The sequence below is a fragment of the Burkholderia sp. Bp9016 genome (assembly GCF_003857765.1).
In the GTDB taxonomy this organism is placed as follows: Bacteria; Pseudomonadota; Gammaproteobacteria; order Burkholderiales; family Burkholderiaceae; genus Burkholderia.
On sequence record NZ_QTPY01000020.1, the window covers coordinates 57,672 to 115,342 of the forward strand.

The 57,671-nt window shown below is 66.9% G+C and carries 43 protein-coding genes and 7 pseudogenes (1 of these 50 only partly in view); 21 read left to right on the forward strand and 29 right to left on the reverse strand.

Annotated features, from left to right (window positions below):
• Positions 1-174: the 3' end of a porin gene (locus tag DIE13_RS23410; protein WP_124829497.1), read on the forward strand. 924 nt of this gene lie to the left of the window's left edge; 174 of the gene's 1,098 nt are visible here — the last part of the coding sequence; the start codon falls outside the window, past its left edge; its stop codon occupies positions 172-174.
• Between the two features lie 20 nt (positions 175-194).
• Here the strand turns inward: DIE13_RS23410 and DIE13_RS23415 are convergent, their stop codons facing one another.
• Entirely contained in the window at positions 195-641 is a 447-nt protein-coding gene (locus DIE13_RS23415) for a hypothetical protein (RefSeq protein ID WP_124829498.1), read from the reverse strand.
• A gap of 377 nt (positions 642-1,018) precedes the next feature.
• On the opposite strand from DIE13_RS23415, the gene DIE13_RS23420 reads away from it, so the two are divergent.
• Complete coding sequence (locus DIE13_RS23420) at positions 1,019-3,211, forward strand: TonB-dependent siderophore receptor (RefSeq protein ID WP_124829499.1); 2,193 nt, start codon at positions 1,019-1,021, stop codon at positions 3,209-3,211.
• An 82-nt stretch (positions 3,212-3,293) separates the two neighbouring features.
• On the opposite strand, the gene DIE13_RS23425 is transcribed toward DIE13_RS23420, so the two are convergent.
• The 5 genes from DIE13_RS23425 to DIE13_RS23445 all read right to left on the reverse strand — a co-directional run bounded on the left by DIE13_RS23425 (position 3,294) and on the right by DIE13_RS23445 (position 8,919).
• A complete protein-coding gene (locus DIE13_RS23425) occupies positions 3,294-4,583 on the reverse strand; it encodes an MFS transporter (protein ID WP_124829500.1) in 1,290 nt (429 codons plus the stop codon).
• 110 nt (positions 4,584-4,693) lie between these two features.
• On the reverse strand, positions 4,694-5,728 hold the full coding sequence (gene yiaK / locus DIE13_RS23430) for a 3-dehydro-L-gulonate 2-dehydrogenase (protein ID WP_124829501.1): 1,035 nt from the start codon (positions 5,726-5,728) through the stop codon (positions 4,694-4,696).
• 168 nt (positions 5,729-5,896) lie between these two features.
• A complete protein-coding gene (locus DIE13_RS23435) occupies positions 5,897-6,928 on the reverse strand; it encodes a Zn-dependent oxidoreductase (protein ID WP_124829502.1) in 1,032 nt (343 codons plus the stop codon).
• Positions 6,929-6,957: 29 nt separating this feature from the next.
• A complete protein-coding gene (gene manD, locus DIE13_RS23440; protein WP_124829503.1) occupies positions 6,958-8,166 on the reverse strand; it encodes a D-mannonate dehydratase ManD in 1,209 nt (402 codons plus the stop codon).
• 21 nt (positions 8,167-8,187) lie between these two features.
• Positions 8,188-8,919, reverse strand: a complete 732-nt coding sequence (locus DIE13_RS23445) for a GntR family transcriptional regulator (RefSeq protein WP_124829504.1) — start codon at positions 8,917-8,919, stop codon at positions 8,188-8,190.
• 158 nt (positions 8,920-9,077) lie between these two features.
• Between DIE13_RS23445 and DIE13_RS23450 the strand changes: the two genes are divergently transcribed.
• The 6 genes from DIE13_RS23450 (at position 9,078) to DIE13_RS23475 (ending at position 15,696) form a co-directional block, all read left to right on the forward strand.
• Entirely contained in the window at positions 9,078-10,541 is a 1,464-nt protein-coding gene (locus DIE13_RS23450) for a mannitol dehydrogenase family protein (protein ID WP_124829505.1), read from the forward strand.
• Positions 10,542-10,675: 134 nt separating this feature from the next.
• Complete coding sequence (locus DIE13_RS23455; protein ID WP_124829506.1) at positions 10,676-11,959, forward strand: MFS transporter; 1,284 nt, start codon at positions 10,676-10,678, stop codon at positions 11,957-11,959.
• A gap of 215 nt (positions 11,960-12,174) precedes the next feature.
• Entirely contained in the window at positions 12,175-12,966 is a 792-nt protein-coding gene (locus tag DIE13_RS23460; protein ID WP_124829507.1) for a transcriptional initiation protein Tat, read from the forward strand.
• Positions 12,967-12,974: 8 nt separating this feature from the next.
• Positions 12,975-14,027: a substrate-binding domain-containing protein gene (locus DIE13_RS23465; protein ID WP_124829508.1), complete on the forward strand. Its 1,053-nt coding sequence runs from the start codon at positions 12,975-12,977 to the stop codon at positions 14,025-14,027.
• A 53-nt stretch (positions 14,028-14,080) separates the two neighbouring features.
• Positions 14,081-14,764 carry a c-type cytochrome gene (locus tag DIE13_RS23470; protein ID WP_124829509.1) on the forward strand — a complete coding sequence of 228 codons (684 nt, stop codon included), beginning with the start codon at positions 14,081-14,083 and terminating at the stop codon, positions 14,762-14,764.
• Positions 14,761-15,696 carry a c-type cytochrome gene (locus DIE13_RS23475; protein WP_124829510.1) on the forward strand — a complete coding sequence of 312 codons (936 nt, stop codon included), beginning with the start codon at positions 14,761-14,763 and terminating at the stop codon, positions 15,694-15,696. Before DIE13_RS23470 ends, DIE13_RS23475 begins: the two co-directional genes overlap by 4 nt.
• 31 nt (positions 15,697-15,727) lie before the next feature.
• On the opposite strand, the gene DIE13_RS23480 is transcribed toward DIE13_RS23475, so the two are convergent.
• The 3 genes from DIE13_RS23480 to DIE13_RS23490 all read right to left on the reverse strand — a co-directional run bounded on the left by DIE13_RS23480 (position 15,728) and on the right by DIE13_RS23490 (position 19,900).
• Positions 15,728-17,650 (reverse strand): SMP-30/gluconolactonase/LRE family protein, encoded by a 1,923-nt coding sequence (locus DIE13_RS23480; protein WP_124829511.1) that lies wholly within the window; start codon positions 17,648-17,650, stop codon positions 15,728-15,730.
• A 535-nt stretch (positions 17,651-18,185) separates the two neighbouring features.
• Entirely contained in the window at positions 18,186-18,617 is a 432-nt protein-coding gene (locus tag DIE13_RS23485) for a GFA family protein (protein WP_124829512.1), read from the reverse strand.
• A gap of 89 nt (positions 18,618-18,706) precedes the next feature.
• Complete coding sequence (locus DIE13_RS23490) at positions 18,707-19,900, reverse strand: porin (RefSeq protein WP_124829513.1); 1,194 nt, start codon at positions 19,898-19,900, stop codon at positions 18,707-18,709.
• Between the two features lie 318 nt (positions 19,901-20,218).
• Here DIE13_RS23490 and DIE13_RS23495 point away from each other — a divergent pair, with 318 nt between their 5' ends.
• The 4 genes from DIE13_RS23495 (at position 20,219) to DIE13_RS23510 (ending at position 22,933) form a co-directional block, all read left to right on the forward strand.
• Positions 20,219-20,851, forward strand: coding sequence for a LysE family translocator (locus DIE13_RS23495; RefSeq protein WP_124829514.1), 633 nt, complete (start codon positions 20,219-20,221; stop codon positions 20,849-20,851).
• A 42-nt stretch (positions 20,852-20,893) separates the two neighbouring features.
• Positions 20,894-21,430 carry a GNAT family N-acetyltransferase gene (locus tag DIE13_RS23500; RefSeq protein WP_124829515.1) on the forward strand — a complete coding sequence of 179 codons (537 nt, stop codon included), beginning with the start codon at positions 20,894-20,896 and terminating at the stop codon, positions 21,428-21,430.
• A 106-nt stretch (positions 21,431-21,536) separates the two neighbouring features.
• Positions 21,537-22,271, forward strand: coding sequence for a metallophosphoesterase family protein (locus DIE13_RS23505; protein WP_124829516.1), 735 nt, complete (start codon positions 21,537-21,539; stop codon positions 22,269-22,271).
• A 53-nt stretch (positions 22,272-22,324) separates the two neighbouring features.
• Entirely contained in the window at positions 22,325-22,933 is a 609-nt protein-coding gene (locus DIE13_RS23510; protein WP_124829517.1) for an alpha/beta fold hydrolase, read from the forward strand.
• A gap of 48 nt (positions 22,934-22,981) precedes the next feature.
• On the opposite strand, the pseudogene DIE13_RS33490 reads toward DIE13_RS23510, so the two are convergent.
• Positions 22,982-23,276: pseudogene (locus tag DIE13_RS33490) on the reverse strand (two-component sensor histidine kinase); the annotation flags it as partial.
• An 8-nt stretch (positions 23,277-23,284) separates the two neighbouring features.
• Positions 23,285-23,500, reverse strand: a pseudogene (locus tag DIE13_RS23520) (response regulator); the annotation flags it as partial.
• A 104-nt stretch (positions 23,501-23,604) separates the two neighbouring features.
• On the opposite strand from DIE13_RS23520, the pseudogene DIE13_RS23525 reads away from it, so the two are divergent.
• Positions 23,605-23,913: pseudogene (locus DIE13_RS23525) on the forward strand (thioredoxin); the annotation flags it as partial.
• A 202-nt stretch (positions 23,914-24,115) separates the two neighbouring features.
• Here DIE13_RS23525 and DIE13_RS23530 read toward each other — a convergent pair.
• Entirely contained in the window at positions 24,116-24,754 is a 639-nt protein-coding gene (locus DIE13_RS23530) for an FMN-binding negative transcriptional regulator (protein WP_124829518.1), read from the reverse strand.
• A 127-nt stretch (positions 24,755-24,881) separates the two neighbouring features.
• Here DIE13_RS23530 and DIE13_RS23535 point away from each other — a divergent pair, with 127 nt between their 5' ends.
• Positions 24,882-26,393 carry a PLP-dependent aminotransferase family protein gene (locus DIE13_RS23535; protein WP_124829519.1) on the forward strand — a complete coding sequence of 504 codons (1,512 nt, stop codon included), beginning with the start codon at positions 24,882-24,884 and terminating at the stop codon, positions 26,391-26,393.
• A 150-nt stretch (positions 26,394-26,543) separates the two neighbouring features.
• Here DIE13_RS23535 and DIE13_RS23540 read toward each other — a convergent pair whose 3' ends face one another.
• The 5 genes from DIE13_RS23540 to DIE13_RS23560 form a co-directional block, all read right to left on the reverse strand.
• The gene (locus DIE13_RS23540) at positions 26,544-27,467 is read right to left on the reverse strand and encodes a LysR family transcriptional regulator (protein WP_124829557.1); all 924 of its coding nucleotides are present in this window, start codon (positions 27,465-27,467) and stop codon (positions 26,544-26,546) included.
• A gap of 851 nt (positions 27,468-28,318) precedes the next feature.
• Complete coding sequence (locus DIE13_RS23545; RefSeq protein WP_124829520.1) at positions 28,319-29,899, reverse strand: PQQ-binding-like beta-propeller repeat protein; 1,581 nt, start codon at positions 29,897-29,899, stop codon at positions 28,319-28,321.
• Between the two features lie 73 nt (positions 29,900-29,972).
• Entirely contained in the window at positions 29,973-31,064 is a 1,092-nt protein-coding gene (locus DIE13_RS23550; protein WP_233410040.1) for a porin, read from the reverse strand.
• Between the two features lie 8 nt (positions 31,065-31,072).
• Positions 31,073-32,179 carry a porin gene (locus DIE13_RS23555; protein ID WP_124829521.1) on the reverse strand — a complete coding sequence of 369 codons (1,107 nt, stop codon included), beginning with the start codon at positions 32,177-32,179 and terminating at the stop codon, positions 31,073-31,075.
• A 135-nt stretch (positions 32,180-32,314) separates the two neighbouring features.
• Positions 32,315-33,088, reverse strand: a complete 774-nt coding sequence (locus DIE13_RS23560) for a response regulator transcription factor (protein WP_261323541.1) — start codon at positions 33,086-33,088, stop codon at positions 32,315-32,317.
• A gap of 524 nt (positions 33,089-33,612) precedes the next feature.
• Between DIE13_RS23560 and DIE13_RS23565 the strand changes: the two are divergent.
• A pseudogene (locus tag DIE13_RS23565) lies at positions 33,613-34,039 on the forward strand (transglycosylase domain-containing protein); the annotation flags it as partial.
• A gap of 135 nt (positions 34,040-34,174) precedes the next feature.
• On the opposite strand, the gene DIE13_RS23570 reads toward DIE13_RS23565, so the two are convergent.
• The gene (locus tag DIE13_RS23570; protein ID WP_124829522.1) at positions 34,175-36,061 is read right to left on the reverse strand and encodes a WG repeat-containing protein; all 1,887 of its coding nucleotides are present in this window, start codon (positions 36,059-36,061) and stop codon (positions 34,175-34,177) included.
• Positions 36,062-36,106: 45 nt separating this feature from the next.
• Positions 36,107-37,369, reverse strand: a complete 1,263-nt coding sequence (locus tag DIE13_RS33500; RefSeq protein ID WP_233410041.1) for a hypothetical protein — start codon at positions 37,367-37,369, stop codon at positions 36,107-36,109.
• 271 nt (positions 37,370-37,640) lie between these two features.
• Here DIE13_RS33500 and DIE13_RS23580 point away from each other — a divergent pair, with 271 nt between their 5' ends.
• On the forward strand, positions 37,641-38,087 hold the full coding sequence (locus DIE13_RS23580) for a nuclear transport factor 2 family protein (protein WP_124829523.1): 447 nt from the start codon (positions 37,641-37,643) through the stop codon (positions 38,085-38,087).
• Positions 38,088-38,120: 33 nt separating this feature from the next.
• Here the strand turns inward: DIE13_RS23580 and add are convergent, their stop codons facing one another.
• Entirely contained in the window at positions 38,121-39,221 is a 1,101-nt protein-coding gene (gene add, locus DIE13_RS23585; protein ID WP_124829524.1) for an adenosine deaminase, read from the reverse strand.
• A gap of 46 nt (positions 39,222-39,267) precedes the next feature.
• Complete coding sequence (locus DIE13_RS23590; RefSeq protein ID WP_124829525.1) at positions 39,268-40,617, reverse strand: NCS2 family permease; 1,350 nt, start codon at positions 40,615-40,617, stop codon at positions 39,268-39,270.
• Between the two features lie 94 nt (positions 40,618-40,711).
• On the opposite strand from DIE13_RS23590, the gene DIE13_RS23595 reads away from it, so the two are divergent.
• On the forward strand, positions 40,712-41,623 hold the full coding sequence (locus tag DIE13_RS23595) for a LysR family transcriptional regulator (protein ID WP_124829526.1): 912 nt from the start codon (positions 40,712-40,714) through the stop codon (positions 41,621-41,623).
• A gap of 30 nt (positions 41,624-41,653) precedes the next feature.
• On the opposite strand, the gene DIE13_RS23600 is transcribed toward DIE13_RS23595, so the two are convergent.
• The 4 genes and pseudogenes from DIE13_RS23600 to DIE13_RS23615 all read right to left on the reverse strand — a co-directional run bounded on the left by DIE13_RS23600 (position 41,654) and on the right by DIE13_RS23615 (position 46,971).
• Entirely contained in the window at positions 41,654-42,706 is a 1,053-nt protein-coding gene (locus DIE13_RS23600) for a nucleoside hydrolase (RefSeq protein WP_124829527.1), read from the reverse strand.
• 10 nt (positions 42,707-42,716) lie between these two features.
• The gene (locus tag DIE13_RS23605) at positions 42,717-43,829 is read right to left on the reverse strand and encodes a porin (protein ID WP_124829528.1); all 1,113 of its coding nucleotides are present in this window, start codon (positions 43,827-43,829) and stop codon (positions 42,717-42,719) included.
• A gap of 163 nt (positions 43,830-43,992) precedes the next feature.
• Positions 43,993-45,224, reverse strand: a pseudogene (locus tag DIE13_RS23610) (hypothetical protein).
• Positions 45,225-45,552: 328 nt separating this feature from the next.
• Positions 45,553-46,971: an MFS transporter gene (locus DIE13_RS23615; RefSeq protein WP_124829530.1), complete on the reverse strand. Its 1,419-nt coding sequence runs from the start codon at positions 46,969-46,971 to the stop codon at positions 45,553-45,555.
• Positions 46,972-47,387: 416 nt separating this feature from the next.
• Here DIE13_RS23615 and DIE13_RS23620 point away from each other — a divergent pair, with 416 nt between their 5' ends.
• On the forward strand, positions 47,388-49,850 hold the full coding sequence (locus tag DIE13_RS23620; protein WP_124829531.1) for a DUF3772 domain-containing protein: 2,463 nt from the start codon (positions 47,388-47,390) through the stop codon (positions 49,848-49,850).
• Positions 49,851-49,960: 110 nt separating this feature from the next.
• On the opposite strand, the gene DIE13_RS23625 is transcribed toward DIE13_RS23620, so the two are convergent.
• A complete protein-coding gene (locus DIE13_RS23625) occupies positions 49,961-51,472 on the reverse strand; it encodes an aldehyde dehydrogenase family protein (RefSeq protein WP_124829532.1) in 1,512 nt (503 codons plus the stop codon).
• A gap of 632 nt (positions 51,473-52,104) precedes the next feature.
• Here DIE13_RS23625 and DIE13_RS23630 point away from each other — a divergent pair.
• The 3 genes from DIE13_RS23630 (at position 52,105) to DIE13_RS23640 (ending at position 55,871) form a co-directional block, all read left to right on the forward strand.
• The gene (locus DIE13_RS23630) at positions 52,105-53,685 is read left to right on the forward strand and encodes an amino acid permease (RefSeq protein WP_124829533.1); all 1,581 of its coding nucleotides are present in this window, start codon (positions 52,105-52,107) and stop codon (positions 53,683-53,685) included.
• 115 nt (positions 53,686-53,800) lie between these two features.
• On the forward strand, positions 53,801-55,069 hold the full coding sequence (locus DIE13_RS23635) for an FAD-binding oxidoreductase (RefSeq protein ID WP_124829534.1): 1,269 nt from the start codon (positions 53,801-53,803) through the stop codon (positions 55,067-55,069).
• A gap of 127 nt (positions 55,070-55,196) precedes the next feature.
• Positions 55,197-55,871: a TetR family transcriptional regulator gene (locus DIE13_RS23640; protein ID WP_124829535.1), complete on the forward strand. Its 675-nt coding sequence runs from the start codon at positions 55,197-55,199 to the stop codon at positions 55,869-55,871.
• Between the two features lie 166 nt (positions 55,872-56,037).
• Here DIE13_RS23640 and DIE13_RS23645 read toward each other — a convergent pair.
• The 3 genes and pseudogenes from DIE13_RS23645 to DIE13_RS23655 form a co-directional block, all read right to left on the reverse strand.
• Positions 56,038-56,394 (reverse strand): annotated as a pseudogene (locus tag DIE13_RS23645) (phospholipase); the annotation flags it as partial.
• 115 nt (positions 56,395-56,509) lie between these two features.
• A pseudogene (locus DIE13_RS23650) lies at positions 56,510-56,767 on the reverse strand (zinc ribbon domain-containing protein); the annotation flags it as partial.
• On the reverse strand, positions 56,768-57,526 hold the full coding sequence (locus DIE13_RS23655; RefSeq protein ID WP_124829536.1) for a DeoR/GlpR family DNA-binding transcription regulator: 759 nt from the start codon (positions 57,524-57,526) through the stop codon (positions 56,768-56,770).
• Between the last annotated feature and the right edge of the window lie 145 nt (positions 57,527-57,671).

Consider the following 57,671-nt stretch of genomic DNA (forward strand, 5'->3'; position numbering starts at 1 on the left):
ACGTTGCTCGTGGGCCGCGCGAACTACTTCCTGTCGAAGCGGACGACCGTCTATACGTCGGTGGGCTACATGTTCAACAGCGCACTGGCCGCGAACGCGGTCGCCGCGGGCGGGACGGTCGGCACCGGGATGAATCAGCTCGGCGTGATGGCAGGCATCCAGCAGAAATTCTGAGCGCCGGCCACGGCGCTACGTCAATCGGCGAGCCGGCAATGCACGAGCTTCAGCCCCGGCAGCACCGGCGCGTCGATATAGCCTTCGTTTACGCAACTGAAGCGGAAATTCGCGGATGCCGTAAACGGCTTGATCTCGCCGCCGGGGAATTTCGGCTTCAGCCCATCCTGGTCGGCCACGTCGAAGTGCGTATCGAACTGCTCGCCGTCGGTCGTCAACGCACCGAAGTACGTGCCGCCCGGGTCGCTGCCCATCCGGATCACCGCGCCGACGAATGCGAGGCGCTTACCGTCGTATTTCGCCTTCGCGGTGCTCATGTCCTGCGTGTAGGCCTCGATCACGGTGCCGTAGTGCGCATCGATCGCAGGCTCGGCAGCCGGCGCGGCATGAACGGCCTGCTGAACGCCGGTCAGCATCGCACATGCCGCGAGCGCGGCCGCCGCAAACGGCACGGAAATCCTTTTCATGGGGTGGTCTCCCGTCAAACGTGGTGGTTGAAGTGATTGAAGGCGGCGCTGCGCCGGCTGCCCGACGCAGTGCGAAATGAACGCGCCGGCGTTGCTTCACCACCCGCGTGGTCGGCTGCGGTGCGCGGCGTCGCGCTGCACGCGACGTGACAGGTAGATGACATGGTGCGGCCCCCGGCTCTCATTGAATTTCACTGCTTCTGATTTTGGGCGCTACGGTAGCAAATGCCCGCCGGCCCGGCAATCGCGGCGCACAGTCCGGATCAGCATTATTACAATTGCAAATGATTATCATTACATATATCATGCGCACCCTGCCGCGGCGAAGCCGCTGCGGTCCGCGACCCGATTCTTAGCACTCCGTCACTCACCGATTCATGCCATCCCGTCGACCGCCCCGCCGCGCCCGGACCTCGCGTCCGTGGCGCACGAGCCTGCCTGCCCTGATCACCCTTTGCGTCGCAAGCGGCGCGCATGCGGCCGCCGACGATCGCGCGCCCGCCGACCCTGCCGCGGCAGCAGCGTCGCCCACGCCCGCATCACCGCCCACCGGGCGCGAACTGCCGGCGATCAGCGTCAGCGCGTCGGCGGCCGCGGACCCGACCGTCGGCTATCAGCCGCGCACCAGCAGCGTCGCCGGCGGCGGCGACCGGGCGATCAAGGACATTCCGCAATCGATCGCGGTGGTCAGCAGCAGCGTGATTCAGGACCAGCAGGCGCGCTCGCTCGACGACGTGCTCGGCAACATCAGCGGCGTCACGCAGACCAACACGCTCGGCGGCACGCGCGACGCGTTCATCAAGCGCGGCTTCGGTTCGAACAATGACGGGTCAGTGCTCGTCGACGGCGTGCGCACGCCGGTGTTGCACAGCTATCTGGCGACGATCGACCGCGTCGAAGTGCTGAAGGGCCCGGCTTCGCTGCTGTACGGGATGCAGGATCCGGGCGGCGTGATCAATCTCGTCACGCGCAAGCCGGAAGACGCGTTCGGCGGCTCGATCTCGGCATCGCGCACGAGCCATGGCGGCAGCAGCGCGCAGTTCGACCTGACGGGCCCGCTCGGCAAGCCGGGCCAGGTCGCGGGCGGCACGCTCGCGTTCCGGCTCACCGGCGAATACGACACGAGCCGCTACTGGCGCAGCTTCGGCCGCGAACGCGACGCGCTGATCGCGCCCGCGCTGTCGTGGCACGACGCGAACACGTCGATCGACGTCAGCTACCAGTACGTCGACTACACGACGCCGTTCGATCGCGGCACCGTGCTCGTGAACGGCCGCCCCGACGACGCACTGCGTTATCGCCGCTACGAGGAAGCGTGGGCGCAAAGCAGCGGGATCCAGGAAACGCTGCGCGCGCGCATCGAGCACCGCTTCTCCGACGCATGGCGCGTGCGCGCGACCTACGGCTGGGGCCGCGACCGCTACGATCAGTACATCACCCGGGCGACCGCGTTCAACAGCGCGACCGGCATGCTGTCGCGCTCGTCCGATGCGAACCTCGGGCGCAACGACTCCGACCAGATCGCGACGCTCGGCCTGCTCGGCAACCTGACGCTCGCGGGGATGAATCACGCGCTGTATGTGGGCGGTGAATACGAACGGCAGCGCAGCTTCCGCGGCGACACGATCCGCGGCACCGCGACGAAGGGGTTCGATCTCTACGATCCCGTCTACGGCCTGCTCGCGCCGGGCGGCACGCCGAGCACGAAGCAGAGCGATTCGCTTTCGAAAGGCCACACGTACTCGATGATCGTGCAGGACTCGGTGAAGCTCACCGACCGGCTGACCGCGGTCGCAGGGCTGCGCTGGGAAGACTGGCAGCAGGAATCGGGGATGGGCCGGCCGTTCGTGTTCGCCGACCGCTCGCACGGCAATGTGTGGCTGCCGCAGTTCGGGCTCGCGTATGCGCTCACACCGTCGCTGACCGCGTATGCGAACGTGAGCCGCTCGTTCAAGCCGAACGTTGCATCGAATGTCGCGTCGCCGCTCGCGCCGGAATTCGGCCGCGTGCTGGAAGCCGGCCTGAAGTTCAGCCTGAAGCCCGGTATCACCGGCACGCTCGCGGCTTACCAGATCGACAAGCGCAACGTCGCGGTCACGGTGGGCGATCTCACGTCGACGATCGGCACCGCGCGCTCGCGCGGGATCGAGCTCGACGTCGCCGGGCAGATCACGCGCCACCTGAGCCTGATCGGCAGCTATGCCTACACGAACGCGAACGACCGCGACAGCAACACGCCGCTCGTCAACGTCGCGCGCCACACCGGCAGCCTGTTCGCGGTGTACGACACGGCCATTGCGAACCTGCCCGGACGCTGGCGCTTCGGCGGCGGTGCGCGGCTCGTCGGCGCGCGGCCCGGCGACACCGCGAACAGCTTCACGCTGCCCGGCTACGTGACCGTCGACGCGTTCGCGGCGTACGAAACGACGATCGGCAAGTTTCCGACGCGCATCCAGCTCAACGTGAAGAACCTGCTCGACAAGACCTACTATCCGTCGAGCAACAGCAACCTGATCGTCGCGGTCGGCGAGCCGCGCCTCGTCACGCTGACGACGACGGTGTCGTTCTGACCATCCGGCACGCGGTGAAACGGCGCGGCGGATATCACGGAACCGCCGCGCGCCGCAACGGGCCGTGCCGCCCCCCGCGATGCTATTCCGCCGTGGCGGGACAGACCCGGTAGAACACGACGCTGCACAGCAACAGCGCGCCCGCCAGGATGGTCATGCCGATCCGCAGGCCCGCGTAGCCGATGATCATCGCGCCCAGGATGCCGGACAGGCTTCCGCATGCATTGATCAGCGCGAAGCCGGCTGCCGCGGCCGGCCCGGACAGCACGCGTCCGGGCAGCGTCCAGTAGATCGGCATCAGCGACAGAATGCCTGACGTCGCGACGGTCAGCATCACCAGCGCAAGCCAGAAGTTGTCGTGCGCCACCGTCGCCACGAACAGGCCGATCGCGGCCAGCGCGACGGGCACCACGCCGTGCCGGCGCAGCCGCCCGGAGCGCTCGGCGCGCCGCGCGTTCACGTACATGCAAAGCGCGGCGACGCCGAACGGGATGGCCGTCAGCAGCCCGACGTCCAGGCTGTTCGCGACGCCGGCGTCGTGAAACAGCGTCGGCATCCAGAAAGTGAGACCGTAGAACCCGGTGTTGAACAGGATCATCACGACGATCAGCGCATAGATCTTCGGCGAGCGGAACGCATCGGCCACGCGATGCGACTTGAAGGCCGCCTCCTTCGCGACGTTCGCCTCGATGATCTGCTTCTCGCGCGGGCTCAGCCAGTCCACGTCGGCCGGCTTGTTCCGCAGCAGCATCAGGATCACGACGCCCAGCACCACCGACGGCAGCCCTTCGAGCAGGAACAGCCACTGCCAGCCGTGGATGCCGGCCACGCCGTTCATCGTCTCCATGATCGCGCCGGAGAGCGGCGCCCCGAACACGACGGCGATCGGCAACGCCATCAGGAACAGCGAGTACATGCCGCTTTGACGCCGGGCCGGCAGCCACGTGTTCGTGTAGTACATCACGCCCGGGACGAAGCCGGCCTCGCACACGCCGAGCAGGAACCGCAGCGAGTAGAACGCCGCAGCGTTCCGCGAGAAGACCATCAGGATCGACACGATGCCCCAGGTGACCATGATCCGGGCGATCCATGCCCGCGCGCCGACCCGCCCCAGGATCAGGTTGCTCGGAATTTCGAACAGCATGTAGCCCCAGAAGAACACGCTCGCGCCGAGTGCGAACGACGCATTCGTCAGGCCGAAATCGGCCGCCATCTGCAACTTCGCGAAACCGATGTTGACGCGGTCCAGATAGGACATGATGAAACCGAGGAAGAACAGCGGGACGATCCTCAGTATCACCTTCCGGTACAACGCGTCTTCGTTCCGTGCCTCGATGCCTGCATCGGGCGCAAGCGCGACATCCGCCGTCATGATCAGTTCTCCAGATTAAAACATGCGTCTACGCAGCAATGGATCCGGTCGGCACGTTCGTTCCGGCAACGGCCGGCACGCGCCGATCCGGCGTGCCGGCCGCCTTCCCGTCAGGCATGCGGCGTCGCCCGCCGCTCCGCGAGCGCGAGCACGTCGGCCCAGATGCCGTCGTCGACGACGATGCCGTCGCGCCGCTGCTCGATCCGCGTGCGCAGCGCGCTCTGCCCCGGATAGAGCACCTCCCTGCTGTCTTCCGCGAGCTCGGACGTATTCACGTAGTCCGCCACGCCGTCGGCCACGTGGTTCGTGAATGCTTCGCCGCCGAGCTTGCGCGGGTCGATCACGATGAAGACCTGCGAGCAGCCCGTACAGCTTCCCTGCTGAATCGCATCGATCCCGTTCGTCGCGAGCCCTTCGGACAGCACCGCCGCGAGCACGTCGAGCATGATCGCGAAGCCCGAGCCCTTCCAGTAGCCCATCGGCAAGATGCGCATCGACGCTTCGATCGGGCCTGGCTCGGCGGTCAGCTTCCCGTCGCTGTCGAAGCCGGCGGGAAACGGCATGTTCTTGCCCTTGAGTCGGGTGGCCTGCAGCTTTCCGTACGAGTATTGCGACATCGCCATGTCGAGCACGATATGGCCCTGCGCGCGCGGCACCGCCATCACGAACGGGTTGTTGCCGACGCGCGTGTTCTTGCCGCCCCAGCCGGGCATGCACGCTTCGGTGTTGGTCCAGCAGATCGCGATGTAGCCGCGCTCGGCCGCGTACCAGCCATAGGTGCCGCCCCGCATCCAGTGGGTCGCGTTGCGCATCGCGACGATGCCGACGCCTTGCGCGTCGGCGATCTCGATCGCGCGGTCGGTCGCGGACAGCGCGTTGAGAATGCCGGGGCCGCGATGGCCGTCGCACACCTCGATCGCACCGAATTGCTTGACCCGCTCACGCGCGCCGTCGACGTTCACCCACCCCTTGTCGAGATAGTCGACGAAGCGCGCCACGCGATTGATGCCGTGCGAATTGACGCCGTCGCAGGTCGATTCGGTATGCACCCGCGCACAGATTTCGGCGTCGCGTTCGCGCATCCCCGCGTTCACGAGCGCCGCATGGATCGCGCGCTGCATTTCCTCGAAGGCAATCCGGGTCACGATGCATGTCTCCTGATGTTGGATATCGTTGTGTCCGATCCCGCTGCTGCTCTCGAATCGGCGCGCGGGATTCGCGCCGCTCCGGCTCGCCGGCGACGAGCGATCGCATCGTTCGGCCGACGCGGCGCGACACGCGCGACACGCCCCGGCCGTCGACACGAACCGGTATCAGCCGCCCGCGAAATCGAGCAGGATCTTGCAGCTTTCCGCGGGATTGCGCTCGGCCATCTCGAACGCGCGCGCGACGTCGCGAAAGCCCACCTTGTGCGTGACGATGTGCTCGGGTTCGATCAGCCCGCTACCGATCCAGTCGATCACCTGCGGGAACATCGCGCAATTGAGCCGCGATGCGGCCAGCGTCAGTTCCTTCTTCGTCAGCTCCGCCTGCACGATCGCCGACGGCTCCGACGAAAACCCGAGCACGCCGATCCGCCCTGCCGGCGCGGCGAGCCTCACGGCTTCCTCGAGAATCGACGGATGGCAGACCGCATCGAAGATCAGCGTCGGGCCGCCGTCGACGCCACGCCGTTCCAGCGCCTCCGGCAGCGACTCGACGCTGGTGTTGATGACCTCGTCCTGCGCCGCGCCGCACTTGCGCGCGAGCTGCAGCCGCGCATCGAGCCGGTCGGTGATGAACGCGCGAATGCCGTACACGCGCTTGAGCACCTGCAGGATCGTCAGCCCGACGGTGCCGGCGCCGTAGATCAGCGCGACGTCGCCCGGCAGCACGCCGGTGCGCGATGTCGCGTTCGCGGCCACCGCGAACGGCTCGACGATCGCCGCGCAGGTATCGGCGATCGCTTCCGGAATCCGGTGCGCATTGCCGGCCGGCACGCAGGTGTACTGGCTGAAGCCGCCGTCGCGATGCACGCCGAGCACGCTCAGGTGCCGGCACACGTTGCGCCGGCCGATCGTGCACGCGTGACAATGCCCGCAACTGATCACCGGATCGACCGCGACGGTTTCGCCAAGCCGCGCGGCGTCGACACCCGCGCCGACCGACTCGATCGTGCCGACGAATTCGTGGCCGATGATGCGCGGGTACGACACGAACGGATTCTTGCCGTGAAAGATATGCAGGTCCGACCCGCAGATGCCCGCGTAGCGCACCTTCACGCGCACTTCGCCGGCGGCGGGCGCGGGCAGCGGCACCTCGCGCACACTCATGCTGTTCGGACGATCGACAACGACGCTCAACATTTCGGTTCTCTCCTTCGGATCTTCGCCGCTCACCAGTTCCACATCGAACCGTCGCGCAACCGGGCGACCGGCAGGTACGCGCGCTCGTACGGATATTTCGCGGCCAGCGTCTCGTCGATGTCGACGCCGAGGCCCGGCACGTCGTCCATCACCAGATAGCCGTCCTCGAAGCGGTAGCTGTGCGGAAACACTTCATCGGTCAGCGGGCTGTGCGGCATCAGTTCCTGGATGCCGAAGTTCGGCGCCCACAGCCCGAAGTTCACGGCCGCGGCCATGCAGACGGGCGACAGGTCGGTCGCGCCGTGGAAACCCGTGCGCACCTGGTACATCGCCGCGTAGTCGGCAATCCGGCGCACGTGCGTGATGCCGCCCGCGTGCACGATGGTCGAGCGGATGTAGTCGATCAGCTGGTCGCGGATCAGGTCCTTGCAATCCCAGATCGAGTTGAACACCTCGCCGACCGCGAGCGGCGTCGTCGTGTGCTGGCGGATCAGCCGGAACGCGTCCTGGTTCTCCGCGGGCGTCGCATCCTCGAGCCAGAACAGCCGGTGCGGCTCGAGATCGCGGCCGAGGCGCGCGGCCTCGATCGGCGTGAGCCGGTGATGCGCGTCGTGCAGCAGGTGCGGCACATCGCCGACGGCGTCGCGCACCTTGCGGAACAGCTCCGGCGTGTGGCGCAGGTAGAGCGCGGTGTCCCACGGCTCCTCGGGCGGCAGCCCCTTCTCGGCCGGCTCGTACGCGCCGGCCGTCTTGCCGACGCCGTACACCTTGTCGAGCCCCGGCACGCCGGACTGCACGCGAATCGCGCGGTAGCCGGCCTCGATGTGCTCGCGCACCGCGTCGACCGCTTCTTCATGATCGCGCCCGTTCGCATGGCCGTAGACCATCAGGCCGTCGCGGCTCTTGCCGCCGAGCAACTGATGGACGGGCATGCCCGCCAGCTTGCCCTTGATGTCCCACAGCGCCATGTCGATCGCGGCGATCGCCGTCATCGTAACGGGTCCGCGCCGCCAGTACGCGCCGCGATACAGGTATTGCCAGATGTCTTCGATGTTGCGCGGGTCGCGGCCGACGAGGCACGGAAACACGTGGTCTTCCAGATAGGCACGCACCGCGAGCTCGCGCCCGTTGAGCGTCGCGTCGCCGAGGCCGTACACCCCTTCGTCGGTCACGATCTTCACCGTCACGAAGTTCCGGCCCGGACACGTGACGATGGTCTGCAAACGTTCGATTTTCACTGCGCTCCTCCAGCGGGCGTTTCAGTCGACAAAGTAATGCGGCGCGCGGCTTCGCACTTCCGGCAGATGCGAGCCGATCCGGTCGACGTGCATCGCGACCGACGCGCCGAGCAGCGCCATGTTGCGCGACGCGATGTGCGCAAGAATCTGCTCGTGCTCCTGCAGCGCGCGGCGCGCGTGATCCTCGACGCGATCGAGCAGCAGCCAGCGCACGCGGTCGAACTGGCGCTTCATCGGCTGCAGCATTTCCCACACGTGCGGCCGGCCCGCGAACGCGAACATTCGGCCGTGCATCGCTTCGTCGAGATCGAAGAACGCCTCGACGTCGCCGGCGGCCACGGCATCGCGTTGCGCATCGATGATCCGCGACAGCTCCGCGAGCTGCGCCGGCGTGATCTTCTGCGCGAGCTCGACGTGGTTCGCGCACTCGAGCGTGCTGCGCGCGAACCGCCCTTCCTCGAGGATCGACACAGGAATCGGCGCGACCAGCGTGCCGACCTTCCGGATGATCTGCACGAGCCGCTCGTCGGCGAGCTGCGCGAACGCCTCGCGCACCGGCGTGCGGCTGACCTTGATCGTCGTGGAGATCACCGCCTCCGACAGCGCGGTGCGCGGCGGCAGCGCGCCGCGCACGATCGCGTGGCGCAGCAGCGCATGCACCTGCTCCGTATACGACCGGCTCTCGTCCAGCGAGAACCCCTGCAACGCCGTGACGACGACGTCCTCTTCTTCCAGTGCTGCCGCTTCGCTCATGGTGGTGGCTTGATCCGACTCGATATCGATAACTACCATGGTACATAAGCAATCAGATTCGGGCGATTTAGCGTTTACACCGATAACTTCGCGGATTAACTCGAAATAACCTGCACGGACTTCACAATCTACCATGGTACAAACCCGTTCAGACCGTCATGCCATCCGCCCCCGATTTCCTGCGCACCGCGCCGCCCGGCACGCGCCGCCCCCGTTATGACCGGCACGCGGTCCGCACGGGCATCGTCCATATCGGCCTCGGCGCGTTTCATCGCGCGCACCAGGCACTCCATACGGAGACGGTGCTCGAACAGGGCGACCTGCGCTGGGGGATCGTGGGCGTCGAGCTGCGGCGGCGCCATACCGTCGACCTGCTCGCCGCGCAGGATCATCTGTACACGGTGACCGAGCGCGACGGCGACGGCGCGCGCACGCGCATCGTCGGTGCGGTGCACGGTGCGCTGTTCGCACCCGAATCGCTGCCCGCGCTGCTGGCGCTGATCGCCGATCCGGCCGTGTCGATCGTCAGCCTGACCGTGACGGAGAAGGGCTATTGCCGCCGTCCCGGCGGCGGTCTCGATCTCGACGACCCCGCGCTCAAGCAGGATCTCGCGGCGCACGACACGCCGCGCACCGCGCTCGGCGTGATCGCCGCCGGCCTGCGGCTGCGACCCGCGCATGCACCGCTGAGCATCGTCTGCTGCGACAACATGACGTCGAACGGCGACACGCTGCGCGCGCTGCTGATCGACTACGCGGAACACGTTGACGGCGCGCTCGCACGGCGCATCCGCGACGACGTCGCATTCCCGAACAGCATGGTCGACCGGATCGTGCCGGCCGCCACGCCCGATTCGCTCGACTGGGCGGAAACGCATCTCGGTGCGCGCGACGCGGCCGCGATCGTCTGCGAGCCGTTCTCGCAATGGGTAATCGAGGATCGCTTCGCCGGGCCGCGCCCGCGCTGGGAAGACGCCGGCGCGCACCTCGTCGCCGACGTGCGGCCGTACGAAACGATGAAGCTGCGGCTGCTGAACGGCTCGCATTCGGCGATCGCGTATGCCGGGCAGTTGCGCGGACGCGCGACCGTGTCCGATGCGATGGCCGATCCGGGCATCGCGGCGCTCGTCGACGGCGTGATGACGCGCGACCTGCTGGCGACCGTCGACGTGCCGCCGGGTTACGACGCGCGCGGCTATTGCGCGACGCTCGTGCAGCGCTTTCGCAATCCGATGCTCGCGCATCGCACCGAACAGATCGCGATGGACGGCACGCAGAAGGTGCCGCTGCGCTGGCTGCCCGCACTCGGCGAAAGCGTCGCGGCCGGCATCGAGCGGCCGTATCTGGAGCGCGCGCTGGCGCTCTGGCTGCACTACGTCGCCACCGCGCGCGACGAAGCGGGCCGCGCGCTCACGATCAGCGATCCGGGCGCGGGCGCGCTCGGCGCGACGCTGTCGGCGGCCGGCGATGCCGGCGGCGCGGTCCGGGCCGCGCTCGGCAGCGCCGCGCTCGCCGGTGACGTCGCGTGGCCCGACGCGCTGATCGCCCGCGTCGGTACGCATCTGGCGACGCTGCGCACGCACGGCACCGACGCGCTGCTCGCGCCGCTGTACGCGCGCTGAACGACCGCCCGCCCGGTTCGCCGCCGCCGCGCGAACCGCGCAATGCCCTTGCCCGCCGACGTCGTTGCCGACGCGGCGGACGATCGACGAGACACGAACATGATGGCCGGCCCACCGGCACGAAGGAGACGGAGATGAAGCAGAAGTCGCAGGCGTGGTTCACGGTGTTCCTGCTGTTCATGGTGTACGGCATCAACTATCTCGACCGGGTGGCGCTGTCGATCGTCGCGCCGATCGTGCAGACCGATCTCGGCATCAATGCCGTGCAGATGGGCCTCGTGTTCAGCACGTTCTTCATCGGCTATGCGCTGTTCAACTTCATCGGCGGGCTCGCGTCCGACCGGCTCGGGCCAAAGCTCGTGTACGTGCTGTCGGTCGGGCTGTGGTCGGTGTTCTGCGGAATGACCGCGCTGACCGTCGGCTTCGTGAGCCTGCTGATCGTGCGGCTGCTGTTCGGGATGGCCGAAGGGCCGCTGTGCTCGGCCGCGAACAAGATGGTCAACAACTGGCTGCCGCGCGACGCCGCCGCAACCGCGATGGGGCTGCTCAGCGCCGGCTCGCCGCTCGGCGGCGCGATCGCCGGCCCGATCGTCGGTCTGCTGGCGGCACAGTTCGGCTGGCGGCCCGCGTTCTGGATCGTCTGCGCCATCGGGCTCGCGTGGGTCGTCGTGTGGATGATGTCGACGTCGGACCGTCCGGCCACGCCGGTCAACACGGCACCGGGCGCGCCCGCCGTGGCGTCCGCCCACGCGTCGTCGGCGTCCGGCGCGGCGACCCCGGCACACACGCTGTCGCACTACGTGCGCCAGCCGCGCATCCTCGCGACGGCCGCCGCGTTCTTCAGCTACAACTATGTGCTGTTCTTCTTCCTGAGCTGGTTCCCGAGCTACCTCGTGCGCGCCCACCACCTGAACATCAAGGAGATGAGCGTGGCCACCGTCGTGCCCTGGCTCGTCGGCACGGTCGGCCTCGCATGCGGCGGCGCAATCTCGGATGCGCTCTACCGGCTCACCGGCAACCTGCTGCTGTCGCGCCGGATCGTGCTCGTCACCTGCCTGCTCGGCGCGGGGGCGTGCGTGGCCGTCGCGGGCGCCGTGCAGTCGACGCAGGGCGCGGTCGCGCTGATGTCCGTGTCGCTGTTCTTCCTGTACGTGACCGGCGCGATCTACTGGGCGATCGTGCAGGACGTCGTGCATCCGGCCCGCGTCGGCGGCGTGAGCGGTTTCCTGCATTGCATGGGCAGCCTGTCGGGCGTGATCGGGCCGGCCGTGACGGGCTTCATCGTCGATCGCAGCGGCTCGTTCGCGTCCGCGTTCGTGCTGGCCGGCGCGATCGCACTCGCGGGCGCGGTGCTGGCCGGTGTGTTCGTGCGCAACACGCGGCCGTCGGAAGTGCTGCGCGAGCACACCGCACACTGACGCCGTGCCGTTGTCCCGCTCAGCGCGAAGCCGCATTTGCCGGCGTCGCGCCGCGCGGTCGTTTCAGCCAATCATCGGACCCTCGAATAGCTCCCATCCGATATCGCGATTTCCGTTATCGGTCGCGCGCCTCTAGACTGGCAACGCAATGGCACGCTCCGCCTCGGCACGGCGAAGCGGCACGCCCCCAACAAAAACGATATCGGGAGAGCTCCATGTCCGACCGGCATGCGCGCCGCGACGCGCTCAAGACCCTCGGCCTCGCGGCCGGCTCCGCGCTGCTCGGCGCATCGCGCGTCGCGCAGGCGGCGACGCCCGAACCCGGCGCGCTGCTGCCCGGCGGGGCGACGCACCTCGCCGACCTCACGCGCCGCCTTGCGGCCGCGCCGCGACGGCGCGACTTCAAGACGGTGCCGATGATTCTCGAACGGCCCGATCAGTGGGATCACGCCGCGCTCACCGAGGTGATCGGCTATCGCGGCGGCCCGAAGCAGGTATGGGACAACACCGAGCTCGGCGGCCCGTGGCTGAACCTGATGCGCAACGCGCTGAATGCGCAGATCTGGTCGTTCCGCCACCCGGACTTCCTTGTCGTGTCGGCCACGCACGGCACCGCGCATCTCGCGCTGTTCGACCAGACGGCGTGGGACAAATACGGTCTCGCGAAATTCGCCGGCGCCGCATTCGCGACCAACACGCTGCTCGCCGCGAAGCCCGCGCAAGCCAGGGACGCCGACGATCACGAGCTGGCCGACGGCGCGTTCTCGTCGCACGACAACAGCATCGCGGCGCTGCTGCAGCGCGGCGTCGTGTTCCTGTCGTGCCACAACGCCATCTGGGAACTCGCGGAACGGCTCGACGGCGCGAACGCGAATCCGGACAAGCTGCCGCTCGACGCCCTCGCGGCCGACCTGACCAATCACGTGATTCCGTCCGCCATCGTCACGCCGGGCGCGGTCGGCACGCTGCCCGAGCTGCAGCAGGCCGGTTTCACCTACGCGAAGTGAGGTGCGCGATGGCATCGATCCCCATGCATTCCCCGTCGCGACGCCGCTGGCGCGCCGCGCTGCATGTCGCGCTCGCCACGCTCTGCGGCACGTCGGCGGTATCGCTCGCCGCACCGGCCGCCACGACCGCCAGCGTCTTTCCGCCGTGGCAGGACGGTCGCAACAACGACGCGACGCAACGCGGCCTCGAATTCACCGTGCCGCAAGTCGACGTGCTCGCCGACTTCCACGGCGACCTCACCGCGCCGAAGCTCGTGCTGTACGTCGGCGGCAACTATTTCTTCGCGATGGCGCCGCTCGTCGCGAAGTTCGAGGCGGATCATCCCGAATACCGAGGCCGCATCTACTGGGAAACGATCCCGCCGGGCCTGCTCGCGAAGCAGATGCAGGCCGGCGGTACGATCACCGTCGGCAACATGACATGGACGGTGAAGCCCGACGCGTATTTCGCGGGGCTCGGCAAGGTCGACGCGCTGATCGCGAACGGCACGCTCGAAGGCCCGGCCGTGCCGTACGTGACGAACCGGCTGACGATCATGGTGCGCGCCGGCAATCCGAAGCACATCGCGTCGCTGAACGATCTCGCGCGGCCCGACGTGAAGCTCGCGATGCCGAACCCGGAATTCGAAGGCGTCGCGCGGCAGATTCGCGCGTCGCTCGTGAAGGCCGGCGGCGATGCGCTCGCGCGCACCGTCTACGACGACAAGGTGCGCGACGGCACGACCGAACTCACGCACATCCATCATCGCGAAACCGCGCTGTTCCTGATGCAGGGCCGTGCGGACGCCGGCGTGCTGTGGCAGTCGGAAGCCGCGTTCCAGGAACAGGTCGGGCATCCGCTGATGCACATCGACATTCCATCCGCGCACAATACGACGGCGATCTACGCGGGGGCGATGGTCAGGAACGCGCCGCACCGGGAAGCCGCGCGTGCGTGGCTCGCGTTCATCCGGTCGCCGGACGCGTTCCGGATCTTCGAGCGCTACGGCTTCGGCCGCTACGACGCGAGCGCGCCGACGCCGCATCCCGCACCGCAGCAGGTCCGGCCCGGCGCGGGCTGACGCACCGCGGCACGACTGCGTGCACAACAAGACAGACAACAAGGAGGGGACACGTGAACGATTCGCTCGACACACCGCGACGCCGGTTCGCGCCGCTGCTGCTCGCCACCGCGGCGCTGCTGGCCGGCCGCGCCTACGCGGACGACGCGACGCTCGGCAAGACGCTCGCGACCCAGGGCACGGCCACGGGCGTGGCCGCATGCATCGGTTGCCACGGCGCGCAGGGCGAAGGCAATGCGGCCGCAGGCTTTCCTCGGCTCGCCGGCACGAATGCCGCGTACCTGTCCGCGCAACTGGCCGCGTTCGCTGACGGCAGCCGCCAGAATCCCGTGATGCAGCCGCTCGCGAAACTGCTGTCGGCGCACGAGCGCGAGGCGGTCTCCGCGTATTTCGCGAGCCTGCCCGCGCCGGCCGCGATCGCAGCCGGCACCGCATCGATCGATCCGGCGAACGCCGGCGCATGGCTCGCGACGCGCGGACGCTGGTCGGACGGCCTGCCCGCGTGCGCGCAATGCCACGGCGCGGGCGGCCTCGGCGTGGGCACCGCGTTTCCGCCGCTCGTCGGCCAGCCGGCTGCCTACATCGCCGGCCAGTTGAATGCGTGGAAGCACGGCACGCGCGCCCCCGGGCCGATGGCGCTGATGCCGATGATCGCCGGCAAGCTGTCCGATGCCGATATCGACGCGGTGGCCGCCTACTATGCGCGCGGCGGCGCCACGAACGGAGACAAGCAATGATCGACCGCACGAAGCTGATCCGCCGCGCCCGCGCCGCGCTGCTCGGCGCGGCCTGGATGCCCGCGCTCGCATGCGCGGCCGCACCGCAGGACACGCCGGCCGCGGCATCCGCACCGGCGGCCGCCCTGCCCGCTGCCACGGCGAAGCCGTTCACGCCGCCCGCCGAATCCGCGCTTCCCGCCGACGACTTCGGCAAGACCGTGAAGCTCGGCGAACAGATCTTCCTCCACACGCCCGAATACGCGGGCAAGTACGTCGGCAACAAGCTGACCTGCGCGAGCTGCCACCTCGACGCGGGCCGCCGTCCCGATTCGAGCCCGATGTGGGCCGCGTACCTGCTGTATCCGGCCTACCGCAGCAAGAACGGGCACGTGAACACGTTCGCCGAACGCCTGCAGGGGTGCTTTCGCTACAGCATGAACGGCAAGGCGCCGCCGGCCGGCGATCCGGTCCTCGTCGCGCTCGAAACCTATTCGTACTGGCTCGCGAAAGGCGCGCCGGTCGGCACGAAACTGCCGGGACAGGGCTTCCCGAAACTGCCGCCGCCCGCGCAGAAGGCCGATTACGCGCGCGGCGCCGCCGTCTACTCGCAGCACTGCGCGCTGTGTCACGGCGCGGACGGCCAGGGGCAATCGAGCGGCGGCCAGCCGGCGTTCCCGCCGCTGTGGGGCGCGCGCTCGTTCAACTGGGGAGCGGGGATGGGCGACATCCGCAACGCCGCCGGCTTCATCAAGGCCAACATGCCGCTCGGGCTCGGCGGCACGCTGACCGATCAGCAGGCGTGGGACGTCGCGACCTTCATGGACAGCCACGAGCGCCCGCAGGACCCGCGCTTCACCGGCTCGGTGCAGGACACCCGCGCGAAGTTCCACGACACACCCGACTCGATGTACGGACGCGAGGTGAACGGCCGCGTGCTCGGCGCGCCGTGACGTGCGCGGCGCGGCGCGCGTGGTCGCGGGTTCACGGATGCCAGCGATACACGACGATGCTCGACCCGTTGTAGTTGTCCTTCGTGATCACGTACTCGCCGGTCGAGCGCAGGTACGCACGGACGCCGTACATCGAGTCGACGTCGTTGCCGACGTCCATCGCCGACGTGTTCGAGTTCGTCAGCGTCGTGACGAGGTTGCCGGTGTTCAGGTCGTAGACGTCGATGTTCGGCACCGTGTGCACGTAGCCGACGAACAGGTAGTGGCCGGCTGCCGCGATCGACTTCGGGTTCGCGCTCGTCAGGTTGATCACCGGGTTCGGCGCGCTCATGTTGCCGCCCTTCCAGCCGTGATAGACCTCGATGTGCCCGTCCATCGCGGTCCAGTCCCAGCTGCCCGAGATGCCCTGCGCGAGAATCATCGTGTCGCTGTCGACCTGGTAGATGATCCGCGTGAGCGGCAGCACGGTGCGCGGAATCTGGATCTGCGTCGGCTTGCCCCATGACGGCTTGCCGGTGGCATCGAAGCCGGTCATCGGATAGTGCGAGATGTTGTTGGTGCGGTCGAGCCCGGCCCACACGTCGCCGTTGTCGTCGATCGAGAAACCGGCCGTCACCTGCAGATTCGTGTTGAACGGCTTGCCCGGGATCGAGCCGTCCGGAATCGCGATGTAGCCGCTCGCGCTGTTGAAGTGATAGAAGTTGAAGTTGCCCGGATTCTGGCCCGACGCGACGAGGATCCGGTTGCCGCCCACCATCGCGAGCTGGCCGAAATGCTGGCCGCGCTGATAGTCGTTCATGTCGAGGCGCGGGTCCTTCGGATAGGTGAACGGATCGACCGTGTTCGCGACGAACGTACCGCCTGCCGTACCCGTATAGATGTTGTTGCCGCTGTAGAACAACGTGCCGTCGGTGACGGGATCGGGCGTGGCGATCGCCTCGAAGTTCAGCGCCTGCAGCTTCCATTGCAGCACGCCCGTCGGGCTGTACGAATGCAGGTCGGTGCTGCCGTTGCGACCGAGATCCCAGCCGCCGCCCCACGCGTTGTTCAGCACGTACAGGTTGCCGGCCGCATCCTTGCCGATGCCCGCGACACGCGTGAAGCGCTTGTCGCCCACCTGCCCCTTGATGCCCGAAGCGGTGTCGAGATAGCCGCCCTGCACGCCGAACGTGCCGACCTGCGTTGGCTGGCCGGCGAGCGTGTATATCTTGATGTTCATGTCGGGCCCTTCGTCGCCCACCAGCAGTTGCCCGTTCGGCGCATCGAAGTACAGCGACGCCGGCCGCGCGCCGGTGGCCATCTGGATCGTGCTCATCGCCGTGCCGGTCGGGTTGAACTGCGCGACCGCACCGGCGCTCTTGCGCGCGACCCACAGGTTGCCCGACGCGTCGAGCGCCAGTGCGCCGGGCCCCGCCACGCCGATGTCGCGCTGCCACACGCCGTCGGTCGTATAGACGCGCACGCGGTTGCCGTAGAAGTCGCTCACGTACAGCAGGTTGCCGCCCGTCGCGAGGCCGGTGATCACGTCCGCGTACTGGATGCCCGTCCACGTGCTGACCGGAATGCGCAGGTCGCGCTGGTTCGTGCCGCGGTTGTAGCGCCCCACCGAGCCGCTGCCGAACGTGCGGTTGTAGCCGAGCGCGACGAACAACGACGTAGCGTTGCCCGTGATCGCGCCGCCCTGGAATTCGTCGTGGATGCCGATCGTGCCGAGAGTCTGCCCGTTCTGGTAGATCGCCACGCCGCCCGCGTTCTCGTCCCAGCGCGACGCCGTGTAGATCACGCCCTCGGGCGCGACCCACAGCGAGCGCGCGCCGTTGCCGACGTGCGTGCTCAGCGTGCCGAACGTGTTGGCGAGCCAGTCCGTCGAATACGACGTCTGCGCGTGACTCACCGACGCCAGCATGGCAATGCATATTCCGGGCAATACCGCGCGGATTCGTTTCACTAACATGAATGATGCTCCCGGACGATTGTTTCTCGACACTGTAATTCGACGCATATGAAACATTGGTGATTTCTTAAAAATCCAGATCAATCCCGCCGCGAATTAACTGTTACGTTCCTTTACCGCGCAATCTGATTTCACCGATGCAGTGCAAGACCGGGAATAACACTGCTACGCGCCGTCAGACAGCAGGTCCGGAGCCTGCACTTCCCGGAATTTTCTTCCGGATCATTCAATGCGGGCGCGTCATTTTTTCTGATACATACGCATTGCTTTTTCATTGCCGGCAAATCGACTCGATGATTACAAATCGAAATTGGAATGAAAGAGGAAAAATAATGTCCGGCGCATTCGGCGTTGCGCGTCCCAATGCGCGCGACGCGTGCCGGGTGACTGCGGAAATCGTGAAGAGGTGAAGCGATGCGATGCGTCGCGCGAGGCAATGGCCGACGAGGAGGGTGCCGTGTACGCGGCGAGCGAAGAGACGGCCGCAAGCGAGCGATCGCGGCCGCACGCCGGTCGCGCGTGCAGCCGGTGCGGATCAGTGTGCGCTGTCGAGCGTCGGGCCGTCCCAGCCATCGAGATACTTGGGCAGTGCGTCGACGATGTCGATCACGCGCTGCCGGTAGAACAGGTGCATCGTCGGCTGCAATTCATCGGGCAGTTGCCCGCCATGCGCACGCGCGGCGAGGCTGTTCGGCACGACCCGCATGCCGAGCCGGTTCGTGCCGAACACGATCTCGCCGCACGCCGGGCACCACGTGCGCGACATCGACTTCGACGGATGCGGAAACGTCGCGTCGGCGCCCGTGACGGACACCTGCTCCAGCTGCCATGCGGTCGCGGACAGCATCGGCATGCCGTAGAAATCGCGGCATGTCGCGCAGTGGCAATTCGCACGCGCCGCCGGCTCGCCGTGCAGCGTGACGGTGACGGCGCCGCACAGGCAGCTAGCGGAACGGGTTCGGGTCATGTCGCCTCCAGAAAGGGAGGCGACAGTATAGAGGCGTGCCGCGCGACCTGTGCCACGCCTCCCGGGCGGGCCGCCGGTCGCGCTCGGCGTCAGAACTTCTGGCGCAGGCCGAGGCTCACGATCGCCTGCGACCGCGAATCGGACGAGTGGCCGTTCGCCTTGTCGGACACCGACGCGGTCGCGGCCACCGGCTGGCCGAGCGCGTCGAGCGTCGTGCCGGACGCGTGCTGGTACGCGCCGAGCAGGTACACGCTGGTGCGCTTCGACAGGTCGTAGACCGCGCCGAGCGTGACGTTGTGATACTGCGCGCGGTCGTCGATGCCGTCGACGCTGCTGCCGCGCGTGTAGCTGTAGCCGGCGAACAGCTGCGTCTGCGGCCGCACGTTCCAGCGCGTGAACACGCCCGCGACGTTGAAGGTCGCATGGCCGCTGAACAGCGACTGCGCGCCGCTGCGGTACTGCACGTTGCTGTAGTTCACGCCGACGACGGCCGGGCCGAGGTCGACCGTCGCGCCGGTCGCGATGACCTGCTGCGACTGCGCGCTCGCATAGCCTTCGTTGATCGACGAGTTGAACAGCCCGTCGTCGGTGCTCTGCCATTTGCCGGACGTCGGGTCGGTCGCACCCGTCTTGCTGTTGTCCGAGTGCTCGTAGCCGACGCCCACGCGCAGCGGCCCCGCCGCGTACGCCGCGCCGACGCTCCACGTGTTGCGCTGCTTCATGCTGCCCGGCTGGCTGCCGAAGCCGTACAGCGCGCCGAACGTGAAGCCCGCGTAGTTCGCGCTCGTGTACTTGATCGAGCTGTCGACGCGCGCCGTCTGGTCGAGATCGTCGATGTCGCCCGGATGCGCGCCGAAGCCGCCGATGAACGACGACGGGCCGACCGGGCTCACGAAGTCGTCGAGCGACGTGTACTGGCGGCCGAGCGTGATCGTGCCGTAGCGGTCGCTGCCGACGCCGACGAACGCCTGGCGGCCGAACTGGCGGCCGCCCTGGCCCGACGTGCCGTTGGTGATGTCGAAGCCGTTCTCCAGCACGAACAGCGCGCGCATCCCGCCGCCGAGATCCTCGGAACCCTTGATGCCCCAGCGGCTGCCGGACAGGTTGCCGGTGGTCAGGCCGACATCCGAATGCCCGGTGTAGGCGCCCGGCGAGCCGACCCGTTCGTTGCTGCGGTAAGTCACGCCCGCGTCGACGATGCCGTACAGCGTGACGGAGCTTTGTGCGGAGGCGATGCCCGCGAGCGAGAGCAGCAGCGGTGCTGCGATCAGTTGCTTGTTCATGGTTTTTAGCGTCTCCGGGCGCTCGGCCCGTTGTTCTGTGCGAGTAGCGCGTGCGGCCGGCGAAATCCGCCGGCAATGCGAGGCCGGCCGCGCACGCACGCGGGGCCGCGCCCGTGCGACACGCGCGCGATGCCGCAGCGGCCCTCTGCCCGCCGCGGCGCCGCCATGGTATTTGGAACCGGTTCCTCTTGAAAGAGCAATAATGAAAACAGCTTCTTGCCAATATCGAGATAATTGGCCGCGCGACGGTCATGCCTGTACAGCACTGCCCGCCGCGCCCGATAATCGGGCGCGCACCTGCCACCAGGAGCCTCCGTCATGCATGAAACGACCTTGCTGATCTTCGCCGCCGTCGCGTTCGTCGGAATCGCGACGCCCGGCCCGACCGTGCTGCTCGCACTGACCAACGGCTCGCGCTACGGCGTGCGCCGCGCGGCCTACGGCTTCGCCGGCGCGATGCTGTCCGACTTCGTGCTGATCGTCGCGGTCGCGCTCGGCCTCGGCGCGCTGCTGATGGCGTCGGCGTTCTGGTTCTCGGTGGTGAAGTGGCTCGGTGCCGCCTATCTCGCATACGTCGGAATCCGGCTGCTCACGTCGAAGGGCGCGCTCGACGTCGCCGTCGCGCACGGCGGCGCGGCGCCCGAACGCAACGCGTCGATCTTCGCGAAGAGCTTCCTCACCGCGGTGACGAATCCGAAGGGCTATCTGTTCTTCTCCGCATTCCTGCCGCAGTTCCTCGATCCGTCGGCAGCGCTCGCGCCGCAATACGTCGCGCTCGCGCTCACGTTCGCACTGCTCGACGGCGCGGTGATGTTCGGCTACGCGCTGCTCGGCGCACGCGCGGTGCGTCTGCTGAAGCGCTCGGGCGCGCTGTGGCTCGAACGCACGTGCGGCGCGATGCTGCTCGCGCTGGCCGGCTCGCTCGCGCTGTATCGGCGTCATGCTGCGTAGGCGCGCCGCCATGCACGCCGCCTCGTTCACCGCGGGTACGCGATGAGAATCGAAGCGTCACCCCGCGCCGGTTTCGCCGGCCTGTCGCTTCGCCAGCTCGACCGCACCGACCTCGACGCGTGGTATGCGTACCTGTCGAACCCCGACGTCGTGCGCCACACGAGCTGGAACCTGCATGCGCGCGACGATCTGCTGCCGCTGTTCGACGGCATCGAATCCGCTCATCCGGATTCGATCCGCCGTCTCGCGATCGTCGACGATGCATCGGGCGCGCTCGCGGGGACGATCGGGCTGCATACAGTGTCCACCGCGAACCGCACGGCCGAGATCGCGTACGACGTCGCGCCGTCGCACTGGGGGCGCGGCATCGCGAGCGCGCTGTGCGCGAGCGTCACTGCGTGGGCACTCGCGGAAGGCGGCTTCATGCGCATCCAGGGCGTCGTGCTGACCCGCAACGCCCGCTCCGCGCGCGTGCTGCAGAAGTGCGGCTACCGGTGCGAAGGGGTGCTGCGCGCATACCGGATGGTGCGCGGCGTGCCGGGCGACTTCGCGATGTACGCGCGCCTCGCGACCGATTGACCGACTGGCGCGTGATGCGCGACATGCGTGCGCGCGCCGTCGACGCGATTGGACGATCCGCGCCGAATTGGCGACAATCGCCGCTCCCCCCATCGACTTTCCCGCCATGAGAATCGCCGCACTGTCCGACATCCACGGCAACCTCGCCGCGCTCGACGCGGTGCTCGCCGACGTGCGCCGCCGCGGCGCCGACCTGATCGTCAATCTCGGCGACATCGTGTCGGGCCCGCTCCACCCGGCCGAAACCGCCGATCGCCTGATCGCACTCGACCTGCCGACCATCAAGGGCAATCACGAACGACAACTGCTGACCGGCGAGCGCGAATCGATGCGGCTGTCCGACCGCTGGGCGCACGACACGCTGCGCGACGATCATCGCAAATGGATCGCCGCGCTGCCCGAACGCCTGACGCTCGGCGACGACGTGCTGCTGGTGCACGGCACACCCGCCAGCGACCTGATCTATTTCCTCGAAACGGTCACGCCCGACGGCTGCCGCGCGGCGACGCCCGATGAAATCGCGCAGCGCGCGGGCGACGAATCCGCGTCGCTGATCCTGTGCGGCCACACGCATGTGCCGCGCATGGCGAAGCTCGACGACGGCCGGCTGATCGTCAACCCGGGCAGCGTCGGGCTGCAGGCGTACACCGACGATCAACCGCATCCGCACCGGATCGAAACCGGCTCGCCGCATGCGCGCTATGCGATGGTGTCGCGCACGCCGTCCGGCTGGCATGCCGAATTCCATGCGGTCGAATACGACTGGCACACGGCCGCCGCCACCGCGGCAGCACGCGGCCGCGACGACTGGACCGTCGCGCTGCGCACCGGCCGGTGCTGACGCATCGCCGCTCGCCCGCCATCCCGCCTCGCTCACTGGAAAACCGATCCGCCATGCCCGCTCCATCGCAACTGCTTTTTCTGCCCGGTGCATCGGGCAGCACCGCCTTCTGGCAACCGCTCGCGAGCCGGCTCGCGCATCCGGCCGAGCGGCGGATCGTCGCGTATCCGGGCTTCGGCGACACGCCGCGCGATCCGGCCATCGACGACTTCGACGGTCTCGTGCGTCACGTGCTGGCCGCGATCGACCGGCCGACCGCCGTGATCGCGCAATCGATGGGCGGCGTGATCGCGATGCGCGCGGCGCTGGAGCGCACCGCACACGTCACGCACCTCGTGCTGACTGTCACGTCCGGCGGCCTCGACATGCAGGGACTCGGCGCACAGGACTGGCGCACCGGTTTTGCGGAAGCGAACCCGCAGCTTCCCGACTGGTTCATGACGTTCCGGGCCGACCTGTCGGACGACATCGGCCGCATCGCGCAGCCGACACTGCTGCTGTGGGGCGACGACGATCCGATCAGCCCGGTCGCGGCCGGCAAGCGCCTGCTCGACCGGCTGCCCGACGCGCAGCTACACGTCGTGCCGGGCGGCCGGCACGATCTCGCGGCCGTCCATGCAGACACGCTCGCGCCGCTGGTCGATGCGCATTTGCAGCGATGAGCGTGAGTGCGTTGCCGCGGGCGTGAATTCGACGCCCGCAACAACGCGTCATGCCGCGTTCACGAGCGTCAACCGCGCTTCCAGTCCGCCGCCGTCCGGCCGGTTGCTCAGCGTGAGCGAGCCCCCCATCGCGTGCGCGCACCGCGATGACCGTGCCGCCGCCCGGCGCCGCCTGCACGGCGATCTCCGCCGCACCCGCGAACTTCAGCGCGTTGCCGACGAGGTTGCCGACGATTCGGCGCAGCGACTTCGGCCGCGTCGTCAGCGCGAGCGGGCCGCCGCTGTGCAGCGCGACGTCCTGCCCCGCATCCGTGTAGTCGCACACGATGCTGTCGAGCAGCGCGACCGAGCTCGCGCTCGATGTAGCCCATCATCAGGTTGGTGGTCGCCTGGTCGAGCTCGGTCACGGTGAATCAGGGCGGGCGCGCCGTCGTCCAGCACGTTGCGCAGGTCGCGACCGTTCGCGGCGAGCGACACGCGCATGCCGTTCTTCTCCAGGTAGTCCGCGATCAGTTCGCGAATCGCGCGATCGTCGTCGACGATCAGTACGTGGTCGATCTTGCCCATGAGTCCGTGTCGTGATGTGGCGGCGGGCGATGTCCGCTTTTATACCGCAGCGCCGGCACGCATTTGTATCCCGATGTATCGCGCCGTCGTGGCGACACACAACGTTGCACATGCGCGGTTCGCCGGATACATGCGATCCGAAGAACATCGCCGATGCGATCAAGCGCTTCGGCATCCGGTATCCGGTCGCGCAGGACAATCGCTACGACACGTGGCGTGCGTACGGGAACCAGTACTGGCCTGCGCTGTACCGGATCGATGCGAGCGGGAAGGTCGTCTATATGCGCTATGGCGAAGGCGCGTACGACAAGACGGAGCCTGCGATTCGGGGGGCGCTGGCGCAGGCTGGGGAAGGTGGAAAACGCCCGAAACAGGTGACAAGAGCGGCCGGGGGAAAAGCGATTGGAAAATAGCAATTACGTGCCCCTCGGATTCATAATCCGTGACGTATGAATTCCCTCAAGATAGTTGCGGACTCAACCTTTCCGTTTCAAGGAACCCAATCGACTTCGAGATGCACTATCGCGTCACGCGGCTACGATCAAGGTTTTCCGAGAGGGCCGATTCGCGATGTTGTGGTCCAGGCGAGGAACCCCTCACCTCGCGATCGCAAGATTATTCATTCTTGCGGTCCGCCTCCGCCAGCATCGCTTCGCCGATCGCCGCGTTGCCGTCGGCGATCAACGCCTCGCCCGCCCCGCGAATATCCGCCGCCGACTTGTTCTGCCCGAGCTTGCGCTTGCCGACCAGCCGCGTGATCTCGATCTGCAGCCCGACGATCGCCTGCAGCATCGTGTCGAGATAATCCTGCGGCGCATCGCCCATCTTCCACGGCACCGGCTGCGACGCCTCGTGCGTGCGCGTCAGCCGCGCGACCACGCCGCGCACGAACTTCTCGTCGTCGCGCACCGTGATGCGTCCGTGCGCATGCACGACCACGTAGTTCCACGTCGGTACCTGCCGATGCGCGACGTGCTTGCTCGGATACCAGGTCGGCGAGATGTACGCGTCGCCCGCGCGGAAGATCACCAGCACCTCGTCGCCGTTCGCGACGTCCTGCCAGACCGGGTTCTCGCGGGACACGTGCGCATGCAACTCGCCGAGACCGCCGTCGCCCGGCAGCAGCTCGAACGGGAGGTGATGCGCGTCGAGCCCGCTCTTCCCGTGCGTGACCAGGCTGCCGAACGGATGCTGGACGATCAGCTCGCGCAGCACGTCGGGACGGGATTCGGCGAAATCGGCGGGGACATACATGGCGGCTCCACGGTCGGACAGGGGTTGGAAGAAACGGGCCAGCGGGTGACGCGTCATGCCCTGATTGTGATCGCTAACTGGTTTATGCTGTAGAGCCGGTTTAGAACAATTTCAGAAGACCAGAATCATGGCAAGAACCGCCCGGATCGTCGAAATCCCGTCGCTCGGCGCGCTCGACCGCGCGGCCGGCGACCTGAGCCGCCAGCTCGCGCAGGCGTTGCGCGACGCCGTGCGCCGCGGCGACGTGCGGCCCGGGGACACGCTGCCGTCCACGCGGCTGCTCGCGGCGTCGTTACAGGTCGCGCGCGGCACCGTCGTCGACGCGTATGCGCAGCTCGTCGCCGAAGGTTTCCTGGAATCGCGCGGCGGCGCCGGCACGCGGGTCGCGAACGCGCTGGCCGAACCGCTACCGGCCGATCAGCCGCCCGCCGCCCGCAAACTTGCCGAACGCGCCGCCCACGCCGGCCTGCCCGAACCGGCCGCGACGTTCGCGCGGATCGCCCGCGAATTCCGTCCGCTGCCGGCCGTGCCATTTGCGATCTCGGTGCCCATCGGGCTCACCGCGCCCGACGACATCTGGCGCCGGCTCGGCAACCGCCTGCGCGCCCGCGGCGCCGGTGCGCCGTCCGGTTATGCCGACCCGCAAGGCGCGCTGCCGCTGCGCGAAGCGATCGCCGACTACGTGCGCCGCTCGCGCTCGGTACGCTGCAGCGCCGATCAGGTCGTGATCACGAGCGGCACGCAGCAGGGCCTGCACCTCGCGAGCCAGATCCTGCTCGGCGCGGGCGATCGCGCGTGGGTCGAGAATCCCGCCTATCGCGGCATCACCGCGCTGCTCGAGAGCACCGGGCGGCGCGACACGATGGTTCGGGTGCCGGTCGACACCGACGGCATCGACGTCGAAGCCGGCATCCGGCTCGCGCCGAACGCGCGCGCCGCCTTCGTCACGCCGTCGCACCAGTATCCGCTCGGGATGCCGATGAGCATGGCGCGGCGCAACGCGCTGCTCGGCTGGGCGCGCACGCATGGCGCGTGGGTGGTCGAGGACGACTACGACAGCGAGTTGCGCTACGAAGGCTATCCGTTCCCGTCGCTGCAGGGGCTCGATCCCGAGCGCGTGGTGTATCTCGGCACGTTCAGCAAGATCCTGTTTCCGTCGCTGCGCCTCGGTTACGTGATCGCGCCCGACGATCTCGTGCCCGCACTCTGCGGCGCACGCGTGCTGATGGATCGCCATGCGCCGACCGCCGATCAGCACGTGCTCGCCGCGTTCATCGCCGAAGGGCATCTCGACCGCCATATTCGTCGCGTGCGCGGCGTCTATGCGGAACAGCGCGCGCTGCTGATCGACACGCTCGGCGCGCGGCTGCCGCGCGAACGCGCGTGGGTGCAGCCGGGCGACCAGGGGATGCACGTCGTGCTGTGGCTCGCCGAAGGGATCGACGATCTCGACGTGGTCGCGCGCGCCGCGCAAGCAGGCGTCGCGGTGCGCGCCGTGTCGCCGATGTTCGCGCCGGGCACCGCGCGGCCGGGTCTCGTGCTCGGCTTCGGCGGGTTCGATCGCGAGCGCATGGAGGCGGCCGCGCAGCGGCTCGCGGACGTGGTTTCGTCGGCGCAATCGCGGCCGCGCAAGCCGTAAAAGGTTGTAGGCGCATGTGTGTCGCTTGCCAGGATCGCGCCTCTTCCATCCGCGCTCCTGCCGCCTTGAACCGCTTAGTGCGGCCTCTCCGGGACGCGTGATTCCATGGATCAAAGCGCCCGTAACGTCAGCGCGCGCGCAGCAAGATGTTCAGCCCACGGGCGGCGCCCATGGTGCAGTCGTGAACTGCTCGGCGAGATAGTCGAGCAGCACCGCGACGCGCGCGGTACGCAGCATGCCGGGTGGCGTCACAAGGTTCACGCTGATGTCGGCGATCTTCCAGTCGTGCATCACTTCCTCGAGTTCGCCATGCCGCAGCGCATCGACAACCAGGAATTCGGGCTGCAGCGCGAGGCCGTACCCGGCGACCAGTGCGGGCAGGATCACGTCGGCGTTGTTGGCGCGGATGCGTCCGTTCACCGACACCGAAAATTTGTCACCCGACGTGGCGTGCCGAAACCGCCAGCAACCAGGCGTCGGCAGATTCGTGTAGGTGAGGCATACATGTCGATCGAGATCGCGCGGGTGAGCCGGACGTCCGTACCGGTCCAGGTAGGCAGGCGAAGCGACGAGCGGCCGGCGGACTGCGCAGAGCCTGCGGAAGCGCAGCGTCGAATCGTTCAGTTCGGCAATCCGGATCGCGACGTCGAAGCCGCCCGGAACGACGTCGATCAGATGGTCACTCAGCATGAGATCGACGTCGACGTTCGGGTAGCGCTCAAGAAACGCCGGAAGCACCGGCGCGAGATACCGGAGACTAAACGACATCGGCGCATTCACGCGCACGAGGCCGTGCGGCTCCAGCGCCTGAGCGGATGCCTCGTTCTCGATGAGTTCGGCATCCGCGAGCAGCCGGATCGCACGGTCGCGCAGCAAATCGCCCGTCGGGGTCAGCGACAGTCTGCGCGACGTCCGGTACAGCAGCATGGTGCCGAGCCGGTTCTCGAGGCGTGCGATGGCCTTCGACACGGTCGACTGCGACGTGCCGATCAGCTCGGCGGCTTTTGCAAACGAGCCGGTTTCCGCGACGCGCGCGAAGATGGCCCAGGCGTCGAGATCAGGAAGGTGTTGCATCATGGGAATGGAATCGATGGTTATGTGCCTGCGCGCCGGCCGGCACGATTCAAACGCGGTCGTTGACCGCACTTGCGGCGCCGGCTGGTCATGCTGATTGACGCGCAGGCGATCGCGCTCATCGAGTCGTTTTTCGAATACTCGTCACGTGATTAAATGCTTGCGAGCGCAACCTGTTTCACGATCGATCTCGTTCTTTCAAACGGGCACGTCACTACGCCAGACCGTTCGATCTCGATCAACGGCGTGTGGGGAAATCGTCGGCAATTAGCGCGCTCAACGCGACCGCGACCGCGACCGCGACCAATAGCCGACGCTTACTTCACTGGCACGTCCGCGAGCGTCGCCTGCGGATGCAGATCGATGAATATCGTCTTGACATTATTCGGAGTACATACTTCATGTTTCAGATTGCTCACGAAGAATGCAGCCCTTTGGATAAAAAAACGGGAGACCGGCCTCGATCGTGCGAACGATGGAAGTCCGGTGCGCATTGCGCTGGCATCACGGTAGCCGCGCCGACACATTTGACACGTATTCGTGTCGAAATAACACCAAAGAAACGGAATCGAACCGATTCGAATTAGCGCTTGCAGTTCATGTCCGACGGATTCTCTCTTGTTCGTGCAAACGCTCGCCGCGTTTCCAGGGGACCGACGGGGCTGTTCTTGTCACCGGTCGGCTATCCACGAACCGTGAATCATGCACCCGCGTCTCCCGTCGCTTCTCGCTGGTTTTATGCGAGCGACGCGCCGTCCTCGGCTCGCCACCCGCACTGACGATGTCACGTTCGTATCTGGGCGCAGATATCGACTCGCGCGGGTGGACTCGCGACACCTGGCAAAGGCGGCTTACTGTTTCGCTACCGAAAACGCGTAAAGCTTGTGGTTATCGCCGGCATACGGCAGCCCGAGAATCTTGGTGTGGTAACCAGATCCCCAGTAGACCGTACCGTCAACGATCGCGGCACCGGACACGACGGCGCCACCGCTCTCGAAGCTCCACTTGATTTCGCCGGTCAACGCGTCGAGTGCATACATATTGGCGCCACTGCCTGCCAGCGAACCCGCATACACCACGCCGTTAGCCTCGGACATCGCAACTGTGTCCATCATCTGCTGCGGATCGGCGGTGCGCCAGAGCACCTTGCCAGTTGCCGCGTCAACCGCGGCCCAGATGCCGCCCTTGGTCGTCTTCATCCCCGCAGGTGAATTGACTTCGACGGACTCGTGATTCAGGTTGCCGATCGACACGTAGATGCGTTTGCCGTCAGCAGCCGTTCCCCATAGCATGCCGCCGAGCAGGCTGCCGGGGCCGACCTGGGTGTGCCAGACGACCTTGCCTGTCTTCGGATCGAGCGCCCAGTAGACTCCACTCTTCTGACCGGCACCGAGCAATGTGCGCTTGTGCCCGCCGATGGTCGTCGTGTAGAGGTTCGGCCCCGAGCCGAAATCGTAGTCCGGGCCGTCGTCGTGATCGTAGTTCGTCGACATGTCGGCGGCCAGCGTACGGGTGGCCCATGCGATCTTGCCTGTCTTCAGGTTCAATGCAACGAAACTGTCGATATGATTGCCCGGTACGGCTGCCTTGCACTTCTCTTGCCCCGGATACCGGCAAACCCCTTCCGGAACGGTAAAGTTGTTGCCCGTGGTCACGTACAGCAAGCCGGTTTCACGATCGACGACCGGCGTGTTGCCCCAGACCGAACCGCCGGTGTAGCCCTCCGGAACCATGTACGTCTTCCACAACAGCTTGCCGCTCGTCGCGTCGAGCGCCACGACGCTGCCGCGATACTGGGGTGTCTCCTTCAACGCCTCGGCGCGAGACGATACGCCGACGTAAACGATCCCGTTGTCGATAACCGGCGAACTCGTAATGATTGCGGTCTTGTCCGTGTCGACCTGCGTGCGCCACAGCGGCGCGCCGTCTTCGGCCTTGATGCCCAGCATGTAGGCGCCAGTCGGATTGTTGGCGATCTGCGTGCCCTGTCCGATCACCAGCGTGCCTCTCCAGTACGCAGGGCTGGTACGCGACGCATCGTTGGGAATCTCGCTGTAGTCACTGACCTTTTTGTGCCACTTGACCTGTCCGGTCGCGGCATCGACGGCCCATAGCGAGCCACCGAAGTCAGGCACATAGACGACACCGGCGACGACCGTCGGCGTTGCGGACACGTTACCGTCCGTATCGATCGACCAGCGAGGCGCCAGTTTGGCCACGTTGTTCAGGCCAATCGCGCGTTCGCCCGCGGCGCTGCGGGTATTGTGCAGATTCTGTCCGCCCATCGGCCAGTCTCCCGCGCTTTGGGCGGCAGCGGGAGCCGCAGCGACGAGGCTGCTCACGAGAGCGACGGCCGTCGCGATAGCCGGAGTGCGCCAGGATAGCGGCGAAGCGCGCCGATCTGCGTCTTGCCTGTTGAACACTCGTTTCATTTTCAGTTCTCCATAAAACAGCGATAGAAAATCCCGGCCTTGCCACTGCGCTCACTTTGGCTAGTCCGCGCATTCAAAAACGATCGATCATGCCGATCTGTACACCGCGCACCAGAGAGCCGGGCCACGATGGCGGAAGCCCGGTTACGTTGACGCCACGCAGTGTGAAGGTCGCGTTGTTACGATTACGCAACCAGCCCGCACCCGCGTAGAACTGCAACGTCTTTGATAGCCTGTAATCGCACATCGCACTGAGCTGGTCCGCGTTGTTGTCCGTTCCGGAACGGTCGCGCACGTACGCATAGCCGAGCGAAGCATCGAGATTTGGTGCGAACGCGTAGCGCAGCGATACCGCAAAACCGTCGTTGTGATAAACCGGCGCATTGCCGCCCGACGCATTGAACCAGTCCGCAAACAAAGTGGCTTTGTCGATGCGATACGACGCGCCGGCGAGATTCGCCCGCAACGCACCGCTGCCGTGCGTTTGCTGATGCCCGTAAGCGAGCCGTACCGGCCCGTACTGGTACGACACTGTTTCGAAGTTGCCCGCGAGCCCGTTGCCGTCGTTGTCGCTCGCCGCACGCAGCGACATCATCACCGTTGCGTCGAAGCCCGCGATTTTCGGTGACAGGTAGGTGATCGCATTACTCGCGTAGGGGGTGATCTTGGAGAAGTTGTTCAGCCCGGACGCAATGGTTCCCGCGCCGAATGCATCGATCCCGCCTTTGAAGGGGATATAGATCGGCGAATATTGCCGTCCGACGCGCATTTCCCCCCAAGGGCCGCCCGCACCGATCCAGGCCTGGCGGTTGAACAGCGTGGCCGCCGTATCGAGCGTGCCGTTGGTCGCGCCAAATCCGTTCTCGAGCACGAACAGAATGTTCGCCCCGCCGCCAATCGGCTCGCTGCCGCGCAAGCCGATCCGCGAACCGCGATACGCACCCGAGTCCATCCGCGCCACCCATCCCGCCCCAGGGTTCGTGATCTCGATACTCGTATCGATGACACCGTACAAGGTCACAGATGCCTGCGCCCACGCGAGAGACGGAGCAACGAGCAAGGCGCCCAGCGCACCGCACGCCCGCGCCCGTTGTCGAAAAAACGGACGAGCGCCGCTGCGCCGCTGCCGGAACCGCTTGACGCCGATCATCGATGCCGTCTTCATCTATCGTTTCAGAACGTGTGCATCACGCCGACATACGTCGTGACCTGCGATTCGCCGTCGAGCGGATTGGTGGTCGGCGTCGTACCCATCGGAGTCGCGAATACCGAGAAATCCGAGTGAATCCCGTTACGCACATAACCCACCGTGCCGTAAAGGAAGGTGCGCTTGCTCAGGTTGTAGGTCGTGCCAAGCGCGTACAGCGTCGCATGGCCGGCAGGATCGTGCGTCGCATCGCCGTTGCCGCTGCGCACGCGGACGTAATAGCCCGCGCCCGTTACCGACCAGCGGGAATTCGCCTGCCACGTCGCACCGAGCCAGAAATGATCCGCGTTGTCCGCGAGGCCGGCCGGTGTGTCCGGCGCCGAATAGTGCGTCCAGGCCGTCTGAATCGTGAACTTCTGGATCCGCACGTTTCCGCCGACGAAATATTCACGGGCACTCGTGAAGACATTGGTGAACTTGCCGGTCGAATCGCGCAGTTCGTCGTACATGCCGCGTATGTCGAAATACGGCGAGCGGTACGTCAGAACCACGCCGTCCGAGCGTCCGAACTCGGACGATGCACCGTTGTTGAAGCCGCTCGCCTGATTACCGAACGCGTATTGCGCCTGCACATCGAAGCCGTGAAAAACTGGGCTGTGGTATTCCACGTTATTGCTGGTCTGCTGCCAGTTGCGCCCGCGCACGAGGGATGCCGACGACACTGCCTGCTGCACGAACGGGTCGAACGCCCGCACGCCATCGCTATCGATGAACAGGTTGTGCCCGGCCTGGAGTTGCCCCCACGTATCGTCTTTCAGTCCGACGGAGGCGCGCCTCGAAAAGAGCCGTCCGCCTCCCGTCGTACCGTTCATCGTTTGCAGCGCAGTTTCGAGATTGAATACCGCGGACAATCCACCGCCCAGATCATCGTTGCCCCGCAGTCCCAGCATGCTCGTGCCCCAGTCGCCCCCCTCTGCGCTGAAGCGTGTGCCGGTTCGACCCGGTGCCGTCGTGACGTGGTTCAGGTACTCGAGCCCCGCGTCGACGCGGCCATACAACGTCACGCTCGTTTGCGCCCACGCGGCCGGCATGAGCCTCCCAAACAACACGGCAACTGAGATTCTCTTTCTCATCGTTCTCTCCGATGAAAGCCGCCCCGGCATTCATCCAATATTTATATCGCTACCTTCGACGACGGATCATCTTTCAATTTATTTTCTACTACTAATAATTATCGGCATGCTTCCACTGAAAAATCCGATCTGAAATCAACTGCCTGGCACCGGTTGAAACGGCAGACCGAACCGGTTTGCCATGCGGGCAAGTTGTACGCTATTGTCCGCGCCGAACTTCTGGCGGAGCGTCGACTGATGGTTGGCCACAGTCTTCCGGCTGATACCGAGTTTCTCGGCGATGGCGAGCAATGTATACCCCTGGATGAGCAATCCCATCACCTCGAACTCGCGCGCCGAGAGCGCGCTGTCAACTTGTCCTTCCCGAAACGCATCACTCGCGTGCAGCGCCTGTGCGACGTCGGAACTCAGGAATCGATGGCCGTGCGCCACTGCCCGAACCGCATTGACAAGCACGTCGGATGCACTGGCCTTGGTCACGTAACCGAGTGCCCCCGCGGCGAGCGCACGGCGCACAAAAATCGATTCCTCACGGACACTGAATATCAGGATATGCGCCGCACGCTCGCGCGCGAGCATGCGGCGGATGGCTTCGATGCCACTCGGGCCCTGCAGCGACACATCGATCACGACCACATCGGGCCGCAGCGAGCAGAACGCGTGATAGGCCTCTGCCGCAGTCCTGGCTTCACCGCATACGCAAAGGTCCGATTCGAACGCGATCAGTCTCTTATAGCCTTCACGCACAACCGCATGGTCGTCAACGAGCAAAATGGAGATGCGCGGGGGCACGTGGCGGGCCTCATGTATCGAAATGTCCGACGTGCGATCGTTGCGTCGACACATCACTGAACGCTGCAATCTTGCCCCGTTTTTTCCCGGTCGGAAATGCATATTATGGAAATGCATCTATTCCATATTCCTTTCTTATATATTTCATTTTCAGTGAAAATAGGGGGAAACGTAATATGTCGCCTCCGATCCTACCTCCGGTCCCTGATAGCCGAAACCGTTGAAATCGGCGCCCGCAGGCGCATCGGCTCGGCGACGACCTGGAACGTCGCGGCCTGGTGCACGACACGCTCCGACGACATACCGTTCGTCAGCAGCGGCGCCAGCAACATGCGACTCATGAATCAACCTTCATCGAAAGCAGTTCGAATCGTTCGAGTGCCGACACGAACGACAACATCGTCGTACGATCTGGTGACCTCATTCCCGGCATTCCGGCCAACACCGTTAAGCTGCGGCTCGTACGGGGCTGGCCGGCCGCGATTCGTCGGCGGATTTGCGGCCGTGCGCGCAGCAAAAGGTTGTCCGCGGGCAACAAACGTAATCGTCTGTCAATCCTGCAAGCAAACGGGCTTTTTGGCCACAGGCGACGCTGCCCGGTTTGCTAGGATCGCGCCTTCTCCGACCGCGCTCCTGCCGCCGTGAATCGCTTCGTGCCGTTTCTTCGCAACCTGTGGCTTCGCTGCCGTGACGGCACCCGCGCGCTGGGGGTGCCGGCGCATGGCACCGCCTGCGCCATCCGACGCGCCGTGGCGTCGCGCTAACGCTCGCCGCGATACCCGTGCTCGGCCTGCTGGTCCTGCTCGCGTTCGTGCCGTTCACGCCGAGCATCGGCGACATCCGCAAGGCGCGCATCGACCGCCCCGCGCGTGCTGTCGGCCGACGGCCAGTTGATAACCGCGTTCAAGATCGAGACGGTGTACAGCAAGGACGAGATCCTCGAGATCGACCTGAACACCGTGCCGTTCCTGTACAACGCGTATGACGTCGAAAAGGCCGCGCACCTATTTCGGCCAATCGGCCAACCAGTTCGACATCGTCGAGCACGCGACGCTCGTCGGGATGCTAGTTCTCGCCGGACTTCCGGCCGCGCAGCGCACCGGCGAGCGCGCCGAAGCGGCGGCCGCACCCGGGGCTGTTCGACTGGTTGAAGAGTTTCCGTTGATCGCGAAGCCGGCCGGCGGATCCCGCCGGCCTTGCGATTCATCGACGCGTCGTCGTCGCGCGACCGTCCGCGTACAACCAGACCGGCGCGCCGCCGTCGCGCAATGCCGCGACCGGTTCGCCGCCGCTCCAGTTACGCGCGATCGCGACGCGGCGCACGAACCACGGCATCAGCGACGTGCGCGCGGCATGACGGTCGAACAGCGTGTCGTCGCCGATCCTCGTGTAGCGTGCGGGATGCAGCACGGTGCCGTCCGCGCGGAACACGGCCACGCGCACGTCGTCGCCGTCCTCGTCCTGCACGGCCGACAGCCAGCCATGACCGCTGCCCCAGTACAGCCCCGACACATCATCGCACCGGCCCAGCGTAATCGTTGTACCCGCATCCAGATCGCAGATCGCGGCCTGCATCGGCTCGCCAGGCAGGATGCCGATCGCATGGCGCCTGAACAGCTCGCGCGGCACCGCACCATCGTCCGGCAACCACGACAGCGCGCCCATGTTCACGAACTCGAACGGCGTCAGCGCGCGGCCAAGCCCGTCGACGATCGCGCAGCGCCCGTCGTCGCGCCGCACGATATGGCGGATCTCACCGAGTTCGGCCAGCGTCTCGGTCCGTTCAACGTCGATCAGCCGCGCGACTTCCGCGTAACGCGGCTCGACGACCACGCGGCCTTTCAGATCGACGAGGCCGACGTGATCGGCGCGCTGCGCGAGAAACGCGCCGTGCTCGACCGACCATTCGAGCGACGCCCATTCCGGCCGCGCCAGCCATTGCCCGTCGCGACCGACGAGCCCCCAGCGCTCGCCTTCGCATACCGCGACGGCGCTGCCGTTCACGAATTCCTGCACGTCGCCGAAACGCGGCGGAATCACCCATGCGCCGTTCGTGTCGATGAAGCCCCAGCGCTCGTCCACGCTCGCCGATGCCAGCCCGTCGGAGAACTCGCCGAAATCGTCGAGCGACGGTTCGAGCACCCACGTGCCGTCCGTGCGCACGAGCCCGAACCGCTCGCCCACCCGCACGCAGGCGATGTCCTCGCTGAAGTCCCACACCGCGTCGAACGCCGGTTCGTACACGACGCGCGCGCCGGTTTCGTCCGCGAGCAGCAGGCCGACCTTTCCGTCGCGCGCGACCCACAGCAACCGGTCGTCGTGTGCGCCGCTGCGCCACAGGCTTGCCCACTCGGGCGGCACGATCACGTTCCATGCATCGTCGGCTTCACGCCGGACGCCCCACAGGCCGTTGCGTCCGCGAAAGCTGAACGTGTCGTGGTCGAGCCAGTTTCCATGCAACTCGCCGGCGTCGAACATCTCGGCGAAGGTCACGCCGCGCGGCGGCTCCTGGCGCCGGAAGTAGTGATGCGACACGCCACCGAACCCGAAGCCCCAAGCCCAGTCGCGCCAGTCGGCCGGCGTGTCGATTTCGAGCGCATCGCGCAGGCCGCGCACGTCGCGGAAATCCATGCAGTTCGCAACCTGCCACCACAGGCTGGTGCAGTTGGCACGCTCCTGATCGATGTAATCGTCCGGACCGCCGCCGTCGAGCCACGACAGCTCATCGAGGTTCGCGGAAAACCGCGGCGCGCCGTGCGCATCGCCCAGCGCGTCGATCGATTCGCCGAGATGGCGCACGAGCGCGTCGAACTGGCGTGCGAGCGCCGGATCGTCGCCGGGCAGCGGATGCGCGACGACGAACGCCGCGAGCCGCCCGATGCGCGCCTGCGCGGCGCGCGCGTCGCTGGCGAGGTTCGGCGTGCCCGCATCGCCGAACACGCGCTGATGCGTTACCGCGTCGCCCGCACCGCCTTCGGCCAGCAACACGCGCCACAGCAGCGGAAAGTGATTCTTGCTTTCCGCGAACTCGATTGTCCGCGCGTCGTCGCCGTCACCCGCCTGGAGATAAAGCCATGCTCGATTGCCCATTGGAAGGGTCGCCCTCGTCGTCGTATCGTATTCCGGCGTATCGCGTCAGCGCGCGGCCGCCGCCTTCAGCAGCCGCAGCATCTCCGGATCGTCGCCCGCATCGGCCAGCACCTTCGCGGTCGGCTTCACGCCGACACCCAACAGCCGTCGCACACCCTCGACGTGATGCTCGATCACCTCGCCGCGAAGCAGCGTATCGCTCTGCAACACCACGGGATTCGCATCCTTCACGAGCAGCGCGAACACCGACGCCGACACGGGCGGATTCAATGCGTCGGACAACGCGGCGTCGGCGAGATGGTACGGATTGTTGTCGTGGATCTGCCAGCTCAGCGCGCCGCTCGCGTGCAGCTTGCCGAGCGCGGCGAGCGCATCGGCTTCCGGCAGTTTCACGAGTTCGGAGGCGAGATCGCTCGCCTGGTCCTCGCGCCCGTCGCGCAGCGTGTCGGGCGGCGGCAGGTTCGGCACCAGCAGGTCCAGCACGAGCGCTTGCCGGCGCTCGAGGTCCGGCGACGCCTTGGCATCGGCGTCCGAACGGTTGTAGTGCAGCAACTGGCCGGCCACGCGCCAGCGATCGTCGCTGCCATGCTCGTCGCGCGGCACCTGGTGCGCGTGCAGCATCACGTCGAGCCAGCGCCACATCGAATCGACGGTCTTCGCGTCGTTCGACGACAAGCCGTCGCCGACGATCTGGTCGAGCGTCTGCCCGCACACGAATTCGCGCTGCTGCACCGGGTCGAGACCGGCGAAGTATTTGCGCACGCGATCCGACAGTCCGTCGAAGTCCGCCTGGCTCATGTCGGGCGCATGGTAGCCGGGACACGGCCCCGTGCTGGCGATCTCGCGGCCCGGCACTGCCTTCGCGGGGGGCGGCGGCGAATCGCCGCTGCGCGCGACCGGATACAGCTCGATGCCGTCGACCTGGAAGCCCTGCTCCATCCGCAACAGGACGCCCGTGGTCGAATGCTTCGTCGTGAAATTGCTGCCCGTGATCGACGTAACCTGATACGGTGATCCAATCGGCATCTTGATCAGTTCGCCGCCCGGCACGTCGAGTATGCACGCGTCGGCAGGCGGCTTCTCCGGGCCATCCATATCGAGTTCCGCAACGTGCGTCGGGGCGGTTTCGACGCTCCACCGGCCGGCGTCGCGCATGCGCAGCACGATGTCGCCGCCCACCTTCTCGACCCGCATGGTCGCGGGCTTGCCGGCGGCCGGCGCGTAATCGCCGAGCAGGCCGTCGCAGCCGCTGGCGGCCCGCGCGGAGAGCGACACGAGCATCATCAGACAGAAAACGGGAATGCGCACGGCAGGGCCTCTCGAGGTTCGAATTGTTGTCGGAATGCCGGCACGGGGGCGCACGGCGGCGGCGGCACGACCGGATGCCGCCGGACGCCAATATAGCGAACGCGACCGGTGTACGCCAGCCCGCGGTGTAAAGCGGCGCGCGGAGACGGCCGAACCCGTGCGAAGCCGGCTTCGCGATCGGTCGATGTGCCGCCATAGTCCACCTGGACGAAGCGGAAGGGCTGCACGCCGCGCACCATCGCCGTCGTCATCCACCGATGCCGGAGGCTGCATGAGCGCAAGTGCTGTCGAAATCGCGAACCTGCTGTACCGCTATGCGGAGTTGCTCGATGCCGGCGACCTGCCGGGCATGGCGGCGCTGTTCCGGCATGCCCGGCTCAAGGTCGCGGAAGATGCGCCGACGATCGACTCGGACAAACTGCTCGAACTGTTCGATGCGCGCGTCAAGCGCCACGCGTGCGGCACGCCACGCACGAAGCACGTGATTACGAATCCGGTCATCGAGATCGACGAAGCCGCGCATCGCGCGACGGCTCGCTCGTACTACACGGTGCTGCAGGCCACCGACGGCCTGGCGTTGCAACCGATCGCGGCAGGCCGCTATCGCGACGCGTTCGAGCGCGTCGACGGCACGTGGCGTTTCGCGTTCCGCGACTACACGCTGTTCGATTTCGCGGGCGACTTGCGTTACCACCTGAACGATTCGCCGGCCGGCTGACACGCCGACCGGCGGCTACTGCGCGCAGCGCGCTCAGGCCGCCGCAAGCGTCGCGGCCAGCGCGTCGAATTCCGGCGACCACGCCGCGCGCCACGTGGCCTTCGTCGCGTCGTCGACCCACGCGCCGTCGATCCCGTTCAGCATGAATTGCTTCAGGTCGGCGACCGTGAAGCCGAAGTGGCTGAACATCAGCTCCCACGCTTCCGATGGATTCACCTTGTGCAGCGTCGGATCGTCGGTGTTCGGATGGATCTTCAGCCCGAGCCCCGGCATCTTGCGCATCGGATGCAGTTCCGCCCATTGCTCCGGCGGCAGCGTGCGCAGATAGTACGAATTCGTCGGCACGACCGTGAAGACGATCCCGCGCTCCGCGTAGCGCGCGCACAGCGCCGGGTTGTCGACGATCGTATAGCCGTGATCGATACGATCGACGTGCAGCAGGTCGACGGCCGTCTCGACATTGCGCCACGGCATCCCGAACTCGCCCGCATGCGCTGTCGTGCGGAAGCCGGCCGCGCGCGCGTCGCGATACGCCTTCCAGAACAGCTCCGGCGGCCGGTCGTTCTCGCGATAGTCGATCCCGATCCCCGCGACTTCATCCGCGCGATGCGCCTTCATCCATTCGACGATCGCAACCGCTTCGTCGGGATCCTGCTCGCGATCGATGCTCGGGATCAGGCATGCACCGATCCCGAAGTCGCGCGCGGCGTCGCGAATCGCAGTCACGATCGCTGCCTGCGCGTCCGCATACGGAATGCCCGACACGCGCACCGTGCCGGTCGGATTCCAGAAGAATTCCGCATGCCGGACGTTGTGTGCGGCCGCATCCTCCAGATACTCGTACGCGATACGCCGCAGGTCGTCGGGCCGCGTGAGCAAATACTTGTCGAGCGCGCGCAGCACGTGCAGCACGCCGACCGGCTTTTCGCCGCGCGCATAGAACGCGTCGATCTCCGCGCGCTCGATCGGTGCGCCGCTGCGCTCCGCGAGCGCGACGAACGTGTCGTGCCGCACCGCGCCGAGCAGGTGGCAATGCAGCTCCACCTTCGGCAGCGCATGGAAGAAGGCCCGATGGGCCGGCGTGATCTCGATGCCCGTGCGCGCGGCCGGGACGTTACCTGGTGTTGCCTTCATGTCAGTCTCTTTTGCGGTAGTGCCGATGCGTCGTGAAAGCCGTTTCTCAGTGCGGCTTCACAACGGTCCAGAAGTAATAGCCGAGCGGCAGCGCGAGCACAACGAGCCCCCATGACACGTCGCGCCAGCGGCCCGCCAGCAGCTTGACGAGCACGTAGCACAGCAGCCCGCCGGCGATGCCGGTGCCGAAGCTGTTCGACATCAGCGTGAGCAGCACCATCGACATCACGGGCAGCGCATCGGTGAAGTCGTCGAAATGCGTATGGCGGATCGTCGCGAACATCGACAGCCCGATCAGGATCAGCGCCGGCGCGGTCGCCTCTTTCGGAATCGCGAGCGCGACCGGCACGAACAGCAGCATCGCGGCGAACAGCACGGCCGCCGCCAGCGACGACAGCCCGCTGCGGCCGCCGGCTTCGACGCCCGCCGCCGATTCGATCAGCGCCGTCAGCGCGGGAATGCCGAACACGGGGCCGAGCGTCGCGGCGAGCGAGTCGACGAGGAACGGCCGGTTGATGTTCGGCAGGTTGCCCTGTTCGTCGAGCAGGTTCGCCTTCGCGCCGACCGCAAGCGCGGTGCCGAGCGTCGAGAAGAATTCCGCCGCGAAGAACGCGAACAGGTACGGCGCGGCCGCAAGCGTCAGCGCGCTGCGGATGTCGAGCCTGAACGCGATCGGCGCGATACTGTGCGGCAGCGACACGAACGACGCCGGCAGATGCGTGACGCCTAGCGGCACGCCGGCCGCGGCGGCAACCAGAATCGCGATCAGGATTGCGCCGGGCACCTTGCGCGCCTGCAGCACGATCGCGACCGCGAGGCCGATCAGCGCGACGAGCGCGCCCGGCCGCGAGAAATCGCCGAGCGCGAACGCGTTGGTCTTCGCGTTCGCGACGACCATCCCCGCATTGCGCAACCCGAGCATCGTGACGAACAGGCCGATCGACGCGCCGAGGCCGAGCTTGATCTGCACCGGAATCAGCCGCATCACGACGCCGCGCGCGCCGAAGATCGTCAGCAGGAAAAACAGCATGCCGGACACGCATGCGATGCCGAGGCCCGTCTGCCAGCCGACATGTTCGGTCGTCGCGAGCGTCACGCCGATGATCACCGAGCCGCCGATGCCGGGGCCGACGAGGAACGGCAGGTTCGCGTAGAGCCCCATCAGCGTCGTGAACAGCACGAACACGACGATCGTCGCGGTGGTTGCCGCGCCGCGTTCCATTCCGCCGGTCGCGAGCAGCGACGGAATCACGACGAGCAGGTACGCCGCCGCGAGGAACGACGTGATACCCGCGATCGTCTCGGTGCGCACGCTCGTGCCGCGCGCGGCGAGCGCGAAGCGCCGTTCGAGCCAGTTGGCCGGCGTACGCGCCGGCATCGTGTCAGTCGCTGACATGGTGGTTCTCCTGTGATTCCGATTATTGTCCTGTGTCGGTTCGCGCGGCGCGGTCTTATACTGCCGCGTACCGCCTCCCGACCGTACCGTTCCGATGTCGTCCGATCGCTCGTCGCTGCTGCCCGCACTCACGCTGCGGCAGGTCCAGCACTTCGTCGTACTCGCGCATGCGCGCAGCTTCACGCAAGCCGCGCAGGCGCTGTCGCTCACGCAGCCCGCGCTGACCGCGTCGATCCGCCAGATCGAGTTCCTGCTCGGCGGCCGCCTGTTCGCCCGCTCCGCGCACCGGCTCACGCTGACGACCGCGGGCGTTGCCGTGCTGCCGCTTGCCGAGCGCCTGCTGAACCAGGCCCGCGGCACCTTCGACGACATGACGCGGCTCATCGGCGAACGCATCCAGACCGTGCGCATCGCGTTCATCCCGTCGGTCGCCGGCCGCCTGCTGCCTGCACTCAACGCGCTGCGCGGCACGCATTCCACACTGCGCTTCACGCTCACCGACTTGCCAAACAGCGCGCTCGTCGAAGCCGTGCGCGACGGCGTCGCGGATATCGGCATCGGCGTGCGCGAACCCGACAGCGACGACGGCACGCTGCACTACCAGCAGCTGTTCGAAGACGAGATCGTGATCGTCGTGCGACACGACGATCCGCTCGCGAACGCGAAGAGCGTCACGTGGGCAAAGCTCGTCGATCGCGAACTGGCCGTGTTCGTGCGCGGCAGCGTCAGCGAATCGCTGCATCGCACCGGCGGCGCCGAGAAGCTGCGCCTGAACGTCGCGTACCGGATGGAGTACACCGAACCGCTGTACGCGCTCGCACGCAACGGCCTTGCCACTGTCGTGTTGCCGAGCCTCTACACGATGCATCTGCACGATCCCGAACTCGTCGCGCTGCGTATCGAGAAGCCGCGCGTCACGCGCGCGATTTCACTGATCTCGCTCGCCGCCGACGATCGCGGCCCGCACGTGCGCACCTGCCGTGAATGGATCGAGAAGCACATCTGAGCCGGTTCGCCGTGCAGCGCGTCGCGACGTTCAGGGCAGCTTCGCGATGCGCTCCGCCAGCGTCGCGTAGAAACGGTCCGCGTCGACTTCGTTGATCCACGTCGCGTTCGCCGCGCGGCCGCTGCGGCCGTTCCAGTCGACCACCGTTTCGCCGAGCGTCCACTGCCCGCTCGTCTCGACGACGACGTTCACCTTGCGTCCGTTGAACAGCGTCGGATCGACGAGATAGCCGACCGCCGTCGGGTCGTACATCGGCCCGTCCTCGACGCCGCGCCGCTTCCTGTTGTACGCCAGCTCCGCGTCCATGATGTCCGCGACGATCGCGCCGCAGCGGTTGCCGAGCGCGCGAAACGGCACGATGCGCGCCGGCGTGATCGGCGCCTTCACCGCGACGTCGCGCGGCAGCACGACGATCGGCGCGCCGCTGGCGAACACGACTTCGGCCGCTTGCGGATCGACGTAGATGTTGAACTCGGCGGCAGGCGTGATGTTGCCGCGCTCGAAGAACGCGCCGCCCATCAGCACGATTTCGCGCAGCGCACCGCGGATCTGCGGCGCTTCGACCAGCGCGGTCGCGATGTTGGTCAACGGGCCGAGGGCGCACAGCGTCACGCTGTTCGGCGCGGCATGGCTCAGCGTATCGACGAGGTACGACACCGCATGACCGGCCGCAAGGGGCGCGCGCGGTTCGTGCAGTTCGACGCCTTCGAGGCCCGTCTTGCCGTGCACGTTCGCGGCCGTCACGAGGTCGCGCACCAGCGGGCGGGGGCATCCCGCATAGACCGGCAGCGTCTTCGTGCGGCCGGCCCAGTCGCGGACGATCCGCGCATTGCGTTCGGTGAGGTCGAGCGGCACGTTGCCGGCCACGGCGGTCAGCGCGCGCACGTCGAGGCGGTCCTGCGCGCCCAGCGCGAACAGGATCGCGATGGCGTCGTCCTGCCCCGGGTCGGTATCGATGATCACCGTGCGCCGCGCGGCGTCGCCGCCGGCCGCGAACGCGCCGGCTTCTGGCAGCAGCGCCGTGCCGGCCAGCGCGGCGGACAGTTTCAGGAACGTGCGGCGGGATGCGATCGGATAGGTCATGATCGGGCTCTCAGAAGACGTGCCGCACACCGAGCGTCGCCATCATCTGGCGCGTGCCGGTCGAGCGCGCGTACGCGAAGATCTGCGCGTGATCCGCGTCGCCTGCCGCCTGTTGTGCAATCACGGTCAGCGCGACGTCGGTGCGTTTGGACAGGTAGTAATCGGCCTGCAGGTTCACCTGGTGCCATCTCGGCCGCTTGTCGATCACGTCGTACTTGCCGTTCGTGAAGGCATACGCGGCACCGAGGAAAAGCTGTGGCGTCATCGTGTAGACGATGTTCACGCCGACGTTCTGCAGATGCAGGTGCGAATTGTCGAGGTAATCGTAGCGCACGTCGGTAAACATCGCCGCGAACTGCGCGCGGCCGATCGTGTAGAAACCGCCCGTGCCCGCGATGCGCTGCCGGCTCGCGAACACCGCCGGCGACGTCGCGCTCTTCGCGAAGATCAGGAGCGGCGACCCATAGTCGTTCGCGATCGCGCCGTCCGGGTTCGTGCCGCTGTACGGATGGTTGTACTGCGCATAGACCGCGCTCCAGCGTAACGGGCCGCGTTCGTAGCCGAGGCCGAAGCTGTATGCGCTGTTGTTCGCGAAGCCCGTCGCGTTGCTGAAGCCGTACAGCGCGGTGAATTTCAGCCCGTAGTACACGGGGCTCACGTACTTCACCGAGTTCTGCACGCGGATGTCGTTGTAGCCGTTGTCGTTGTCGCCGATGTTCACGCCATTGCTCGCGATGATCACCGGCCCGATGTAGTCGTGGATCGCATCGTACTGGCGGCCGAACGTCAGCGACCCGTAGGTGCGGTCGGCGAGGCCGACGTAGGCCAGGCGCCCGAACTCGCGGCCGTTCTGCGCGGCCGTGCCCGTCATCACGTTGAAGCCGTTCTCGAGCTGGAAGATCGCGGACAGCCCCTGTCCGAGATCCTCCTTGCCCTTCAGCCCCCAGCGCGGGTTCTGGTTCGTGCCGGACAGCGCCTGCCAGGCGTTCTTGCCGCCCTGGTTGGTCGCGTACCCGACGCCTGCCGAGATGAGGCCGTACAGCGTGATGCTGCTTTGCGCGCAGGCATGGGTCGCGAAGGCGCCGAGCATCGCGAGCGGCGCGAGCTTGTGAAGAGTTTTCATGCGGGTCGTGTGGTCGGTGAGAGTCCAGGCGCGGCAGGGTTCCGCGAAACTGGACACGACTATACGAACCCGGATCGGATAATAAAAGTTTGGTTTTCTTATATCTCAATAAAACGGATTTATTCTCATCCCGAGATCTCCCGTGCAGGAGAACCGGTTGCCGTCAGTCCGCCGTGTCGCCGCTCTTCGGCAACTTCGACCATGCGTGGCGTCCCGGCGCCGGCGACCATGCCGGGCGCGTCTTGCGCGCGCTGTCGATCACGACCAGATAGCGGCCGGCGATCGGCGTGATGTCGCGATCGCGACGCAGCACCCACAGCGACTTGCCGGCCTCGACGCGCGCCTGGTAGTCGTCGTCGAGAATGCCGTGCCGGTCGAGGAACGTGTTCAACGAAGCCGGGATCCGCACGCAGCCTTTCGAGTGCCGGATGCCGAGCAGCGGCTCGAGACGATCGGGGTCGGTCGCATGCATCTGGAAGCGCATCGGTGACTTGCCGCCCTTGCCCCAGCCGCGCTCGCCCTCGACCCAGCCGAAGTCGTAGACGCGCATGTCGCGCTTGCCGTAGCCGCGAATGCCGTTGTCGTTCATCGTGCCTTCGGCGCGGAAGTCCATGTTGTCGGGCGAATGATCGAACACGCCGAGCGGCGTCAGGAAGTGATCGTACTGGCCCGGCCAGCCGGTACTGACCGGCGACGCGCCGACCATCAGCCACGCATTGGCCGGCGTCGCGCGAAAGTAGATGAACAGCGCCTGCACGTTCTGGGCGCGATCGACCAACGCGACATACTCGCCCGCCAGATCGCCGAGATTCGCATCGGCGAGTGCTTTCTGAAGCCGCTCGCCGTACGCGCGCTGTTCGTTCGCGGGCACGTTCAGGCGTCGCGTGACTTCCTGCGTGAAGCGCTTGTGCATGTCCATTGCACGCGCGGTCGCGTCTTTCGCTGCCTCGACCGACAGCGGCGGATGCCGACGCGGCAGCATCGGTGCGGGCGCCTCGGCTTCGCTCGCGGCCGTGCCGGACGCCGCCGATGCAGGTGCTGCCTCGGACGCTGCCGAGGCCGCCGATGCACCCGATGCACCCGATGCCCCGCTCGCCGGCGCTGCATGGTGCGCCGCGGACGCTGCGGAAGCGGACGATGCGCCGGACGACGCATGCGCGGTCGGCGCTGGCGATGCAGTTGGTGAGGATGACGTAGCAGCGGACGACGGTGCGTCGGACGCGGCGAACGCAGGCCGATCGACGAGAACGGAAATCGGGAGGGCTGCAGCGAGCCACGTGGCGACTGCGAGGGTACGGCAACGCGGCTTGGCCAGCCACCGCGTCAGGTCGGAAAGTATCATGAAGATCGAAGCCATCGGCCGATCCGGCCGCCGCACAAAGGCGAACGGCGCATCTTCCGCGCGAGCCATCGACACGCCGCAGACCTTGCAGATTCCCGGCGCCGACGCCTCTTCGCGGTGGAGCCGTTTCGCGGATGCAACGCGATCGGTCCGATGGCGGCTAATGAGTCGTCAGGACTTTCATTCTACTCGCGCATGCCGGATTCGGCAGGGCCGAACCCTTCGTTTCGCGGCGGTTTTGCGCTTGGTCACGCTTTGTTTCAACTCGTTGCCGCTTGCTGCATCGTCGCGTGGCAGGCTCGTTCGCTGGCCTTTGCCGCGGCCGTGAAAACGCGTGCCTGCGTGCCGCCCCGCATGCGGCACGCGTGATGCGATCGTCGCCTACTTCGAAATGGCTTCGAGTGCGATGCCTTTGGTGCGCGGCCCCATCAAGCCGATCGCGGCCATCACGACCGCCATCGCGCCGGCGATGAACGCGAACACGCCGAACGTGCCGAAGCCTCTCAGCACGGCGGCGATCACGAACGACGAGAAGATCGCGGAGAAGCGGCTCCACGAGTAGACGAAACCTACCGCGCGTGCGCGGATCGACGTGGGGAACAGTTCGGCCTGGTACGCATGGAAGCTGTACGACATGATGTTGCTCGCGAGCGTGAGACCGATGCCGAGCACGATCAGGAACACGCCCGCCGTCGTCTGGCTGAACAGCAGCCCGCAGACGACGATCGCCGCCGCCATCGCGACGATCACCGACTTGCGCTCGAAGCGGTCGGCGATCACGAGGCCGATCAGCGGGCCGAGCGGCGCCGCGAGCGCGATCACGCTCGAATACATCAGGCTCGACGTGATCGTGATGCCCTGCTTGATCAGCAGCGTCGGCACCCAGTTCGCAAAGCCGTAGAAGCCGACCGTCTGGAACACGTTGAAGATCGTCATCATGATCGTGCGGCTGCGATACGGCTGCACCCACATGTCGCGGAAGCTGCCGCGCGGCGGCACCGGCTCGGCCGGCGCTGGAGGCGGCAACGGGCGACCGTATTCGGCTTCGACCTTCGCCTCCAGCGCGCGCATCACGCGGTCGGCTTCCTCGACACGGCCTTGCTGCGCGAGCCAGCGCGGGCTCTCCGGCAACTCGCGGCGAATCCACCACACGAACAGCGCGCCGTGCGCGCCGATCAGCACGACCCAGCGCCAGCCGTCGAGGCCCAGCGGCGCGTGCGGCACGAGCAGGTAAGCGAGGAACGCGACCACCGGCACCGCGACGAAGCCGACCGCCTGCTCGCACGCGAACGCACGGCCGCGAATCTGCTTCGGCACGAGTTCGGAGATGTACGTGCCGATCGTCACCATCTCGACGCCGAGGCCGAGACCGACGACGAAGCGCCAGAAGTTCAGCCCGCCCGCCGTGTCCTGGAACGCCATCACGATGTTGGCGGCCGTGTACCACAGCAGCGACCACGTGAAGATCGCGCGACGGCCGAAGCGATCCGCGAGAAAGCCGCATCCGATCGTGCCGATGAAGAGGCCGGCGAACAGCGCGGCGATGAAGCTCGCGACGCCTGTCGTGCCGAACAGGCCGTGCGTCGTCGCGGACAGGATCCCGCTTTTCACGAGTCCCGGCGCGACGTAGCCGCTGTACAGCAGATCGTAGAGTTCGAAGAAGAAGCCGAGGCTCAGCAGCACGACGAGCTTCCAGACGCTGCGGGTCGGCGGCAGGCGATCGAGGCGGGCTGAAATCGAGCCGGCGTCGATCGGAGAAGACAAGGCGGCGGCCTGTGGAAAGCTGTCCGTTGAAACCATCTTGGTCGAGTCTCCTGATCGTGTCGTATGTTGTTGTCCGGCGGCCCGCGGGCCGCCGTCGGGCGAATCGCTGCATTGTACCGGCACGCCGCGCGAGCCGCGTCACGTGGCAAACCGGTTCGGACACCCCGTTTCGCGCCGGATAATGTGTAAATTGCGTAACCTTCTGTCGATTCTGTAAGACTCGCCGGCATCGCGATACGCCGTCGCAGCTTGGCAACCGATGCCGGCGCGGGCCCGTCGATACGGACGCTCGGCGCCCTCGCGCGGCGCCGCGGGCCGCATGACGCGCGATACGCCATACGCACAATCGTCGCCATTGCCGCCGCCACACCCCGGTAACATGCTACCGGGCCAACTCCCGGCTTCCCGACGCCTTTCGGCGCCCGGAATCGTCGGCAAAACGTAAGCATTCCATGTCCATGCAACGACTATCCATCTACGCACGCCGGATCGCGCTGTTCGCGCTGCTGCAGTTCGCGGCGATCGCGACCGCGTCGGCGTTTCCGGCAGCCGCGTCCGCGCCGGGCGCGAGCGGCGTCGGCGCCCCCGTGCCGACCATTTCGCTGAACGATGCAATTGCGCAGCTCAAGCAGATGCAGGTCCAGCAGGACCGCATCAAGCAGCAGACGTCGAACGCGACCAACAGCAAGGAGCTCGACGGGCTCGGCGATGCGACGCAGGAACTGAGCGCCGACGTCGACAAGCTGCAGAGCGAGCTCGCGCCGCAGCGTACGCAAATCCAGGCGCAGCTCGACGTGCTCGGTCCGCCGCCGGCCCCGGGTGCATCGCCCGAAACGCCCGCCGTCGCGCAACAGCGGGCGACGCTGAACGCGCGCAAGGCGCAGATCGACGCCGCGCTGAAACAGGCCGCTGACCAGAAGGCCAACCTCGCGAACCTGAACGACCAGTTCGCGAAGCTGCACCGCAGCCTGCTGCGCAACCAGCTCGCGTTCCGTTCGGGCAGCATCTTCGGCGCGCAGTTCTGGCTGCCGCTGTTTCATCTGTCGGCTGACGACGTCCATCGGCTCGAGGATTTCAACGACGAACTGCGCGACATGCTGCACTCGTCCTGGATGCCCGGACAGCGTGCGATCACCACGCTGCTGATGATCGCCGCGCTCGCCGTATGGCTCGGCGGCCGCCGCCTCGTCGAACGCGGGCTCGCGTGGGTCTGCCTGAACCACCTGCCGCCCACGCGGCTGCGCCGCAGCGCACTTGCACTGTCGACGGCGTTCTCGACGCTGTTCGCGACCGCCGTCGCCGTCCAGATTCTTTATCTCGCGCTCGCTCGGCACTACGAGCTCACGCCGTCGATGAGCGATCTGTGGGATCAGTTCGCGAAGCTGGCGGTAACCTGCGCGCTGATCGCCGGGCTCGGCCGCGCGCTGCTCTGTACGAAGCACCCATCGTGGCGGCTGCCGGCGCTCGCCGATCCGGTCGCGCTCGCGATGAAGCCGTTCCCCGGTGTGCTGGCCGCACTGTTGCTGATGTCCGGCACGCTCGAATCGATCAACCGGATCGTAGACACCAGCCTGTCCGTCACGCTGTTCGGTCGCGGGATCGTGTCGCTCGTCGTCGCGCTGACCGTCGGCGCATCGCTGCTGCGCGCGAACCGCGTGCGCAGCGCGCTCGCGGAAGCCGGCGAAGCGCCCGAGCAGCGCTCGACGCTGGCGGGGCTGATCCATGCCGGCGTCACGCTGGCGATCGTCGTGTCGCTGGGCGCGCTCGTGATCGGCTACATCACGGTCGCGCGCTTCATCACGTACGAGCTCGTGTGGTTCGAGATCGTGCTGTGCAGCGTCTACATCCTCACGCAACTGACGCGCGACGCGAGCGAGAGCCTGTTCTCGGCAAGCCTGCCGACCGGCAAGCAGATCAAGCACCTGTTCGCGCTCGACGACCGGCATCTCGACCAGGCGCACACCGTCGCGTCCGGCCTCGGCACGAGCCTGTTGATGCTGGTCGCGGCCATCGCGCTGCTCACGGGCGGTTTCGGCACGACGCCGAGCGACCTGCTCGACAGCGTGGTCTCGATGATCGGCGGTCAGCGGCTGCAGAGCCTGAACATCATGCCCGACCGGATCATGAATGCGGGAATCGGATTCGCGATCGGCTTCTACCTGCTGCGCTCGGTGCGTCGCTGGCTCGACAGCGAGTTCATGCCCGCGCTCGGCATGGACGCGGGGATGCGCGTATCCCTGATCACGCTGTTCACCAACGTCGGCTACGTGCTGCTCGTGCTGATGACGCTCGGGCTGCTCGGCGTCAAATGGAGCAACCTCGCGTGGATCGTCAGCGCGCTGTCGGTCGGTATCGGTTTCGGCCTGCAGGAGATCGTGAAGAACTTCGTGTCGGGGCTGATCCTGCTGACCGAGCGGCCGGTGAAAGTCGGCGACATGGTCAGCATCTCGGGCGTCGAAGGCGACATCCGCCGCATCAACGTGCGCGCGACCGAGATCCAGCTGAGCGACCGCTCGACCGTGATCGTGCCGAACTCGCAGCTGATCTCGCAGAACGTGCGCAACGTGACGATGGGCAACAGCACGCAGGGCGTCGCGACGCTGATGCTGACGTTCCCGCTGAACACCGATCCCGAGCAGGTGCGCGACCTGCTGCTCGACGCGTATCGCGAACACCCGGCGATTCTCGACAAGCCGGCGCCGTCGGTGACGTTCAGCCAGCTCACGCCCGACGGCATTACGCTGAGCGTGACCGGTTATGTGGCGAGCCCGCGGATCGCGAGTTCGACGAAGAGCGATCTGCTGTTCGAGATCCTGAAACAGTTGCGCGCGGCGCGGATCACGCTGTCGACGCCGCAGATGCTCGTTGTGCAGAACATGCCGGCGAACGAGGGCGCCACGCGACACGAGCCGTGATCGGGCGCCGCGGCATGCGTGTCGCCCACAACGACAAGGGCCGGTCACCGCTTTCGCGGCAACCGGCCCTTTTCATTCGATCGTCGACGCGCCCTGCCGGGCGCGCGCCATCACACGTCGAACTTCACACCCTGCGCCAGCGGCAGCTGACGGCTGTAGTTGATCGTATTCGTCGCACGGCGCATATACGCCTTCCACGCATCCGAACCCGACTCGCGGCCGCCGCCCGTTTCCTTCTCGCCGCCGAACGCGCCACCGATCTCCGCGCCGCTCGTGCCGATGTTCACGTTGACGATCCCGCAATCGCTGCCCGCTGCCGACATGAACTGCTCGGCCTCGCGCATGTCGTTCGTGAAGATCGCCGACGACAGACCTTGCGGCACGGCATTGTGCACGTCGATCGCGTCTTCGAAATTGTCGTAGATCATCACGTACAGGATCGGCGCGAACGTCTCGCGCTCGACCACCGACGATTGCTTCGGCATCCGCACGATTGCCGGACGCACGTAGTACGCATCCGCATGACCGACGTCGACGCGCTCGCCGCCCTTCACCTCGCCGCCCTGCTCGCGCGCATCGGCCAGTGCCTTCTGCATCGCGTCGAACGACGCGCGGTCGACCAGCGGGCCGACGAGCGTGCCTTCCTCGAGCGGGCTGCCGACCTTCACCGACGCATACGCCTTCTCGATGCGCGGCAGCAGTTGATCGGCAATGCTGCGATGGACGATCAGGCGGCGCAGCGTCGTGCAGCGCTGGCCGGCCGTGCCGACCGCCGCGAACGTGACGGCGCGCACCACGAGGTCGAGATCGGCGCTCGGCGCGACGATCATCCCGTTGTTGCCGCCGAGCTCGAGGATGCCGCGCGCGAGACGCTGGCTCAGCACCTTCGCGACTTCCGTGCCCATCCGCACGCTGCCGGTCGCGCTGACGACCGGCACCTTCTTCGACGACGTCAGCACTTCACCGACATCGCGCATGCCGAGCACCAGCTGGCTCAATTCCGCCGGCGCGACGCCCGGATGCGTCTTCTCGAATTCGCGGATCGCCTTCTGGAGCAGCACGTGGCACGCGATCGCGGTGAGCGGCGTCTTCTCCGACGGCTTCCACACGACCGAATCGCCGCAGACGAACGCGAGCGCCGCATTCCACGCCCACACCGCGACCGGGAAGTTGAACGCCGAGATCACGCCGCACACGCCGATCGGGTGCCACGTTTCCATCATCCGGTGGCCCGGGCGCTCGGACGCGATCGTCAGGCCGTAAAGCTGACGCGACAGGCCGACCGCGAAATCGCAGATGTCGATCATTTCCTGCACTTCGCCGAGCCCTTCCGACGTGATCTTGCCGGCTTCGAGCGTGACGAGGCGGCCCAGCTCGGCCTTGTGCTCGCGCAGCACGTTGCCGAACACGCGCACCAGCTCGCCGCGCACCGGCGCCGGCACCGTGCGCCACTTGAGGAATGCGTCGTGTGCGGCGTCGATCTTGCGCTCGGCGTCAGCGGGCGAGTCGACCGCCAGCGTCGCGAGCGTCGCGCCATCGAGCGGCGAACGCGCGGTCAGCGCATTGCCTTTCCACTGGGCGAGATCGATATCGAGCGCGGCAAGAATGTCGTTGAATTGCATCACTTCCTCTTCAGGGACAGATTGATCGGTGCGGCGGCGACGCCGCCCGCGTGATTCGATTGGAGCGCGTTCACGCGCCCTGTGCAAGCGGATGCGCTGCTCGGCAGGCCCGGTGCGCCGCGTGGCGCATCGCGCTGCGCCGCCGCCGGAAACCCCGGCCGGACGGCACGCCCCCGCCTCGCAAGGCACGATCCATGAGACACATTGTCGGTGGCCACAAGTCGGGCCGCTATTGATATTAACTCACGACTTCATTCCCAAAACGCAACACCCGGGCAGGAAACACGGGGCCGTTTCAGCCCGCATATGGGACGTGTCCAAAGCCCGAGACCGGGCCATCCGGACGCATCTCGGCGCGCCGCAACTTGATGACAAAGCTGCATCACCCTGTGCGGAAATATCGTTTGCAGCCCATCCGGCGGACACACACAATCGGGACGACGTCGAGGTGCGCCGCACTCGGCGCATCGACGGCCGCCGACGGCGGCCGGCCGACAGACGAAAACGACGCGCGTCGCGGCCGGTTGCACCGGATCATTCCCGCGACGCACCGCCGCCGCCCGGCGGCGGCCGGCGACGCGTCGCGCTTCGCAGCCAAAAAACAATCCCGGAGACAGCGCCCAGCACCCGCCATGCATTCAGATGCCCGCCCCGATTCGCCCCGTCCGTCCGGCTCGCCGCCCGCGAAGCCGTCCCTCCACCGCAGCCTGCAGGCGCGCCATCTGCGCATGATCGCGATCGGCGGCTCGATCGGCACCGGCCTGTTCGTCGCGTCCGGCGCGTCGATCTCGCAGGCCGGCCCCGGCGGCGCGATGCTCGCGTACATGATGATCGGCCTGATGGTCTATTTCCTGATGACGAGCCTCGGCGAAATGGCCGCGTTCATGCCGGTGTCGGGCTCGTTCGCGACCTACGGCTCGAAGTTCGTCGACGAAGGCTTCGGCTTCGCGCTCGGCTGGAACTACTGGTACAGCTGGGCCGTGACGCTCGCGGTGGAACTCGTCGCCGCGCAGCTCGTGATGCACTACTGGTTCCCGAACGTGCCGGGCGTCTGGTGGAGCGCGATCTTCCTCGCGCTGATCTTCGCGCTCAACGCACTGTCGGTGCGCGGCTTCGGCGAGGCCGAATACTGGTTCGCGCTGATCAAGGTGCTGACGGTGCTCACGTTCGTCGGCGTCGGCCTGCTGATGATCTTCGGGATCATGCAGGGCGGCCCGAGCGCCGGCTGGGGCAACTTCACGATCGGCGACGCACCGTTCGCCGGCGGCTGGGCGACGATGCTCGGCGTCGCGATGATCGCGGGCTTCTCGTTCCAGGGCACCGAAATGATCGGCGTCGCGGCCGGCGAATCGGAGAATCCGCGCACGACGATCCCGCGTGCGGTCAGCCAGATCTTCTGGCGCATCCTGCTGTTCTACGTGCTCGCGATCTTCGTGATCGGCGTGCTGATTCCGTACACCGACCCGAGCCTGCTGAAGAGCGACGTGACCGACATCGGCGTGAGTCCGTTCACGCTGGTGTTCCGCCACGCGGGCCTCGCATTCGCGGCCGGCGTGATGAACGCGGTGATCCTGACCGCCGTGCTGTCGGCCGGCAACTCGGGCATGTACGCGTCGACGCGGATGCTCTACAACCTCGCCGTCGAAGGCCGCGCGCCGAAGCTGTTCGCAAAACTGTCGCCGGGCGGCGTGCCGCGCAATGCGCTGTACGCGACGACGGCGATCGGCGGGCTGTGCTTCCTCACGTCGCTGTATGGCGACAAGACGGTGTACCTGTGGCTGCTGAACACGTCGGGCATGGCCGGCTTCATCACGTGGCTCGGCATCGCGGTCAGTCATTACCGGTTCCGCAAGGGTTTCCTGAAGCAGGGCTACCGGCTCGACCAGTTGCCGTACCGGTCGAAGTGGTTCCCGTTCGGCCCGCTGTTCGCGTTCGCGCTGTGCGCGATCGTCGCGCTCGGCCAGGACTACCAGGCGTTCCTCGCCGACAGGATCGACTGGACCGGTATCGCCGCGACCTACATCGGCCTGCCGTTCTTCCTCGTGATCTGGCTCGGCTACGCGCTGGTGCGCAAATGCCGCCTCGTCCGCTACGAGGACATGGAGATCGCGCCGTGGATCGAGCGCAACGCGACGCCAGACGCCACGGAGAAGGCCGACGCCGGTTATCCGGCCTATGTCGCCCGTCCGGCCAACCCGACGCCGGGCGCATAACGCCCGGTAACGCGCCGGCCGGCGCACTGAAAACCCCATTCGACGCGGCGCGCGCGTTCAGGCAAGATCGACGCGCGCCGTCCGTTTTCCCGCCGTTACGAGTCACCGAAACCGCATGCAGAATTTCTACGAAGCCACCGTTACCCGCCAGCCCTACCCGCAATTGACCGGCACGATCGACACGCAGGTCTGCATCGTCGGCGGCGGCCTCGCCGGCCTGTGCACGGCGCTCGGTCTCGTCGAGCGCGGCGTGACGGACGTCGTCGTGCTCGACAGCGAGCGGGTCGGCTTCGGCGCATCGGGCCGCAACGGCGGCTTCGTGTTCGGCGGCTACAGCCTCGACAACGCGGATCTGCTGCGCACGCTCGGCCGCGACGAAGGGCGTCGCCTGTACCGGCTCACCGTCGACGCGGTCGACCTGATCCGCACGCGCATCGCGCGCTACGGGATCGATTGCGACATCGTCGACGAGGGCGTGATGCTCGCGAACTGGTTCGACGATCCGTCGCGGCTCGACGGCGTACGCACGCTGATGAAGCAGGAATTCAACGTCGACTGGGAACCGGTCGCAACCGACGCGCTGCGCGCGCGGCTCAAGACGCAGCGCTACCACGGCGGGCTGTTCGAGCCGAACGCGTTCCACTTCCATCCGCTCAAGTACGTGCTAGGCGTCGCGGCGGCCGCATCGCGCGGCGGTGCACGCGTGTACGAACGCTCGGCCGCGCTCGGCATCGCGCGCGAAGGCGCCGGCTACGTCGTACGCACGGCGCAGGGCACGGTGCGCGCAAAGGACGTCGTGTTCGCCGGCGGCGGCTATGCGCGCGGCGTGTCGCCGCGCATCGAACGCGCGGTGCTGCCGATCGCGACCTACGTGATCGCGACCGAACCGCTCGGCACGCGGTTGCCGCACGCGATCGACGCGCCATACGCGATCTACGACACGCGCTTCGCATTCGACTACTACCGCCCGCTGAAGGACACGCGGATCCTGTGGGGCGGCCGGATCTCGGTGCTCGACCGCGGCCCCGACGCGATCGCACGCCTGCTGCGTCGCGACCTGCTGCGCGTATATCCGCAGCTCGACGGCGTGAAGGTCGACTACGCGTGGGGCGGGCTGATGAGCTACGCTCGGCACAAGATGCCGCAGATCGGCCGCGACGCGGACGGCGTGTGGCACGCGATCGCGTTCGGCGGCCACGGGATGGCGCCGACCACCGTCGCCGGCGAAGCGCTCGCCGCCGCGCTGGCCGGCGAGCAGCCCGTGCCGGAAGGCTTCGCCGCGTTCGGGCTCACGCGCACGTTCGGGCTCGCGGGCCTCGCCGCCGCGCAACTCACATACACTGCGTACCAGGCCCGCGACGCGCTCGCATCGTGCCGTCGCTGAACGGCGGCGGCGGTCGAAACGGCATGGCCGAGCGGGCCGGCGGTTAGAGCGGCAGGTCGGCCGGACGGGGATTTTCCGCATGCTAGAATGATTTCTTCATGCCGCCGCGAACCCACAACAAAGTCACATGAAAGCTGGAAGCAAGGCCGCCACGTCCGAAAGCCGCGCGCTTGCGTCCGACGCGCGGCGCAAATACGATCCCGAGCAAACCAGGCGCAACATCCTCGACGTCGCCACGCAAGAATTTTCCGCGATGGGCCTCTCCGGTGCGCGCGTCGACGCGATCGCCGAGCGCACGAACACGACGAAGCGGATGCTCTATTACTACTTCGAAAGCAAGGAAGGCCTGTACGAGGCCGTGCTGGAGAAGGTGTACGGCGACATCCGCGCGCTCGAGCAGGAACTGCACGTCGGCGACATGGAGCCGCGCGAAGGCATGCGCCGGCTCGTCGAATTCACGTTCGACTATCACGACAAGCATCGCGACTTCGTCCGCCTCGTGTCGATCGAGAACATCCACGGCGCGAAGTATCTCGAACAGCTGAAGTCGTTCAAGAACCGCAACGTCAGCATCATCAAGACGCTCGAGGAACTGCTCGAGCGCGGCGCGGCGAGCGGCGCGTTCCGCAAGGACATCGACGCGTTCGACCTGCACCTGCTGATCAGCTCGTTCTGCTTCCACCGCGTGTCGAACCGCTACACGTTCGGCGCCGCGTTCGGCCGCGATCCGTCGGCGCCGCGGTTGCGTGCACGGCATCGCGAGACGATCGCCGACTCCGTGCTGCGCTACGTCGCCGCGTAGGCACGCCGCGCGATTCCGCCCGAAGGCCGCCCGGCGAGCGATGCACTCGCCGGACGGCCCCTCTCTCGAACGACACCACCACGCGTGCAACCGGCATGAGCCGGGAGCATGTCGCGCTTCCAGCCGCTTCCGGCCGCTGCAGGCCACTCCGGGTCGAGCGCACGGGTCAGTCCGTCGGTGCCGTCGCCGCCAGCGCGATCCGCGCCTTCTCTTCCACGCTTCCCGCCAAGTAGTACTTCTTCGCCCAGCTCGAATCCGGCGCCAGCGCGAGCTGCCGCTGCGTGCCTGCGCCGCGCCGCTTCGTCTCGATCGACAGCGCCCGCGCCCGCGCACGATAGTGCTCGTAGCGCGGCAGGAATTCCGCGAGATAGATCGCCGCGATGCGTGCGTCGCGAAACTCGAGCAGGTTCTCGTCGTTGTACTGCTCGGAGTTGCGGCTCATGTTCGCCGAGCCCGTACAGACGATCGGGGTCGCGCCTTCCGCGTCGAGTACCTGCAAGTGCTCCGGCGTGGCGACGACCGGAAGGACGTCATGGCGAAACGGCGCATCGCGATCCTGCGGATCGATGCGCGCATCCCGCCACTTGACGTCCTCGTCTGCGCTAAAGGCGGAGGATTCCCACACCTGGCGATGCACGTCAGCATCGGAGAATGTTCACGGCAGCGTTGGTATCTCGATCATGCTCGACACCACATTCACTACAGGCCCACTCTCTTGTTCGCAGTCCCGCGATACCTTTCGGCCGCGTCGTGCTGTCTTTCGACCCGCACGCCGAACAGGACTGGGTAGAACCGCTTTCGTCGACTTCCTCGAGCGTGGCCCCGTGCGCGATCGCCTTGTAGCGGAGCTTGTTTCGGAAGGACGACCAGGATGCGTCGTAGAGGCTTTTCGCCAGTCAGTCGCACACGAGCAGCTCGATGCCGCGGGCGGTCAGCGCGCGGCGCACGGCCTTGTCCGGCATGCGCTCGGTGACCAGATAGCGCGCGGCCGACGCGCCGTTGATCCGCACCGGCGTCACGCGGCCGAACTTCGAATGGTCGGCGACGATGATCGCCGTGCCGGCCGCCGCGATCATCCGGCTGCGCACTTCGGCGGCGAGCCGCGAATAGTCGGTGCAATCGCCGTCGGCCGTGATGCCGCCCGCGCCGACGAATGCGAAGTCGACATGGTATTGCGCGAGCTGCTGGATCGTATCGAGTCCGAACGTGGCGTCTTCGTCGTCGGACAGTTCGCCGCCGAGCAGCGTCACGCGATTGCCGTTGCGCCGCGCGAGCACGAACGCGGTGCGCCAGTCGTTCGTGTAGATCGACAGCCGGTGGCGGTCGGCGAGCGCGAGCGCGACCGCATGCGGCGTGCTGCCCGAGTCGATCAGCACCGATGCGTCGTCGGGCACGAATTCGGCCGCGCGCCGCCCGATCGTGCGCTTCGCTTCGGCGTTCGCCGCTTCGCGCTCGGACAGGCTCGGCTCGCGGCGGTCCGCCGCCAGCGCGCCGCCGTGCGTCATCACGAGCAGGCCGCGCGCCGCGAGCGCGTTCAGGTCGCGCCGTACCGTCTCGCGCGACACGTCGAGCGAACGCACGAGTTCGGCGACCGACAGCGCGCCCGACCGTCCAAGCTCCGACAGGATGTATTGATGACGTTGTTCCGCCAGCATCGCAATGCGCCTGGGGCGACTGGTAATGAGTAAGCCGACCATTGTATTACGCCCGTTTGACTGTCATTTGACGGCGGCGCGACAACGACCGGGTTCCGCGAAAGTGAAATTCTGTATTGCCTGAGGTGCGCGAATCGGTGCGGCA

What these genes read in the sequence shown, in the direction of transcription:
- DIE13_RS23415 (WP_124829498.1), bottom strand. Translation starts at nt 641, where the DNA reads ATGAAAAGGATTTCCGTGCCGTTTGCGGCGGCCGCGCTCGCGGCATGT.
- DIE13_RS23420 (WP_124829499.1), top strand. Translation starts at nt 1,019, where the DNA reads ATGCCATCCCGTCGACCGCCCCGCCGCGCCCGGACCTCGCGTCCGTGG.
- DIE13_RS23425 (WP_124829500.1), bottom strand. Translation starts at nt 4,583, where the DNA reads ATGACGGCGGATGTCGCGCTTGCGCCCGATGCAGGCATCGAGGCACGG.
- DIE13_RS23435 (WP_124829502.1), bottom strand. Translation starts at nt 6,928, where the DNA reads ATGTTGAGCGTCGTTGTCGATCGTCCGAACAGCATGAGTGTGCGCGAG.
- DIE13_RS23445 (WP_124829504.1), bottom strand. Translation starts at nt 8,919, where the DNA reads ATGAGCGAAGCGGCAGCACTGGAAGAAGAGGACGTCGTCGTCACGGCG.
- DIE13_RS23450 (WP_124829505.1), top strand. Translation starts at nt 9,078, where the DNA reads ATGCCATCCGCCCCCGATTTCCTGCGCACCGCGCCGCCCGGCACGCGC.
- DIE13_RS23455 (WP_124829506.1), top strand. Translation starts at nt 10,676, where the DNA reads ATGAAGCAGAAGTCGCAGGCGTGGTTCACGGTGTTCCTGCTGTTCATG.
- DIE13_RS23460 (WP_124829507.1), top strand. Translation starts at nt 12,175, where the DNA reads ATGTCCGACCGGCATGCGCGCCGCGACGCGCTCAAGACCCTCGGCCTC.
- DIE13_RS23465 (WP_124829508.1), top strand. Translation starts at nt 12,975, where the DNA reads ATGGCATCGATCCCCATGCATTCCCCGTCGCGACGCCGCTGGCGCGCC.
- DIE13_RS23475 (WP_124829510.1), top strand. Translation starts at nt 14,761, where the DNA reads ATGATCGACCGCACGAAGCTGATCCGCCGCGCCCGCGCCGCGCTGCTC.
- DIE13_RS23480 (WP_124829511.1), bottom strand. Translation starts at nt 17,650, where the DNA reads ATGTTAGTGAAACGAATCCGCGCGGTATTGCCCGGAATATGCATTGCC.
- DIE13_RS23485 (WP_124829512.1), bottom strand. Translation starts at nt 18,617, where the DNA reads ATGACCCGAACCCGTTCCGCTAGCTGCCTGTGCGGCGCCGTCACCGTC.
- DIE13_RS23490 (WP_124829513.1), bottom strand. Translation starts at nt 19,900, where the DNA reads ATGAACAAGCAACTGATCGCAGCACCGCTGCTGCTCTCGCTCGCGGGC.
- DIE13_RS23495 (WP_124829514.1), top strand. Translation starts at nt 20,219, where the DNA reads ATGCATGAAACGACCTTGCTGATCTTCGCCGCCGTCGCGTTCGTCGGA.
- DIE13_RS23500 (WP_124829515.1), top strand. Translation starts at nt 20,894, where the DNA reads ATGAGAATCGAAGCGTCACCCCGCGCCGGTTTCGCCGGCCTGTCGCTT.
- DIE13_RS23505 (WP_124829516.1), top strand. Translation starts at nt 21,537, where the DNA reads ATGAGAATCGCCGCACTGTCCGACATCCACGGCAACCTCGCCGCGCTC.
- DIE13_RS23510 (WP_124829517.1), top strand. Translation starts at nt 22,325, where the DNA reads ATGCCCGCTCCATCGCAACTGCTTTTTCTGCCCGGTGCATCGGGCAGC.
- DIE13_RS23530 (WP_124829518.1), bottom strand. Translation starts at nt 24,754, where the DNA reads ATGTATGTCCCCGCCGATTTCGCCGAATCCCGTCCCGACGTGCTGCGC.
- DIE13_RS23535 (WP_124829519.1), top strand. Translation starts at nt 24,882, where the DNA reads ATGGCAAGAACCGCCCGGATCGTCGAAATCCCGTCGCTCGGCGCGCTC.
- DIE13_RS23540 (WP_124829557.1), bottom strand. Translation starts at nt 27,467, where the DNA reads ATGCAACACCTTCCTGATCTCGACGCCTGGGCCATCTTCGCGCGCGTC.
- DIE13_RS23545 (WP_124829520.1), bottom strand. Translation starts at nt 29,899, where the DNA reads ATGAAACGAGTGTTCAACAGGCAAGACGCAGATCGGCGCGCTTCGCCG.
- DIE13_RS23550 (WP_233410040.1), bottom strand. Translation starts at nt 31,064, where the DNA reads ATGAAGACGGCATCGATGATCGGCGTCAAGCGGTTCCGGCAGCGGCGC.
- DIE13_RS23555 (WP_124829521.1), bottom strand. Translation starts at nt 32,179, where the DNA reads ATGAGAAAGAGAATCTCAGTTGCCGTGTTGTTTGGGAGGCTCATGCCG.
- DIE13_RS23560 (WP_261323541.1), bottom strand. Translation starts at nt 33,088, where the DNA reads ATGCATTTCCATAATATGCATTTCCGACCGGGAAAAAACGGGGCAAGA.
- DIE13_RS23570 (WP_124829522.1), bottom strand. Translation starts at nt 36,061, where the DNA reads ATGGGCAATCGAGCATGGCTTTATCTCCAGGCGGGTGACGGCGACGAC.
- DIE13_RS23580 (WP_124829523.1), top strand. Translation starts at nt 37,641, where the DNA reads ATGAGCGCAAGTGCTGTCGAAATCGCGAACCTGCTGTACCGCTATGCG.
- add (WP_124829524.1), bottom strand. Translation starts at nt 39,221, where the DNA reads ATGAAGGCAACACCAGGTAACGTCCCGGCCGCGCGCACGGGCATCGAG.
- DIE13_RS23590 (WP_124829525.1), bottom strand. Translation starts at nt 40,617, where the DNA reads ATGTCAGCGACTGACACGATGCCGGCGCGTACGCCGGCCAACTGGCTC.
- DIE13_RS23595 (WP_124829526.1), top strand. Translation starts at nt 40,712, where the DNA reads ATGTCGTCCGATCGCTCGTCGCTGCTGCCCGCACTCACGCTGCGGCAG.
- DIE13_RS23600 (WP_124829527.1), bottom strand. Translation starts at nt 42,706, where the DNA reads ATGACCTATCCGATCGCATCCCGCCGCACGTTCCTGAAACTGTCCGCC.
- DIE13_RS23605 (WP_124829528.1), bottom strand. Translation starts at nt 43,829, where the DNA reads ATGAAAACTCTTCACAAGCTCGCGCCGCTCGCGATGCTCGGCGCCTTC.
- DIE13_RS23615 (WP_124829530.1), bottom strand. Translation starts at nt 46,971, where the DNA reads ATGGTTTCAACGGACAGCTTTCCACAGGCCGCCGCCTTGTCTTCTCCG.
- DIE13_RS23620 (WP_124829531.1), top strand. Translation starts at nt 47,388, where the DNA reads ATGTCCATGCAACGACTATCCATCTACGCACGCCGGATCGCGCTGTTC.
- DIE13_RS23625 (WP_124829532.1), bottom strand. Translation starts at nt 51,472, where the DNA reads ATGCAATTCAACGACATTCTTGCCGCGCTCGATATCGATCTCGCCCAG.
- DIE13_RS23630 (WP_124829533.1), top strand. Translation starts at nt 52,105, where the DNA reads ATGCATTCAGATGCCCGCCCCGATTCGCCCCGTCCGTCCGGCTCGCCG.
- DIE13_RS23635 (WP_124829534.1), top strand. Translation starts at nt 53,801, where the DNA reads ATGCAGAATTTCTACGAAGCCACCGTTACCCGCCAGCCCTACCCGCAA.
- DIE13_RS23640 (WP_124829535.1), top strand. Translation starts at nt 55,197, where the DNA reads ATGAAAGCTGGAAGCAAGGCCGCCACGTCCGAAAGCCGCGCGCTTGCG.
- DIE13_RS23655 (WP_124829536.1), bottom strand. Translation starts at nt 57,526, where the DNA reads ATGCTGGCGGAACAACGTCATCAATACATCCTGTCGGAGCTTGGACGG.